52 protein-coding genes and 1 pseudogene (2 of these 53 only partly in view) are annotated in these 57,671 nt (G+C 65.8%); 23 read left to right on the forward strand and 30 right to left on the reverse strand.

All coding sequences use genetic code 11. The annotated features are described in order from the left end of the window. From JDV75_RS01070 to JDV75_RS01090, 5 genes and pseudogenes are all read right to left on the reverse strand, one after another. Positions 1-583, reverse strand: the 5' portion of a protein-coding gene (locus JDV75_RS01070) for a DEAD/DEAH box helicase (RefSeq protein WP_198737406.1). It extends 1,763 nt beyond the left edge of the window; only the first 583 of its 2,346 coding nucleotides appear in the window; it begins with the start codon at positions 581-583; its stop codon lies off the left edge, out of view. A gap of 661 nt (positions 584-1,244) precedes the next feature. Then, positions 1,245-1,589, reverse strand: coding sequence for a hypothetical protein (locus JDV75_RS01075; protein WP_198737407.1), 345 nt, complete (start codon positions 1,587-1,589; stop codon positions 1,245-1,247). 192 nt (positions 1,590-1,781) lie between these two features. Next, positions 1,782-2,749: pseudogene (locus JDV75_RS01080) on the reverse strand (acetyl-CoA C-acyltransferase). Beyond that, positions 2,746-3,219, reverse strand: coding sequence for a hydantoinase/oxoprolinase N-terminal domain-containing protein (locus JDV75_RS11850; RefSeq protein WP_198737408.1), 474 nt, complete (start codon positions 3,217-3,219; stop codon positions 2,746-2,748). Before JDV75_RS11850 ends, JDV75_RS01080 begins: the two are co-directional and overlap by 4 nt. Positions 3,220-3,868: 649 nt before the next feature. Continuing rightward, entirely contained in the window at positions 3,869-5,101 is a 1,233-nt protein-coding gene (locus tag JDV75_RS01090) for an MFS transporter (protein ID WP_232958081.1), read from the reverse strand. A 135-nt stretch (positions 5,102-5,236) separates the two neighbouring features. Between JDV75_RS01090 and JDV75_RS01095 the strand changes: the two genes are divergently transcribed. Continuing rightward, a complete protein-coding gene (locus JDV75_RS01095; RefSeq protein ID WP_198737410.1) occupies positions 5,237-5,806 on the forward strand; it encodes a hypothetical protein in 570 nt (189 codons plus the stop codon). Positions 5,807-5,833: 27 nt separating this feature from the next. Here JDV75_RS01095 and JDV75_RS01100 read toward each other — a convergent pair whose 3' ends face one another. From JDV75_RS01100 to JDV75_RS01110, 3 genes are all read right to left on the reverse strand, one after another. Beyond that, positions 5,834-6,655: a hypothetical protein gene (locus JDV75_RS01100; protein ID WP_198737411.1), complete on the reverse strand. Its 822-nt coding sequence runs from the start codon at positions 6,653-6,655 to the stop codon at positions 5,834-5,836. 174 nt (positions 6,656-6,829) lie between these two features. Continuing rightward, positions 6,830-7,654 carry a (2Fe-2S)-binding protein gene (locus JDV75_RS01105; protein ID WP_198737412.1) on the reverse strand — a complete coding sequence of 275 codons (825 nt, stop codon included), beginning with the start codon at positions 7,652-7,654 and terminating at the stop codon, positions 6,830-6,832. A 37-nt stretch (positions 7,655-7,691) separates the two neighbouring features. Beyond that, positions 7,692-9,275: a carboxylesterase/lipase family protein gene (locus JDV75_RS01110; protein WP_198737413.1), complete on the reverse strand. Its 1,584-nt coding sequence runs from the start codon at positions 9,273-9,275 to the stop codon at positions 7,692-7,694. A 242-nt stretch (positions 9,276-9,517) separates the two neighbouring features. Here JDV75_RS01110 and JDV75_RS01115 point away from each other — a divergent pair, with 242 nt between their 5' ends. The 3 genes from JDV75_RS01115 (at position 9,518) to JDV75_RS01125 (ending at position 18,368) form a co-directional block, all read left to right on the forward strand. Beyond that, positions 9,518-10,381, forward strand: coding sequence for a hypothetical protein (locus JDV75_RS01115; protein WP_198737414.1), 864 nt, complete (start codon positions 9,518-9,520; stop codon positions 10,379-10,381). Between the two features lie 151 nt (positions 10,382-10,532). Next, positions 10,533-14,393 carry an ABC transporter ATP-binding protein gene (locus JDV75_RS01120; protein WP_198737415.1) on the forward strand — a complete coding sequence of 1,287 codons (3,861 nt, stop codon included), beginning with the start codon at positions 10,533-10,535 and terminating at the stop codon, positions 14,391-14,393. A 177-nt stretch (positions 14,394-14,570) separates the two neighbouring features. Next, positions 14,571-18,368: a multifunctional oxoglutarate decarboxylase/oxoglutarate dehydrogenase thiamine pyrophosphate-binding subunit/dihydrolipoyllysine-residue succinyltransferase subunit gene (locus JDV75_RS01125; RefSeq protein ID WP_198737416.1), complete on the forward strand. Its 3,798-nt coding sequence runs from the start codon at positions 14,571-14,573 to the stop codon at positions 18,366-18,368. 117 nt (positions 18,369-18,485) lie between these two features. Here JDV75_RS01125 and JDV75_RS01130 read toward each other — a convergent pair whose 3' ends face one another. Then, complete coding sequence (locus JDV75_RS01130) at positions 18,486-19,187, reverse strand: type 2 periplasmic-binding domain-containing protein (protein ID WP_198737417.1); 702 nt, start codon at positions 19,185-19,187, stop codon at positions 18,486-18,488. A 250-nt stretch (positions 19,188-19,437) separates the two neighbouring features. Here JDV75_RS01130 and JDV75_RS01135 point away from each other — a divergent pair, with 250 nt between their 5' ends. After that, positions 19,438-20,523 carry a magnesium and cobalt transport protein CorA gene (locus JDV75_RS01135; RefSeq protein ID WP_198737418.1) on the forward strand — a complete coding sequence of 362 codons (1,086 nt, stop codon included), beginning with the start codon at positions 19,438-19,440 and terminating at the stop codon, positions 20,521-20,523. A gap of 21 nt (positions 20,524-20,544) precedes the next feature. Here the strand turns inward: JDV75_RS01135 and JDV75_RS01140 are convergent, their stop codons facing one another. Further along, positions 20,545-21,060, reverse strand: coding sequence for a YflT domain-containing protein (locus JDV75_RS01140; RefSeq protein WP_198737419.1), 516 nt, complete (start codon positions 21,058-21,060; stop codon positions 20,545-20,547). Positions 21,061-21,192: 132 nt separating this feature from the next. Between JDV75_RS01140 and JDV75_RS01145 the strand changes: the two genes are divergently transcribed. The 3 genes from JDV75_RS01145 (at position 21,193) to JDV75_RS01155 (ending at position 24,396) form a co-directional block, all read left to right on the forward strand. Beyond that, a complete protein-coding gene (locus JDV75_RS01145; protein ID WP_198737420.1) occupies positions 21,193-22,518 on the forward strand; it encodes a magnesium transporter MgtE N-terminal domain-containing protein in 1,326 nt (441 codons plus the stop codon). 55 nt (positions 22,519-22,573) lie between these two features. Then, complete coding sequence (locus JDV75_RS01150) at positions 22,574-23,176, forward strand: DUF1003 domain-containing protein (protein WP_198737421.1); 603 nt, start codon at positions 22,574-22,576, stop codon at positions 23,174-23,176. Between the two features lie 83 nt (positions 23,177-23,259). Further along, positions 23,260-24,396: an Mrp/NBP35 family ATP-binding protein gene (locus JDV75_RS01155; protein ID WP_198737422.1), complete on the forward strand. Its 1,137-nt coding sequence runs from the start codon at positions 23,260-23,262 to the stop codon at positions 24,394-24,396. 92 nt (positions 24,397-24,488) lie between these two features. Here JDV75_RS01155 and tatB read toward each other — a convergent pair whose 3' ends face one another. The 3 genes from tatB to sigE all read right to left on the reverse strand — a co-directional run bounded on the left by tatB (position 24,489) and on the right by sigE (position 26,254). Beyond that, positions 24,489-24,980, reverse strand: coding sequence for a Sec-independent protein translocase subunit TatB (gene tatB, locus JDV75_RS01160; RefSeq protein WP_198737423.1), 492 nt, complete (start codon positions 24,978-24,980; stop codon positions 24,489-24,491). 49 nt (positions 24,981-25,029) lie between these two features. Next, positions 25,030-25,443, reverse strand: a complete 414-nt coding sequence (locus JDV75_RS01165) for an anti-sigma factor family protein (RefSeq protein WP_198737424.1) — start codon at positions 25,441-25,443, stop codon at positions 25,030-25,032. Positions 25,444-25,576: 133 nt separating this feature from the next. Further along, positions 25,577-26,254, reverse strand: coding sequence for an RNA polymerase sigma factor SigE (gene sigE / locus JDV75_RS01170; RefSeq protein WP_232958047.1), 678 nt, complete (start codon positions 26,252-26,254; stop codon positions 25,577-25,579). A 188-nt stretch (positions 26,255-26,442) separates the two neighbouring features. Between sigE and JDV75_RS01175 the strand changes: the two genes are divergently transcribed. Then, positions 26,443-27,102 carry an O-methyltransferase gene (locus JDV75_RS01175; RefSeq protein ID WP_198737425.1) on the forward strand — a complete coding sequence of 220 codons (660 nt, stop codon included), beginning with the start codon at positions 26,443-26,445 and terminating at the stop codon, positions 27,100-27,102. Between the two features lie 127 nt (positions 27,103-27,229). Here the strand turns inward: JDV75_RS01175 and glgC are convergent, their stop codons facing one another. Next, positions 27,230-28,447 carry a glucose-1-phosphate adenylyltransferase gene (gene glgC, locus JDV75_RS01180; protein WP_418884366.1) on the reverse strand — a complete coding sequence of 406 codons (1,218 nt, stop codon included), beginning with the start codon at positions 28,445-28,447 and terminating at the stop codon, positions 27,230-27,232. Positions 28,448-28,810: 363 nt separating this feature from the next. Between glgC and glgA the strand changes: the two genes are divergently transcribed. Next, positions 28,811-29,998: a glycogen synthase gene (gene glgA, locus JDV75_RS01185; RefSeq protein ID WP_198737427.1), complete on the forward strand. Its 1,188-nt coding sequence runs from the start codon at positions 28,811-28,813 to the stop codon at positions 29,996-29,998. Positions 29,999-30,057: 59 nt separating this feature from the next. Next, positions 30,058-31,512: a GH32 C-terminal domain-containing protein gene (locus JDV75_RS01190; protein WP_198737428.1), complete on the forward strand. Its 1,455-nt coding sequence runs from the start codon at positions 30,058-30,060 to the stop codon at positions 31,510-31,512. A gap of 72 nt (positions 31,513-31,584) precedes the next feature. Here the strand turns inward: JDV75_RS01190 and JDV75_RS01195 are convergent, their stop codons facing one another. The 7 genes from JDV75_RS01195 to dapE all read right to left on the reverse strand — a co-directional run bounded on the left by JDV75_RS01195 (position 31,585) and on the right by dapE (position 37,034). Then, positions 31,585-32,451 (reverse strand): methyltransferase domain-containing protein, encoded by an 867-nt coding sequence (locus JDV75_RS01195; RefSeq protein WP_198737429.1) that lies wholly within the window; start codon positions 32,449-32,451, stop codon positions 31,585-31,587. 238 nt (positions 32,452-32,689) lie between these two features. Further along, positions 32,690-32,857 (reverse strand): DUF3117 domain-containing protein, encoded by a 168-nt coding sequence (locus JDV75_RS01200; protein WP_198735586.1) that lies wholly within the window; start codon positions 32,855-32,857, stop codon positions 32,690-32,692. Between the two features lie 103 nt (positions 32,858-32,960). Then, positions 32,961-33,257: a DivIVA domain-containing protein gene (locus JDV75_RS01205; protein WP_198737430.1), complete on the reverse strand. Its 297-nt coding sequence runs from the start codon at positions 33,255-33,257 to the stop codon at positions 32,961-32,963. A gap of 67 nt (positions 33,258-33,324) precedes the next feature. Continuing rightward, entirely contained in the window at positions 33,325-34,110 is a 786-nt protein-coding gene (locus tag JDV75_RS01210) for a glucosyl-3-phosphoglycerate synthase (protein ID WP_248096909.1), read from the reverse strand. Then, positions 34,107-34,919: a dihydropteroate synthase gene (gene folP, locus JDV75_RS01215; protein ID WP_232958049.1), complete on the reverse strand. Its 813-nt coding sequence runs from the start codon at positions 34,917-34,919 to the stop codon at positions 34,107-34,109. The genes JDV75_RS01210 and folP overlap by 4 nt, the downstream gene beginning before the upstream one ends. 55 nt (positions 34,920-34,974) lie before the next feature. Next, the gene (locus tag JDV75_RS01220) at positions 34,975-35,775 is read right to left on the reverse strand and encodes an LOG family protein (protein WP_198737432.1); all 801 of its coding nucleotides are present in this window, start codon (positions 35,773-35,775) and stop codon (positions 34,975-34,977) included. Positions 35,776-35,918: 143 nt separating this feature from the next. Then, positions 35,919-37,034 carry a succinyl-diaminopimelate desuccinylase gene (gene dapE / locus JDV75_RS01225; protein ID WP_198737433.1) on the reverse strand — a complete coding sequence of 372 codons (1,116 nt, stop codon included), beginning with the start codon at positions 37,032-37,034 and terminating at the stop codon, positions 35,919-35,921. A 123-nt stretch (positions 37,035-37,157) separates the two neighbouring features. On the opposite strand from dapE, the gene JDV75_RS01230 reads away from it, so the two are divergent. The 7 genes from JDV75_RS01230 to JDV75_RS01260 all read left to right on the forward strand — a co-directional run bounded on the left by JDV75_RS01230 (position 37,158) and on the right by JDV75_RS01260 (position 43,953). Then, positions 37,158-38,081, forward strand: a complete 924-nt coding sequence (locus JDV75_RS01230) for a DapH/DapD/GlmU-related protein (RefSeq protein ID WP_198737434.1) — start codon at positions 37,158-37,160, stop codon at positions 38,079-38,081. A gap of 258 nt (positions 38,082-38,339) precedes the next feature. Next, a complete protein-coding gene (locus JDV75_RS01235; RefSeq protein WP_198737435.1) occupies positions 38,340-39,746 on the forward strand; it encodes an amino acid permease in 1,407 nt (468 codons plus the stop codon). Positions 39,747-39,840: 94 nt separating this feature from the next. Continuing rightward, the gene (gene dapD / locus JDV75_RS01240) at positions 39,841-40,818 is read left to right on the forward strand and encodes a 2,3,4,5-tetrahydropyridine-2,6-dicarboxylate N-succinyltransferase (RefSeq protein WP_198737436.1); all 978 of its coding nucleotides are present in this window, start codon (positions 39,841-39,843) and stop codon (positions 40,816-40,818) included. Between the two features lie 126 nt (positions 40,819-40,944). Next, positions 40,945-41,550 carry a GNAT family N-acetyltransferase gene (locus JDV75_RS01245; protein WP_198737437.1) on the forward strand — a complete coding sequence of 202 codons (606 nt, stop codon included), beginning with the start codon at positions 40,945-40,947 and terminating at the stop codon, positions 41,548-41,550. Positions 41,551-41,638: 88 nt separating this feature from the next. Beyond that, entirely contained in the window at positions 41,639-43,054 is a 1,416-nt protein-coding gene (locus tag JDV75_RS01250; RefSeq protein WP_198737438.1) for an amino acid permease, read from the forward strand. Between the two features lie 162 nt (positions 43,055-43,216). Beyond that, positions 43,217-43,468, forward strand: coding sequence for a helix-turn-helix transcriptional regulator (locus tag JDV75_RS01255; RefSeq protein WP_198737439.1), 252 nt, complete (start codon positions 43,217-43,219; stop codon positions 43,466-43,468). After that, positions 43,465-43,953 (forward strand): hypothetical protein, encoded by a 489-nt coding sequence (locus tag JDV75_RS01260; protein WP_198737440.1) that lies wholly within the window; start codon positions 43,465-43,467, stop codon positions 43,951-43,953. The genes JDV75_RS01255 and JDV75_RS01260 overlap by 4 nt, the downstream gene beginning before the upstream one ends. On the opposite strand, the gene JDV75_RS01265 is transcribed toward JDV75_RS01260, so the two are convergent. The 8 genes from JDV75_RS01265 to typA form a co-directional block, all read right to left on the reverse strand. Continuing rightward, positions 43,954-44,514 carry a GtrA family protein gene (locus JDV75_RS01265; protein WP_198737441.1) on the reverse strand — a complete coding sequence of 187 codons (561 nt, stop codon included), beginning with the start codon at positions 44,512-44,514 and terminating at the stop codon, positions 43,954-43,956. It lies immediately after the preceding gene. Between the two features lie 190 nt (positions 44,515-44,704). Continuing rightward, positions 44,705-45,451 (reverse strand): pseudouridine synthase, encoded by a 747-nt coding sequence (locus JDV75_RS01270; protein ID WP_248097146.1) that lies wholly within the window; start codon positions 45,449-45,451, stop codon positions 44,705-44,707. A gap of 83 nt (positions 45,452-45,534) precedes the next feature. Beyond that, entirely contained in the window at positions 45,535-46,650 is a 1,116-nt protein-coding gene (gene dapC / locus JDV75_RS01275; RefSeq protein WP_198737442.1) for a succinyldiaminopimelate transaminase, read from the reverse strand. 81 nt (positions 46,651-46,731) lie between these two features. Continuing rightward, positions 46,732-47,049, reverse strand: a complete 318-nt coding sequence (gene fdxA, locus JDV75_RS01280) for a ferredoxin (RefSeq protein WP_198735573.1) — start codon at positions 47,047-47,049, stop codon at positions 46,732-46,734. Positions 47,050-47,127: 78 nt separating this feature from the next. Next, positions 47,128-47,535, reverse strand: a complete 408-nt coding sequence (locus tag JDV75_RS01285; protein ID WP_198737443.1) for a hypothetical protein — start codon at positions 47,533-47,535, stop codon at positions 47,128-47,130. Next, positions 47,532-48,458, reverse strand: a complete 927-nt coding sequence (mshB, locus tag JDV75_RS01290; RefSeq protein ID WP_198737444.1) for an N-acetyl-1-D-myo-inositol-2-amino-2-deoxy-alpha-D-glucopyranoside deacetylase — start codon at positions 48,456-48,458, stop codon at positions 47,532-47,534. The genes JDV75_RS01285 and mshB overlap by 4 nt, the downstream gene beginning before the upstream one ends. Beyond that, a complete protein-coding gene (locus JDV75_RS01295; RefSeq protein WP_198737445.1) occupies positions 48,459-50,348 on the reverse strand; it encodes an ABC transporter substrate-binding protein in 1,890 nt (629 codons plus the stop codon). A 146-nt stretch (positions 50,349-50,494) separates the two neighbouring features. Beyond that, a complete protein-coding gene (typA, locus tag JDV75_RS01300) occupies positions 50,495-52,408 on the reverse strand; it encodes a translational GTPase TypA (RefSeq protein WP_198737446.1) in 1,914 nt (637 codons plus the stop codon). Positions 52,409-52,853: 445 nt separating this feature from the next. On the opposite strand from typA, the gene JDV75_RS01305 reads away from it, so the two are divergent. The 4 genes from JDV75_RS01305 (at position 52,854) to JDV75_RS01320 (ending at position 56,152) form a co-directional block, all read left to right on the forward strand. Beyond that, positions 52,854-53,591, forward strand: coding sequence for an Rv1157c family protein (locus tag JDV75_RS01305; protein ID WP_232958050.1), 738 nt, complete (start codon positions 52,854-52,856; stop codon positions 53,589-53,591). Between the two features lie 6 nt (positions 53,592-53,597). Further along, positions 53,598-54,164: a ribonuclease FAU-1 family protein gene (locus tag JDV75_RS01310; protein WP_198737448.1), complete on the forward strand. Its 567-nt coding sequence runs from the start codon at positions 53,598-53,600 to the stop codon at positions 54,162-54,164. A 154-nt stretch (positions 54,165-54,318) separates the two neighbouring features. Next, entirely contained in the window at positions 54,319-55,188 is an 870-nt protein-coding gene (locus JDV75_RS01315) for a formate/nitrite transporter family protein (RefSeq protein WP_198737449.1), read from the forward strand. An 82-nt stretch (positions 55,189-55,270) separates the two neighbouring features. Then, positions 55,271-56,152 carry a S1 family peptidase gene (locus JDV75_RS01320; RefSeq protein WP_198737450.1) on the forward strand — a complete coding sequence of 294 codons (882 nt, stop codon included), beginning with the start codon at positions 55,271-55,273 and terminating at the stop codon, positions 56,150-56,152. 97 nt (positions 56,153-56,249) lie between these two features. On the opposite strand, the gene JDV75_RS12080 is transcribed toward JDV75_RS01320, so the two are convergent. Further along, complete coding sequence (locus tag JDV75_RS12080; RefSeq protein ID WP_255520483.1) at positions 56,250-56,378, reverse strand: hypothetical protein; 129 nt, start codon at positions 56,376-56,378, stop codon at positions 56,250-56,252. A 938-nt stretch (positions 56,379-57,316) separates the two neighbouring features. On the opposite strand from JDV75_RS12080, the gene JDV75_RS01325 reads away from it, so the two are divergent. Beyond that, positions 57,317-57,671: the 5' portion of a hypothetical protein gene (locus JDV75_RS01325; protein ID WP_198737451.1), read on the forward strand. 101 nt of this gene lie beyond the right edge of the window; the window shows 355 of its 456 coding nt (coding positions 1-355); its start codon is at positions 57,317-57,319; the stop codon falls past the right edge of the window.

The raw sequence follows: 57,671 nt of genomic DNA on the forward strand, positions 1-57,671 counted from the left end.
GGACGAGTGCCTGGGGGGCCTTCACCGACGGATCGATGCGAGAGAGGATGGGCAGTGCGAACGCGGCGGTCTTGCCGGTACCGGTCTGTGCCAGTCCGACGACGTCCCTTCCCTCCATGAGGAGCGGGATCGTCTGGGTCTGGATCGGCGAGGGGGATTCGTAACCGATCTTGCGAACGGCCTCGAGGGTGCGTTCGGGGAGTCCGAGTCCGTCGAAACCGTTCTCTTCCTTCTCCTCGACCTTCGGCTCCGGGGCCTTCTCCGGGGAGGATTCCGGCTTCTCAGCGGCGGGCTCGGTGGCCTCGGGTGCTTCTTCGGAGGCCTGTGCGGGGGCGGTCGCCTCGGCGGGGGCCCTGGTAACGGAGGTGATGTCCTCATCGCTGGCGACCGTCACTGTGGCGGTCCCACTGTCGGGGGTCTCGGTGTTCTGCTCGGGGATGCCGTTCTCGGCACCTGCGTTGACCACGTCATCCAGGGTGATGATCTCATCCGCATCACCGGTGGTATTCACATTGTTGTCGTTCTGGGCGTTCACTGCGCCATCCTCATTCTTCTGCGCGACTTCATGTTTCGCGCTGCTCATGTCATTCCGCACGCTGTTCGCGCGGCACACATTTTTCTTGTTTTGGTATCGGCACATGCCTTGGGGCCGCACCGACCGGCGGTACCCGGGACTGACGTCCCGGGCTGCCGTGTCCTGCTCGCCACACCTGAGCCTTGCCGGTCCGCATCTAACAGACAGCCCCTGTCGGGGCGTCTGACTCGTCGATGGGAGATGGTGTCTACGCGGGAGAATCCGCCACAGTCAGCTCCTGGCGACTGACGACGGATCCCGCGGACACGACACAGCCAGCATCCCGTCGATCCGGCGAGGCCCTACTGGCCTTCGACCGGATCAGGTGTACCAGCACCGGGGATGCCGGCTGGTGAAAAGCAGTACCCCACCACGGTACGCGCGAAGGCCTCGGTTGGCCAATCCGCAGTTAAACTTGACGCGACTCGGCATCGATGGAATGAAGCAACCTCGTGCTAGAAACCACACCCCACCTCTTTCACCAGCGTCAGCTAATTCAAATCACCGAGTTCTACACCGGGTGATTGTACTCTAAATAGAGTTCACACCTAAAGTTATTCCACATTGACAAAACCCCAACAATAAGACATCACTTAAAAATATCTAGAAGTGAGGAGAAAAAGCAGTTTCCGATTATTTAGATAGCCCCATGATTAAAACTCTACCAGTTCTAATTTATAAGACTATTCAATATCTCATCCGCTTTCTCCAAAAAGGACTCTGGATCCTCAAGAAGCTCCTCAACGACAATACGATCGGTCTTTCCTCCATGGCTCGGAGCCCCAGTATATTCAGGGTAACAGGCATAAAGATTTACCATTTTCCTCGCAACTCCGCTAGGATTTCGAAACTTGTCGCCCCGCACCTCCAAAGGGTGAATACTAGCATTGTTTAACACTCTAGACAGGTAGCAAACTTCATCCGACTTCGGATCAAGATACTTCCAATTTGAACGATACAAAAGGGCTGCCACGACAGCGATTTCTTCATAGGTCCAGTTAGGTGCACGGTTCATAACCCCAGAATACTAGATAGAACCGAACACACCGAACAACCCTCCCCATGGAAACAAGGAGACCTACACGCGAGCAATATAATGAAAGAAAACATAGGAAATGATCTATTGCAACACTGAAACAACCCGCTTCACTAGGGAGAATTTAAAGCACTTCTGAAGTTCACAATGCGGCGCCCTACTGCGGATGTTTCAGTACCGACTGATCACCATCGCCTGGCCCTGACCACCCGCACCACAGAGGCTCACCGCTGCGGTGCCGCTTCCGCGCCTGATGAGTTCGTGCACCGCGGTCACCAGGACGCGGGCGCCGGAGGCACCGAGGGGTGTCCCAGAGCGATCGCGCCTCCGTTGGGATTGCACCTCCCCATGTCCAGGTCCAGGTCTCGCAGGGATTGCACGACCACGGCGGCGAAGGCCTCGTTGATCTCGACGAAGTCGACGTCCTTTAGCCGTATCCTGCTGTCCGCCAGAGCTTTCTTCAGGGCGTCGGCGGGTTTGGAATGGAGGTAGTGGTCCGGTCCCCCGATGCTTCCCGAGCCCTCGATCGTGGCCAGCACGTGCAGTCCGTGCTGTTCCGCGTACGCGCGGCTGACCACGACGAGTGTCGCTGCACCGTCCGAGATCTGGGACGAGTTGCCCGCGGTGATCGTTCCGTACCGGTCGAATGCCGGACGGAGTTTTCCCGAGACTCTCCAGGGTGGTGTCCGGCCGGATCCCCTCATCGGTGTCCACGACCACGGGTTCACCCTTCCGTTGCGGAACAGTCACCGGGGCGATCTCGTCGCGGAACCTCCCCTCCTTCTGTGCCTCGTGGACACGGCGGTTGCTGAGCTCCGCGATGGCGTCCTGCTGCTCACGGGTGATGCCGCGGTCCCCGTTGCCTTTCTCCGTTAGAGCACCCATGGTCTCCCCGGTGTACGGGTCCCGGAGCCCGTCGAACAGCATCGCGGCCTGACGTGCCGGGACCTGGCCGGAACCGGCCTGGATCGTCTGTCCCACGATGACCTGGTCGATGTGTCCCGGATTCACCCCTGATCGTTCAACGGCGGCTCTGATGGCGATTCCCCCAGTTCAACCGCGGGGACGTCCTTCAGGCTTCCGAGTAGTTTTCCCTGCGGTGTGCGGGCGGCGCCCACGATGACGGCCTCGGGTTTCATGGTGTCGCTCCTTCGATTCGGGGCGCTCCATCGTCATTGCGGACGGTGAATGCTGCTTCGGTGGATTCCTCGATCTCCGCGAGGCTGACGCCCGGCGCGAGTTCCCGGAGGACCATTCCTTCACGTTCGGTGATGTCGAACACCGCGAGGTCCGTGATGACTCTGTCGACGACCTGTGTTCCGGTTAGCGGCAGGGAGAATTCCCGCTTCAGTTTGGGACGCCCCTTCCGTTCGACGAGGGCGTTGGTCCCCTGTGTGGTGGAGTAGCGGATGTGTTCCGCCTCGTGGAGCAGCCGGACGAGATCCCGCTCGTCATACAGATTCGCGGACGCCTTGGCGATCCCCTCGAACAGGCACTCTGACAGGTCGAATGGAGTGGTCAGTGTCTTCGTGAATGAAAACTGATCCCCGTCCCATACACAGACATCTGTCAGGGTTCCACCGTTATCGATGTTAATGAGGTGTTTCATATGTCCTCCTCACGCGCCTTTTAACAAAGGCCGCGACATTCCAGGAACTCAGGAGTTACCGGTACCAAAACTGTAACACCCATTAAACCGTTTGGTGAGACAGGTCACATAAATTGATAATTCACCCATTGGGACGCAGGTCACACGAATTCACGGGGGTGGGAAGGGGGCTATGCAAGCGGTCATCACCCTGTCGCCGAAATGCTCCCCGCCGAGCCTCACGAGGAAAACCCTACCCACCCGCCCGCCGGAAAATGTGCCGAACTGGCACTTCTACGGAGGGGGCACCGCCGGGGAGATGCAGGACCGTCCGACGGGCAGCGACCGGAGGGACGAACCGGACCTTCGAGACATTCCGGGTATCCGGTTGGGCAGAACTAGATTTGATCCAAAAATATCGAAAAGTACGGGTCGGAATGAATAAAATACCCGATAGTGGGGCCGGCTTAAATTAATTCCAAAAGGGGGACGTATCAACGTAATTGAATTCACGAGGGGTAAACGACCACTTTTCCCGGAATTACGGAATCTCTTGAACAGATGAAATTCGACCGGCACATTCGATCGCCCCCCCCCCCCCCCGGAGAAACCGGACGGAATCAGGTACCGGATTCAGACGGGGCACGCGCCGGCACCCCGCGGTTGACGGTCAGGTCCGGACGGGACTGACGGACCGCCGAGCATCCAGGGTCTCCCTGCCCCAGAACCACGCAGTCGCCGCCAGCAGGCTCACCGCACCACACGCGGCGAACGCCGCGCGATACCCGAACGCATCCGCCAGTGCCCCGACGATGACGGGCCCCGTGATCGCCCCGAGATCCTGCGCCATCTGGAAGTTCGCGAGGACCTTCCCACCCGACCGGTGGTTTCCGATGATGTCCGCCAGCGTCGCCTGCTGCGACGGGAGGAACAACCCCGCACCGGCGCCTGCGCCGACGGAAACCGCCAGCAGCGTCCACGGCACGGATGTCAGACCGATCGCCGCCGTGAACAGTGCGTTGACGACGAGTCCCGTGATGATCAGCGGCTTCCTGCCGATCCGGTCGGCGAGACGGCCCGAGACCTGGAGCGCGGAGGCGTTGCCGACGGCGAAGGCCGCCAGGGCGACCCCCGCCACCGCTCCCCCGGTGTGGAATGCGGCTGCGGCGAAAAGCGGGAGCAGCGCAACCCGGACACCGAGGTTCGCCCATCCGTTGGCGAAGCCTCCGACCAGCGCACTCCGATAGGCGGAGTCGCCGATCGCGTCCGCGAACCTCATCGGCGGCGCCGAGGTGTCATGGTCGTACCCGTAGATCTTCGCGGCGCTGAGCTTCCACCACACGATGAAGGACGCGAGAAACAGCGCGGCGCCGTAGATGAGGAACGGGATCCGCATTCCCAGCACGGACAGGGCCGCCCCGATCACGGGTCCGATGATCGAGCCGGTGAGGAAGGCGGTGGCGTACACCGAGGAAGAGCGCCCGCGGATCTCCGGTGGGGAGATCCTGACGATCAGCCCCATGGCGGAGACGGTGAACATCGTCGAACCGATACCACCGACGGCCCTGAGCACGACGATGTGCCAGTACTCCTGTGCGAAGGCGATCAGGCTGGTGGTCACCGCGACGGTGATGAGGCCGGTGAGATAGACCCGGCGAGATCCGATGAGGTCGACGAGCCTTCCCGACACCGGGGCGAAGAAGAGCCTGGACCCGGCGAACACGGAGACAACCAGGCCCGCGGCGGCCATGGACACCCCGAAGCTCCGGGCGAACTGCGGGAGGATCGGGGCGATGAGTCCGAATCCCACCGCGATCACGAATGCCGCCGAGACCAGTACCCAGATCTCCTGTGGAATGGGTGTCCTCACCGACTGCCGGTCCGTCTTGTCTCGAGCCACCAGTTCAGGCTAACCCCGCACGCATGTCAGGGCACAGTCGGGCCCGCCCCAACGTGAACGGACGGCCACTTTCCACGTATTAGAACATATGTTCTGCAACTCGCGGAGGGTGTCCACCGCCGGTCTTAGATTCGGGTCATGTTCACACCGAAGAAACCGGCCGTCATCTCCCGTCGTCGCTCCACCATTCCCGAGGCGCGCCCCAGAGGAACCCGGGATGAGCTGGGAAGCGGACCGGGAACTGTGCCGATGATTGAGTCATCCGACGCCACGGTACGCAACCGGTTCGCACCGCAGCTGGCCGTGGTGCACTCGATGATGCGGCATCCCCGTTCCCTCGCACGGCCGTCGGCGACCTGGCGCCCACCTTCTGCCGCGATACCCGAACTCGGGCGATACCCGCGTATGAAGGTCACGCTGCAGCGGTATCTCGTGGGGGAACCGGTCCGCACCCGGTTACTCGCCGAGGGGATAGCCCGTTCCCCCGCGTATCTCGTCACACTGCGTCTGACATCTCCGACCGGTGAGCGGATCGAACCGGCACTTGCGGAGGCGTGGGCGACCGCCATCGCCGGACCGGATAGCGGGGACTGTGTGCTCGAGTTGACGGGCGAACCGGCCCCCACCTTCTGTTGGCTGGTCGAACGGTCATTCCTCCCGATTCCCGCTCCGGACCGGATCTTCGACGGACATCCCTACGCTGCATGACGTCCGGCCCGTGTCCCGAGACCGTTCCTACCGGATCGACTTCCCCTCCGAGTCGTCGCCGTCCAGGTCGAAGTCCTCGAGGTCATCCCCGTCATCTTCGAGGGACCAGTTCTCACCGATGTCACCGAAGAGGGCGTCATAGTCGTCGGCGGTGTTGGTGAGGTCCTCCTCCCACTCGGCGACGTGCTCGGCGATGAACGGCATCACCGTGAGCAGTCGGCTGAAGTCGGTGTAGGTGCCGAGTCCCATCGTCTGCTCGGGGAGGATCAGGCCTTCAGCGAGGAAGCACGCGATGAGTTCCTCGATGACCTCGTCATCCACCGGAGAATCCACGCCGTTCAGCTGGTCGTCCAGGAGTGATTCGAGATCGGGGTCGAACGTGGTGAGGGTGACGGTCGCCGTCGGTTCCCCGTCCACGATGTCTATGACGATGTCGAGCTCAGAGTTGTCTGCCGCCGGGGACCGGACCATGATCGGCTCCCCCTCGACGGCCGTGAACTGGAGATCACCGAAACGGCCGTCCGGGTCCGTGACCAGCTCGTCGACCAGATCCACGATAGCGTCGGTGGCCATGTGATCGAGGACTGCGTCGACCGCCGCATCAACGGAGAACACCGCTGAAACCAGGACCGCCTCGAACTCCTCCTCATCGGCATCCGGGATCGTCTCACCGTCACCAGGTTCGGGAGCCGCGGCAATGTAGATGTTCGCTGCGGGGAGCAGCTCATTGGTCACGTCGAACTGAATCTCGACACCCGAGGAGATCGGAACGAACAGGGTGTCGTCGTTGACGCGGGATTCGATACCCTCGGCATCCAGGGCGGCAGCAAGATCCTCATAGAAACTCATGTCGTGGTGCACCCTTCCGGTGGCTGGAGGTCGTGTCGGTGAGTCGGCGGGAACCCGGCATATCCGGCACCCTTCTCCCGGTGCCTGCACCGGGACACCTGACAGCCTAGTGCCGCGACGCCCGGCACGGTGATGGCCCCCGTCCGGCCCTCACCGGTGAATCCTCACGCACCGCTAGGAGCCCAGGGCGGCGATCAGCTTTCGCTCACGGTCGGCCGGGTCCTGTTTAGGGCAGGACAGGCACTTTCCCGAGGTCGGCGAACGATAGATCATGCAGCACGACGCTCTCCTGACAACGGTGTGCACATCCTCTGGATCTTCTTCGGCTGACACGGCGTCCATGTCCGTCGGTATGACCGCACCGTCCGATATGTCGAGGAAACGCGGCGCGGGAACCACGACGTCCTCCGGCGCCGCGGACGCCAATCCGGAGACGAGACGCAGCGCGACCCGGACACCGAGATAGGGATCGAATGCCCCGTTGCCCGCCTCGACCGCGGCCTGGGCCATACCGTCCGCGGTAACCGCCCACAGCGGGGCAGGCCTGATGCCCGCCACCCGGGAGAGTTCCGAGAGCACCGGTCGAACTGATCTCGCGAAATCCTCACCAGCCGCACGGTGTGCCTTCTCCGATCCCGCGGAAAACTCCCCCGGTGTGAACCCCACCCAGTAGCCCGCACCGGGGTCTTCACACCGGTCCGCCGGATCCCGGAGAAAGATCCGTCCCGTCGCGAGATCGAGCCGCGGCACGCGGTCGAACTCGACCATCATCGTCACCGCGGGTGCCACGAGGGAATTCACGGCGGAGAACCACCACAACTGACCGGCGTGCCTCGGATCGGTGACCCCGAAGATCTCCCCCGCAGCGACCACGGCACGGTCGAGGAGCGCTGGATCCGCGAGCTCGTCGACGGTTAGGTCGCGGCTGTGCTCCGCGGGTTCCAACGCCATCAGGAAACGGGGATACTCCGCGAGCAGTTGTCCGAACACGGGATCCATTCGTCATCTCCTCGGTCAGGGTCCTGTGCACACGAGTCTATCCGCCGGGTTCTCCGGAATCCTCCGACGAGGGGGCCTCCTCCGGCGCGCTTCCGCGGATCTCGAGGATGTCCGGTCGCCCGGCGCCCCATTCCCTCATGTCGTAGCTGCGCCAGGCACGCCGGAGGTGGGGGCGGGGATCGTAGACGACGGTGGACTCGGAGTCGAAGATCCGGGTGGCGCGCCCCGGAAGGGTGTCTCCCGCGAGCCGGTACCGGGGCCAACCCGATCCCGGGATCGAGTGATGGATGAAATTCCCCCAGTAGGCCTGCATCTCGGAGGTGACCACGCTGAGGTCGTCGATCCCGCCGAACCGGGTGAGAGTGTGGGTGCGGGACTCCCGGTGGGCGGCGAACACCGCCGTCAACTCGAACGAGTGCATGGCCCCCAACCCGATCCACCGGAGCGCGGCAGGCGCGTAGTCGAAGCGGTACATCCAGGTGTCCGCGTACCGGGAGTGGTCCTCGGCGATCCGGAGTGACGGCGCCCAGAAAACCGCGTCGGTGAGCATCCGTGCGAAATCAGCGCGTTCGATGGCGCCGTTGTAGGCGTCGAGCAGCGCCGCGGAGTTGGCGTGGTCGTAGGCGTCGAGCATCCGGGCGGCCGCCCGACTGCGTGCCGTCTGCCGGAGGTAGAGGAGTTTGGTGACCGATGCTTCGTCGTTGTTCGTACCGATGAGCAGCGGTACCTTGATCTGTCGTCCTGCCGCGAAGGCATCTAGCGGATGCTCCGGAAGCAGTTCGCCGTCCACCGTCGGGCCGTAGCAGGAGTTGAGCTGCAGCAGCTCCCGGGAACGCCACAGCATCGACTGCCCGGCACGGACGAGATCCGCCGCGGACTCGAGCCGGAGGTCGGCGCAGGTGGTCTCCAGCGTCAACGCCATCGCGCCGATGAGCTGCTGCGCCCAGTACTCGGACTGCACTGGTGCGTGCAACGTCGCCGCCGGGGCGGACTGTGCGATCGCCTTGTGGAAGAGCCCCTCGGCGGCAGGCACGCACATCAGGGTGGTGACAGCGGCCCCGCCCGCGGATTCGCCCATGAGTGTGACGTTGTCCGGGTCACCTCCGAAGGCGCGGATGTTCCCGCGGACCCAGTGGAGGGCGAGCAGCTGGTCCCGTACCGCGGGATTCGCGACGCAGTCGTCATCGCCGAGGCTCCGCAGATCAAGGTATCCCAGCACCCCCAGCCGGAAGTTCACGGATACGTACACGACATTGAGATTCCGGACGAAGTTGTATCCCCGGAGCATCGTCTCGTGTGATGAACCGACGATGAAGGATCCCCCGTGGAGATAGACGACCACGGGGAGATCGTCATCGTCACTGTCGGGCCGGACGATGTCGAGGTTGAGGCAGTCCTCGCCGCCGCGGACCGAATCCTTGTAGGAGTAGACCGGCTGGGGGGCGACGGTGCCGAACTCGGTGCAGTCCCGCACTCCTTTCCACGGTTCGGGAGGTACCGGTGCGCGCCACCGGTTCGGTCCGGAGGTGTCCGCCCCATAGGGCACTCCGCGCCAGGTCCTGATCCCGGAGACGAGTGTGCCGCGGATGAGGCCCGCTGTGGTGGCTGTGATATCGTCCATTGCCCTACACCGTAGTAACCTGGGCGGACACCGGATAATCCGAGGCTCCCCGGGGAGGGAAGCCGCAGGAGAGAACGTTGCGGACGGCTGTTACCCGATCCGATGAAGCCCTTCACCGGTCGACATCGAAACAACCGCCGGTGCCCACGGTGTGATGCAGTACCGTCGCCGGGAATCTGGCGAACCCCGGCGAGACCTCGACCGGGGCCACCCACGAGAACGAGAAATGAGTGAGTGCACCCATGGGTCTCTTTGACGGACTCTTCGGAGACGACAAGAACGACAAGCGGAACGACCGCCCGATCACCGATGCCGTCGGTTCCGATCCCAAGGCGCTCGAGGGCCGCACGGGAGCGACCGGAAGGATGCTGATCTCCGGTCTCGACAAGGCCGTGCACATCCAGGCGGGGACCATCGCGAAATACGTGGACTGGATGCGGGCGAAGAACCCGGAGCTGAGTCCCCGAGAACTGCAGAAGGCCATCGACCAGCACTTCTCGGTGTTGGCGACCGGCTCCGGTGGCGCGGCGGGTATCGCCGCGGCTGTCCCGGGGATCGGCCTGATCACCGGTGCCGCGGCCATCGGTGTCGAATCCCTGGTGTTCCTGGATCTCGCGGCGTTCTACACCATGGCCTCCGCGAAGCTGCGCGGCGTGGACATCCACGATCCCGAACGGCGCCGTGCGCTGATCCTGGTCGCCCTCACCGGGTCCTCGGGGACGGCCATCGTCGATGCGGCGGTGGGCGATCTCTCCGCCGGTGCCGGAAGCCGCTCGGTCGCCACGACACTGTCCAGTTTCTCCGGAGCGAAACTCAGCACGGTGAATAACCGCATGATCAACGTCGCGGTGAAGACGATGGGCAAGAAGTTCCGCCGTGCCTGGTTCGGCAAGATCCTGCCACTCGGTATCGGCGCGATCGCCGGCTCGTACGCCAACCACCGTCTCGCGGACAAGGTCGTGTCGAATGTGGGCGAGTCCCTGGGTGGGCTGCCCGCGGAGTTCTCCACTCCACTACCGGAGGATGTTCCGGAGGACATCGACGTCCCGGCGGAGATCGCCCGCGATGTCGCGGCGGCAAACACCGATTCGGACGGGGACGAGTAGATCCACTCCCCCGTTGACCGGGTGCCCGGGTGCGCCGTCCCCGGGGCGGGACGGCGCACCCCCCACTGTCCACGCCCCCCGATCGGCTAACTCCGTCAGTCCTTCTGAGATGATCTGGAACGGACGTCTCTGATCGGGAAAAGAGGTAGGGATGACGGTCGCCGACCGAAAGGGAGACACCGGACCAGGTATCCGGAGCTCCCTCATTCGACTGCTCAGGGCCGCAGCCCGGAGAAGGGTTCCGGCGGTCTCGGCTCTGTCGGCGACGGCGCTGGTCACCCTGTTCGAGACCGCAGCCCCGCTGCTCACCCGTGATGCCGTCGACATCGCCCTCGGACTGCACGCCGGGAACACGGTGACCCGTTTGTTTCCGGGGTTCTCCCCGCTGGGTGCGGTCGTCGCCGCCCTCTGCGCGGTCGCGCTCCTCCGGTTCCTCTTCCAGTTCATCCGCCGATTCACCGCGGGTGTCGTCTCGCTGGACACCCAGGAACGGCTCCGGATCCGGCTGCTCGATTCCCTGCAGCGCCTGGACGGGCCCGGACAGGACGCGCTCCGGACCGGCCAGGTGGTCAGCCGGTCCATCTCGGACGTCAACACGGTGCAGGGAATCCTGGCGATCTTCCCGCTGACCATCGGTAACATGCTGAAGTTTCTCCTGACGGTTGGCGTGATGCTCTGGTTGTCGCCGTTGCTCGCGGTCGTCGCGCTGGCTACGTTGCCGGTCGTCGTGTTGCTCGGTGCCCGAGGCCGGAAGAGTCTGTTCGCCTCGACATGGTCGGCCCAGCAGAAGGCCGCGGACCTGGCGACCCGGGTCGAGGAGACCGTCACCGGGGTGCGGGTGGTCAAGGCGTTCGCCCAGGAGGAGGACGAGATCACCCGGATGGAGGACGCGGGCCGCGAGCTCTACGCCCACCGCATGCGTGCCGCCCGCATCAACGCCAGGTTTCAGCCGGCGCTGGACCAGCTGCCGATGCTCGCCCTCGTGGTCAACATCGCCGTCGGGGGTTGGCTGGCCCTCCACGGCAGCATCACCGTGGGCACGTTCGTAGCCTTCTCCACCTATCTGACCACGCTCACGACGGTCGCCCGGGTACTCGCGGCGACCATCGTCCGACTGCAGATGGGGGCGAGTTCGATCCAGCGCGTCTTCGAGGTGATCGATCTCCGTCCCTCGATGGACCTCCCCCCGGAAGGGACCGGCACCGGTGTTCCACCGGGACCGGTGGGGATTCAGCTCGACGAGGTGAGCTTCGCCGAGAACACCCGTCCGATCCTGTCCGGGTTGTCCCTGGATGTCCCCGCGGGATCCACGGTGGCGCTCGTTGGTCCCCCCGGTTCCGGCAAGACGATGCTGGTCCAGTTGCTCGGACGTTTCTACGCCCCCGACTCGGGAAGGATCCTGCTCACCGGCGTCGACGGCACCGGGACGGATTTCGCCGAGGTGTCGACGGCCGCTCTCCGCGAGGCCGTCATCTGTGTCTTCGACGAGACGTTCCTCTACTCCGCGACGGTCCGGGAGAACATCGCGGTGGGGGCACGAGACCGGGAGGTCGACGACGAGGCGGTGTTCGCCGCGGCACGGGCGGCACAGGCGCACGACTTCATCATGGATCTCTCTGACGGGTACGACACCCCCGTGGGAGAGAAGGGCCTGACGCTCTCCGGTGGTCAGCGTCAACGTATCGCACTCGCCCGGGCGCTCCTGGCGAATCCACGCGTGCTGGTGCTCGACGACGCAGCATCTGCGGTCGACGCGGTCACCGAAGCCGCGATCTACCGCGCCCTGAAACGGCACCATCCGGACATCACCGTGCTGACCATCGCCCACCGGCAGTCCACCCTGGAGCTCGCCGACCGCGCCGCCCTCATCGTCGACGGTCGGGTGGTGGATGAGGGGACGCTGGCTGAGATGCGCCGCAGCCCCCGATTCGCCCGGCTCATGGATCTCTCCCTCCGGGACCGCGGCACCCCGGCCGGTGGCCGGGTCGTTTCAGCGGAGGACAGCGACGGAGACGGTGAACCGACGGACGCGGAACTCTGGCCGGAGATCACCCCGGAACCCGGATTACGGTGGAACCCGAGCCCCGGGATCACCCGGTCGGTGCCGGTCGCCGGTGGACGCGGCCGCGGTATCGGTGCCGTCCCACCGAGCCCGGGACTGCTGGCCCAGGTCGACGCCCTTCCACCGGCCACCGAGGAACCCGGGATCGACGCCGGAGCCGCGCGTGCCGATTCGGGTGATTTCTCCCTCCGGGTGCTGTTCCGGCAGGTGCGCGGACTCACCGCCGCGGTGATAGCGCTCCTGCTCGTCGGGGTCGCCACCGATCTCGCGTTTCCGAGCCTGGTCCGCATGGCGATCGACCACGGCGTCACCGGGGAAGACAGCGGAGCCCTGTGGTGGGCGGCGGCAGCCGGAACGGTGGTCGTCCTGGTCGCCTGGTCCGCCGCGGTTCTCCGCACGGTCATCACCGCACGGACCGGCGAGCGGTTGCTGTTCGGCCTCCGGCTGCGTTCCTACGCCCACCTGCAACGGCTCAGCCTCTCCTACTTCGAATCGACCATGTCCGGGCGCATCATGACGCGGATGACGACAGACATCGACGCCCTGGGTTCCTTCCTGCAGACCGGACTGGCACAGTCCGTCGTCGCGGTCGGGACGTTGTTCGGTATAGCCGGGGTCCTGCTGGCGACCGACGCCGTCCTCGCTCTGTGGGCGTTCTGGGCGGTGCCGGTGATCCTCGTCGCCACGATCTTCTTCCGGAGAATCTCCAGGCGCCTCTACACCCGGGCGCGGGAACAGGTCAGCGCGGTCAACGCGGACTTCCAGGAGTCCGTCTCGGGCCTGCGCACGGTACAGATGCACCGGACCGAGGCATTGCGGCTGGAGAGATTCAGCGACAGGGCCGCAGCCTACCGGCGCACCAGGATCCGCGCCCAGACCGCTGTGGCCCTGTATTTCCCCGGGATCGCATTCATCTCCGAGCTATCGCAGGCCCTGGTGCTGGGGGTCGGGGCGGGAATGGTCCTGGAGGGCCGGATCACCGCAGGTGTCCTCGTGGCCTTCACCATGTACCTCGGCCAGTTGTTCAGTCCGATCCAGCAGCTGAGTCAGATCTTCGACGGCTACCAGCAGGCGTCGGTGGGGCTGTCCCGGATCACGGATCTCCTGGCGACGGAGACACAGGTACCGGACCGGGGAACGCGGGCGGGCGCGGACCGCGCGGCTCGGGGACCGGTGTCCGTCGACGCGGTCGATTTCTCCTACTCCGGGGCGAACGGAAGGACCGTCACCGAGGGACTCGACATCCGACTGGCGCCGGGAACCACGGTCGCCGTCGTCGGTGCCACGGGGGCCGGCAAATCAACGCTCATCAAGCTGCTCGCCCGATTCTATGATCCGGTCAACGGTTCCGTCCGCGCCTCCGGCACGGACATCCGCGAGTTCCCGCTCGCGGACTGGCGCCATCAGATCGGGCTCGTGCCGCAGGAACCTCACCTGTTCACGGGCACCGTCGCGGACAACATCGCCTACGGCAGGCCCGGAGCGGACCGCCCCGCAGTCACGGCGGCCGCGCGACGGGTGGGCGCACTGGCCGCGATCTCCCGGATCCCCGGGGGATTCAACCACCCCGTCGGCGAACGCGGACGGGGTCTCAGCTCGGGACAACGACAGCTGATCGCGCTGGCGCGGGCCGAACTCGTCGAACCCGCTCTCCTACTCCTGGACGAGGCGACCGCGACACTCGATCCCGCGACGGAAACGGCGGTGCTCACCGCCGCGGACCGGGTCACCGGGGGGCGTACCTCAGTCGTCGTCGCGCACCGGCTGGCCACCGCGGCACGGGCCGACCGGATCCTCGTGCTCGACGAGGGGCGGATCATCGAGGACGGCACCCACGCGGAGTTGCTCGCAGCCGACACCCGTTACCGTGCGATGTGGAACGCCCACACACGGGTCACCGCGGCCGGTTCCGGGCGCGTTGCCCCGCCACCGGCCGCCGGAAACCGGTAACGTGATCGCGGTGTGGTGTCCGTATTGATGTGTCCCCGATCCCACCGTGGCACGGGACAGCACGATCCCACGCCGCCACGATGCGACAGAACGGGGTCGCGGCAACTAGCCTGTAGTTGACGACTACAGTGAACAAACTGACGTAGGTTAACCAAGGAAATGAGGCGAGCACCTGCCGTGAGCAGCGCTAGTACTTTCGGCCAGAACCAGTGGCTGGTAGACGAGATGTTCCAGCAGTTCCAGGAGGACCCCAGGTCCGTCGACAAGGAATGGCGGGACTATTTCGAAACACAAGGTGCACCTTCAGGCACCCCCGAAAAGACCCCCGCTGCCGCCGTGCGGAAGCCCGCCGAACCCGTTTCCGGGAAGAGCACCGAGGCTCCCGTCAAGAGTGCGGCCTCCTCCCGGCCCACCGCCCCTGAAAAGGGGATCGGTATAGAGGCCAGCAAGGAGAAGCCCGAAACTCCCGCGGCCAAGGCCCGCGACCACGCGCCGAAGCGCGAGGGCGAGTCCGCGCGCCGGCAGGACGCCGCGGCCGAGCGATTCGCGAAGTCTCCCCTGAGCCGCATCGGGGAGTTCCCCGAGTCGGGCAAGAGCCAGTTGACGGGTATCGCGAAGGCGATCGCGAAGAACATGGACCTCTCCCTCGAGGTCCCGACCGCCACCTCCGTGCGCGACATGCCCGCCCGCCTGATGTTCGAGAACCGCGCGATGGTCAACGACCAGCTGCGCCGTACCCGGGGCGGGAAGATCTCCTTCACCCACATCATCGGCTACGCCATGGTCAAGGCGACCATGGCACACCCCGCGATGAACAACTCCTACGACGTGATCGACGGCAGGCCGACCATGGTGGTCCACGACCACATCAACCTCGGACTGGCCATCGATCTCCCGCAGAAGGACGGCTCCCGCGCGCTCGTCGTCGCGGCCATCCGCGAGTGCGAGAATCTCTCCTTCTCCGAGTTCGTCGACGCGTACGAGGACATCGTCTCGCGCGGCCGCAAGGGGAAGCTGACCGGCAAGGACTACTCCGGGGTCACCATCACCCTGACGAACCCGGGCGGCATCGGCACCCGGCATTCGGTGCCCCGCCTGACCAAGGGCCAGGGCGCGATCATCGGCGTCGGCTCGATGGACTACCCGGCGGAGTTCGCCGGTGCCTCCGAGGACCGCCTCGCCGAGCTCGGCGTCGGCAAACTGGTCACGATCACCTCCACCTACGACCACCGCATCATCCAGGGTGCGGAGTCCGGTGAGTTCCTGCGCACGATGAGCCAGTTGCTCACCGACGACGCCTTCTGGGACCACATCTTCGACTGCATGCAGGTCCCCTACACCCCGATGCGCTGGCGCCAGGACATCCCGAACACCGGGGTGGACAAGAACACCCGTGTCATGCAGCTCATCGAGGCCTACCGCTCCCGCGGCCACCTCATCGCGGACACCAATCCGCTGCACTGGACCCAGCCCGGTGTGCCGATCCCGGACCACCGCGATCTCGACATCGCCACCCACGGGCTGACGCTGTGGGACCTAGACCGCAAGTTCTCCGTCGGTGGTTTCGCCGGCCGCGAGCAGATGACCCTCCGCGAGGTCCTGACGACCCTGCGCCAGGCGTACACGCTGAAGGTCGGTTCCGAGTACACCCACATCCTCGACCGCGACGAGCGGACCTGGCTGCAGGACCGCCTCGAGGCGGGCATCGACAAGCCCACCGGAGCTGAGCAGAAGTACATCCTGCAGAAGCTCAACGCCGCCGAGGCCTTCGAGAACTTCCTGCAGACCAAGTACGTCGGCCAGAAGCGTTTCTCCCTCGAGGGCGCCGAGAGCCTCATCCCCCTCATGGACGCGTGCATCGACACCGCCGCGGGCCAGGGCCTCGACGAGGTCGTCATCGGTATGCCGCACCGCGGCAGGCTCAACGTCCTGGCGAACATCGTCGGCAAGCCCCTGCACAACCTGTTCAACGAGTTCGAGGGCAACTTCGACCCGGCCCAGGCCGGCGGCTCCGGTGACGTGAAGTACCACCTCGGCGCCGAGGGCCAGCACCTGCAGATGTTCGGTGACGGCGAGATCAAGGTCTCCCTGACCGCGAACCCCTCCCACCTCGAGGCCGTCAACCCGGTCATGGAGGGCATCGCACGCGCCAAGCAGGACATCCTGGACAAGGGCGAGGACGGCTACTCCGTCGTCCCGCTGCTGCTGCACGGCGACGCCGCGTTCGCGGGCCTCGGTATCGTCCCCGAGACGATCAACCTCGCCCAGCTGCGCGGCTACACCGTCGGCGGCACCATCCACATAGTGGTGAACAACCAGATCGGCTTCACCACCACCCCGGATTCCGCCCGCTCGATGCACTACGCCACCGACATCGCCAAGGGCTTCGGCTGCCCCGTGTTCCACGTCAACGGCGACGATCCCGAGGCTGTCGTGTGGGTCGGACGGCTCGCCACCGAGTACCGCCGCCGCTTCGGCAAGGACGTCTTCATCGACCTCGTCTGCTACCGCCGCCGCGGGCACAACGAGGCCGATGACCCGTCGATGACCCAGCCGCAGATGTACGAGATCATCGACAACCGGGACACCGTCCGTACCCGCTACACCAACGACCTCCTCGGTCGTGGCGACCTCTCCTCCGAGGACGCCGAGGCCGTCATCCGCGACTTCCACGACCAGATGGAGTCCGTGTTCAACGAGGTCAAGCAGGCGGGGAAGAAGCAGGCCTCCGCGCAGGAGGGGATCACGAGCTCCCAGAAGCTCCCCCACGGTCTGGACACGTCCATCTCCAAGGCCGATCTCGTCGAGATCGGCGAGGCCTACGCGCACACACCGGAGGGCTTCACCATCCACCCGCGCGTCCAGCCGGTGGCGAAGAAGCGCGCCGAGAGCGTCCACGAGGGCGGCATCGACTGGGGCTGGGGCGAGCTCATCGCATTCTCGTCCCTGGCGAACTCCGGCAAGCTCGTGCGGCTCGCGGGCGAGGACTCCCGCCGCGGCACCTTCACCCAGCGGCACGCCGTCCTGGTCGACCCGAAGACCTCCGACGACTTCAACCCGCTCAATGAGCTGGCCCAGTCGAAGGGCGACGGCAAGTTCCTCGTCTACAACTCCGCGCTGACCGAGTACGCCGGCATGGGCTTCGAGTACGGCTACTCCGTGGGCAACCCGGACGCCGTCGTCGCCTGGGAGGCGCAGTTCGGTGACTTCGCCAACGGCGCCCAGACCATCATCGACGAGTACGTCTCCTCCGGTGAGGCCAAGTGGGGCCAGACCTCCGGCGTGATCCTGCTCCTGCCGCACGGCTACGAGGGCATGGGCCCGGACCACTCCTCCGCCCGGATCGAGCGCTACCTGCAGCTGTGCGCCGAGGGGTCCATGACCGTCGCCCAGCCGTCGACGCCGGCGAACTACTTCCACCTGCTGCGTCGCCACGCGCTCAGTGAACTGCACCGTCCGCTGGTCGTGTTCACCCCGAAATCGATGCTCCGCATGAAGGACGCCGCCAGCCCCGTCGAGGACTTCACCGAGGTGCGCAAGTTCCGCTCGGTCATCAACGACCCGCGTCTGGTGGACCGCGACAACAACGTCGTCGGCGACGTGGACAAGGTCACCACGATCCTGCTGGTCTCCGGAAAGCTGTACTACGAGCTGGAGAAGCGCAGGAAGAAGGACGGTCGCGAGGACGTCGCGATCGTCCGCCTGGAGATGTACCACCCGATCCCGCACAACCGGCTCAAGGAGGCCTTCGCGTTCTACCCGAACGCCACCGAGGTCCGGTTCTGCCAGGACGAGCCCGCCAACCAGGGCGCATGGCCTTTTCTGGCGCTCAACCTGCCGGAACGCATCCCGGAGATGCCGCCGCTGAAGAGGATCTCGCGTCGTGCCCAGTCCTCCACCTCGACGGGCGTCTCGAAGGTCCACCAGTTCGAGCAGCAGCAGCTGATCGATGCGGCCTTCGCCCCGGACGCCTGACGCTGATGCGTAGTTCCCCGTGCCCCGGGGAACGTGGAAAGGCCCCGCTTCACCGGAAACCGGTGGGGCGGGGCCTTTCCACGTAGGGGGGACGGAGCAGCGCTCTTCAGCGGAGGACTACAGGCCCTCCGCCTGCAGGTACGGAACAACCGCCGCCGAGACGGAATTGGATTCCAGGGCATTGCGGGTCAACTCCCGGATGTCGGCGGTGGAAATGGTCCCGCCGACGGAGTTCAGGATCAGCCGGTCGCGTCGGTTGAGCATCGGTTTCCGGTAGACTGGAACGATGTTCTGCGGGAGTTCCGGACCGTCGTAGTCCGTGCAGCCCAGGGCGTTGGAGGGATCGGTGGCCATCATGTTCCCCGGAAGTGACCCGACCAGAGCGGCGTACACCTTCTCGCGCCACTCCCCCGAGTTCTTGTCCACCTCCCCGTTCTCCAGCGCTGCGGTGTACTCGCGGGACAGCTCCTCCGCAGCCACGGGATCGAGCTGGTGAAGCAACTCACCGGTGCAACCGACGACGAGATCGGCCCGCCGTTCATTGAGACGCTCGATGCGCTGATTGTCGTTCGAGGCCGTTTCCAGGGTGAGGTAGGCGTCCCGGTCATGCGCGCGCAGGGTGCGCTGGTACATCTCACCGAGGATCCGCTGCTCGATGGACGAGGAGTTGACCGAAATCTGCACCGGCCGGAACTCCGACTCCCCGGGTGGGGCCGAGGGCTCGGGCGCGCACGCGGCCACCAGGGGTACGCCGACCACGGTGCCGAGGAGCACCCTGAACAGCCTCCGTAGCGGCGGTGGTGTCTCCTTGAGCGTCATGAACTCTCCTGGCTCGTCCGGTGTGTAGGCGATGGCCCCCGTCCCCACATATCCGGAGGCCACCATTTCATTACTCCAGTGACACTCTACGTCGACGGACCTGGCCCCGCTGGTACTCCCCAGATGCGGGCGTTGGTGTACCCACGGCGAGACTCGGTACACTCACTCATGATCCACGACCGAAAGTTCCCGGGGTCCCGGCTCCTCCGGTCGGAATCCACCCGTACCGCAGAAGGAGCGTCACCGCCCGATGCCCAGTATCCGACGTGTACTCAAGCCGCGGACCTCCCCCGCCGACAAGATCACGCCCTCTCCGATGGGGCCGGATGCACCTGTTGAAGAGGCCATCGAGCGCTGCACCGTCTACGTCGACGGCGCCGATGACGGGCAGCCGCACACCTACCGCAGCGCCCTGGAACATGTCCGCAGGGAGGGCCGCGGATGGGTCTGGCTCGGTCTCCTCGAACCCAACGAGCGTCAGATGATGGAGATCGCCGACGCCTTCAACATCCACGAACTCATCGTCGAGGACGCGGTCAATGCGCACCAGCGCCCGAAGGTCGAGCGCTACGACCAGCAGCTGTTCATGGTCGTGCGGTCGGTCATGTTCAAGGAGCACGAGTCCGTCAACGACGCCTCGGAGATCATCGAGACCGGGGAGATCCAGATGATCCTCGGGCCCGACTTCATCATCACCGTCCGACACGGCAAACCCTCGAACATCAAGGGACTGCGCAAGCGCGTCGAGGAGGACCCGGAACAGACCGCCCTCGGACCTGCCTCCGTCGCGTGGATGATCATGGACACGGCGGTCGACGAGTACGTGCGGATCGGCGGTGAGCTCGCCGCCGACGTCGACGAGCTCGAGGCGGAGGTATTCACCCCGAACGAACGCTTCGACATCCAGACGATCTACATGCTCAAGCGGGAGATCCTGGAGATGCGGCACTCGATCGATCCGCTCGCCGCCGCCCTCCGGCTGCTGCTGGAGCGCAACGGGGACATGCTCCCCGGTGAACTCGTCAGGTACTTCCGTGACGTCCTCGACCACGAACTGCTCGCGGTCGACAGCGTACGGGGTCTCGATGAGCGACTGTCCGCGCTGATCGACGCGGGCGTCGCGAAGATCACGCTTCAGGAGAACGACGACATGCGGAAGATCTCCTCCGTCGCCATCATGGCCGCCGTGCCCACGGTCATCGCCGGCATCTACGGCATGAACTTCGAGGTCATGCCGGAACTCGGGTTGAAGTACGGCTACTACATGGCGCTCCTGCTGATGGTCGGCTCGGTACTGTTCCTGTGGTGGCTGCTGCGCCGCAAGAACTGGTTCTGAGCCGTCCCGGCCACGGGCCGGTCACTGGTCGGGCCGGTGCCTTCCCCCGAGGTTGGCGCGCGCGATCTCGTCCCGCGCCCGGCGCGCGTGTTCCGGTGTGCAGAGAACGTCGTAGCGTCCGGCCACGATCTGCGTGGTAGTAGCGAAGTCCCGCCGGCCCTTCGACGCCGCATACGGAACCGCCGCGGCGATCAGTCCGAAGATCACCCCCATGACGATGCCGTAGATCATCGGGGCCATGAAGTTCTCGCTGAACAGACTCATCAGAATGCCGACGAACAGGCCCATCCAGGCTCCCGACGCGGCACCCGCCGCGAGGACCCGACCCCAGGTCAACCGGCCGACGACCCGTTCGACCTCCATGAGATTCACCCCGACGATCGTTAGTTCGTTGACGGGGAAGTCGCCACGATCGCTGAGCATGTCGACGGCGGCCTGCGCGGAGGTGTAGTCCCCGAAACTGCCGACGGGCCAGCCTTCCGGACGTCGCCGCTCGCCCGGCTGGTTCCGCGCCTGGGGGTTTCCGAACGGTGTCATGCTCACGATCTCCTCCTGCGGTTCGGTGGGACAGGTACGCCACCGGGGATTCCGGAGGTCTCTCCTCCATTCCGTAGAACGGTTCGACCGGGTGGAATGTTCCCGGGCGGAGGCACAGTAAAGTGGATCCACATGAGCCCTATCACCCGTGTGTACGCAGGCCGTCTCTCCGGCATGGTCGTCCGTGGCCCCGACACCGATGTCATCGGCCGCGTCCGCGACATCGTCATCGCGGTGCGCCCCAACGGACAGACCTCCCGGGCGCTCGGCCTCGTGGTGGAGATGCTGAACAAGCGGCGGATCTTCCTCCCGATGCTCCGGATCGCGGAGATCGAGCCCCAGGAGATCATGCTCGCCACGGGTTCGGTGTCCCTGCGGGCGTTCCAGTCCAGAACCGGTGAGCTCACCATCATGACGGACATCGTCGGCTCGAAGATCCAGGTGGACGACCCGGAGCTCGACCACCTGCACGGCAGGGCCCTCGAGATCGCCGATGTCGAGCTGGAGCGCACCCGTACCCGCGACTGGGTGATCTCGCGCGTCGCGGTGTACCACGAGAAACCGAAGTTCGGTCGACGTCCGAAACTGGATGTGGTGCCCTGGACGCATGTGCACGGTATCTCCGCGGGCGGTACCGGCGACCCGGACGCCACCGCGGAGATGATCGCCCAGTTCGACGACATGCGTCCGGCGGACATCGCGACCCAGCTGTACACGCTTCCCGCCCAGCAGCGGGAGCAGATCGCCGTTGAGCTCGACGACGAGCGGCTCGCCGACGTCATGCAGGAGCTGCCCGAGGACCGGCAGGCGGAGCTCCTCGACGCCCTCGACTTCGAACGCGCCGCCGACGTGCTCGAGGAGATGGATCCCGATGACGCGGCGGACCTGCTGGGAGAACTGCCGGACGCCAAGGCCGCGGCTCTCCTGGAGGAGATGAACCCGGAGGAGTCCGCACCGGTCCGCCGGTTGATGAGCTTCTCCCCCGACACCGTGGGCGCCCTGATGACTCCGGAACCCCTGGTGCTGACACCGCAGACGACGGTCGCCGAGGCACTCGCGTTCGCCCGCGACCCGGAGCTGCCCACGTCCCTGTCATCGATGGTGTTCGTGGTCCGCCCGCCGACGGCCACACCGACCGGAAAATACCTCGGTTGCGTCCATCTGCAGCGTCTCCTGAGGGAACCCCCTGGATCACTGATCGGCGGCTGCCTCGATCCCGATCTGCCCCCGCTGTACGCCGACGACGACCAGGAGACCGCCGCGCGCTACTTCGCGACCTACAACCTCGTGTGTGGTCCGGTGCTCGACCCCGACAAGCACCTCCTCGGAGCCGTCGCCGTCGATGACCTCCTGGACCACATGCTCCCCGACGACTGGCGCGAGCGGGGTCTGCGGCCCGATCCGGAACAGGGCGGCGGACGCCCCCTGCTGCGCCCCGGCCCGCAGGCGTCCAGGTGACGTCCCGCCACACCATCCCGACAGTTTTCCCAGCACATCGTGAAGGAGCCCACCCGTGGCTGATTACCAGCGCAGTGATCTCGACACCCCGGTAGCCGGTCAGCGCCGGAAGCTCATCAACATCGACGGCGACTCGGTCGGCGCCTTCGCGGAGAAGGTCGCCCGGTTCTTCGGCACCGGTGAGTACCTGTTCTGGCAGACGGTGTTCGTGATCATCTGGATCGCGCTCAACGTCGGCGCCTGGAAGTTCAGCTGGGATCCCTACCCGTTCATCCTCCTCAACCTCGCGTTCTCCACGCAGGCGGCCTACGCGGCCCCCCTCATCCTCCTCGCCCAGAACCGGCAGGAGGACCGGGACCGCGTGGTCATCGCGGAGGACCGGCGGCGCAGTGAACAGACGAAGGCCGACACGGAGTTCCTCGCCCGCGAGCTCGCCGGCGTGCGGATCGCCGTCGGTGAGACGGTCACCCGCGATTATCTCCGGCGTGAGCTCGAGGAGCTGACGGACGTCCTGGAACGCCTCGAGGCGAAGATCGACGACGAGTCCGCCGCGCGGCAGGCGCGGGAGCATCTGGAGCACGGTGAGCGGGACAGGAAGGACCTCCTCTCGGAACCGACCATGGGCGAGATCAACGAGCGCGGCGACGACCACCGGTGACCTCATCGGGGCCGCGGAACCGCCGGGGCACGGGAAACCCCGCACGGCGTGGCGGGGTGGTGGCGCGCTAGGATCGTCTGGTGATGACTACCGTGACTGAATCCGAAGTCCGCGCCGCGCTCGCCCGGGTGATCGACCCGGAGATCGGGCGCCCGATCACCGAACTCGGCATGGTGAAATCCATCGCCGTCGACGGCTCATCCGTGCAGGTCGAGATCTACCTGACCATCGCCGGTTGCCCGATGAAGTCGACGCTGACGGAGAACTCCCGCGCAGCGGTAGCAGAGCTCGACGGCGTCACCGAGGTCACCGTCACCACCGACGTGATGAGCGATGAACAGCGCCGCGAACTGCGTACGAGCCTCCGGGGCAACGCCACCGAGGTGGTCAACCCCTTCGCGCAGCCGGGGTGCACGACCCGCATCTACGCCGTCGCCAGCGGCAAGGGGGGCGTGGGCAAATCGTCCATGACCGTGAACCTCGCAGCGGCACTCGCCGCCCGGGGGCTCTCCGTGGGTGTGCTGGACGCCGACATCTACGGCCACTCGATCCCGCACATGCTCGGTTCGGACGAGCGACCGCACCAGGTCGACGACATGATCATGCCGCCCATGGCCCACGGGGTGAAGATGATCTCCATCGGCCATTTCGTCGAGGGCAACTCCCCCGTCGTCTGGCGCGGCCCCATGCTGCACCGGGCGATCACCCAGTTCCTCACCGATGTGTTCTGGGGCGATCTGGATGTGCTTCTGCTCGATCTCCCGCCCGGGACCGGCGATGTCGCCATCTCCGTCGCCCAGCTGGTGCCCAACGCCGAACTGCTCATCGTCACCACCCCGCAGGCGGCCGCGGCCGAGGTCGCCGAGCGTGCCGGATCCATCAGCCAGCAGACCCGGCAGCGCATCGCCGGCGTCATCGAGAACATGGGGGCGATGGTGATGCCCGACGGCTCCACCGTCGACGTGTTCGGCGCCGGGGGCGGCCAGACCGTGGCGGACCGGCTGTCCATCCTCACCGGAACCGAGATCGATCTGCTCGGAGAAGTGCCCCTCGATCCGGCACTCCGTGCGGGCGGCGACGTCGGTGTCCCCGTGGTCATCGCCCACCCGGAGTCCCCCACATCCGTGGCGATCGGGGAGATCGCGGACAAGATCGTGGTTCGGCGCGAGTCGCTGGCCGGGAGATCCCTGAATCTGGGGGTCGCGAACAAACAACGGTGAACGGGCGTGACTGAGGCGCGGAACGGACCCCGGGGGCAGCAGGTCGCACCCCGGGGTTCTTCCTCGTCTTAGGAGGGGGGCCGGGTTCTCCCCTAGGTGACATCCGACCAGTCGGCACCACCGGATGATTCAGGCGCCGACTGGTCGACGGATCCGGAAGATACGGGGCCTCCGTCGGTGGGCCGATCGACGCGAACCGTCTCTTCGGCGGCCTGCCTCACGGTGGTGCCCTGTTCCGCGGCCCGCTGCCTGTGCGCCCGTCCCGCGGTGTCACCGGACATGATCTTCTTCGGGTCGAAGGCGTCGAGGAGGCTGTCGTCCCCGTCGAAGAGAGTCTTGGTGAGCATGGCACGCGGACCCATCCGCTGCATCGCGGCGAGCTCCCCGAGGGGCCGGGAGATGTCCTCGAACTCGGGGCCGAACTCCTCATTCATCGAACGCTTGGCGTTGTCGATGGCCGTCCGCGCGGCGAGGATCGCGGCACGGACGTCCTCGATGACCCGCGGCAGACGTTCAGGGCCGATGACTATGAGCCCCACGACAAAGAGAACGAATATCTCGGACCAACCGACACTGGTGAACACCCCTTCATACTAACGGAAGGGCCTTACCGGGCAAGGTTGACGCCGGTACTCACCGACCTCGGGAGCGTCGCACGGCCCGATAGAGGATGTCGACCTTGTCGAGCAGTGTCTCCGGGGGTGAGCACACGGTGTCCTCTATGCCCGGCCCGGCCGGGCAGGACTGCGCGATCGACGTCAGTCGTTCCATGAGCGACGAGGGGACACGGATGTCGTCGTTCTCACTGCAGGTGCGCAGCCGTTCCGCGGCCCGCCGCTGATGATCGACTTCGTCCCGACATTCGACGCAGTGCACCATGTGCACCCTCGCGCGGTGCGCCGCGCCCGCTGTCAGCTCTCCGTCGACGAAAGCGGCCACCGCTTCCGGGCTCAAATGCTCGACGGAGGCGAACTCGCGGTGTTTCCGGGCCCGCCGGGGTGCATCCGCACACGGCGTCCGCCCGTCATCGGGCTGCTGTTCGGTCATAAGGAACCGCCTCCCTGTACTTCGCCGTGCTGAGCCGGATGACCGTTCCGGGTCTCCGTTGTCTCTGACGCCAAGAATACGCGGCTCGGCCGTTCGGTGTCTGCGTCAACGCGGTGGTGTACCGGGGAAACGATCAGCTAACCGTTCCCAGCGGAATGAGGAGCTGTGCGTCGGAATCGGTGAGTGCGGCGTCCTCCAGGCTCTTCCGCAACTGACTCCGCCCGCGATGGATGCGTGACCGGACCGTGCCCATCTTCACACCGAGGGTGTCCGCGATCTCGTCGTAGGTCATGCCGAGGACGTCACAGAGGACGACGGCTACGCGGAAGTCGGGGCTCAGGGCATCGAGTGCGTTCTGGAGCACCGGATCCAGGTTGGCGAAGTTGTACGCCTGTTCCGGGGTCATCTCGTTGCCGGGGACCCGGTCGTAGTCCTCCGGGAGCGCCTCCATCCGGATGCGGCTGCGGTGACGGACCATGTCCAGGAAGAGATTGGTGGTGATGCGGTGGAGCCAACCCTCGAAGGTCCCGGGCTGGTAGGTCCTGAGCGAACGGAACACCCGCATGAACGTCTCCTGGGTGAGGTCCTCGGCATCATGCTGATTGCCGGACAGCCGGTACGCCAGCCGGTAGACACTGTCCGCATGTTCCGCAACCAACTCAGCCCATGTCGGCATCTCGGCCGCCCCGGCGTCGAACGCGGCGGTTCCCCGGAGCTCCGTGGCGTACGCGTCGTCACCGCCGGTGGCGGCCTGAACGTCAGCGGGACCGGTCGTTCCGTAGGGATCGGGCGTCATGCTTCGATTGTCCATCAGGGACGTATCCTATAACGAAGCGGGTCCTTAAACCATCCTGATTTTCCTGCGTCAGTTCAGTAACACCACTTGAACGCTCCGGAAAGCACCCCCGCACCCATCCCCCCGATGTTCACTCACGCCACAGTCACAACAACCGGCGGGTTGCCCCTGCTTTGATCGGATCCCGCCATACACTTGAACCCGTGAGTGACACTGCCTTCAGAACCCTCAGTTCCTACATCACCGGAACCACCGACACCCCTCCCGAACTCGCTGACGCCAGGAGCGATGCGGGCGAGTTCGGACTCAGCGTGCCGGACGAGATCACCGGATCCCTCCTCGCCACCCTCGCCGCCGGCGCGGTGACCGGCGACTCGGCCGGTGCTATCGCCGTCACCCCGGCGGCGGGCGTGGTCGGTCTCTATCTCCTGGCGGGACTCGGGGAACGCGGACACCTCACCTGCATCGATCCGGAAGCCGAACATCAGAAACAGGCCCGGACGACGTTCACCAGCGCGGGATACCGCCCCGGCCGGTTCCGGTTCCTGCCGTCCCGCCCTCTCGAGGTGATGGGGCGTCTCGCACAGGGGTCCTATCAGCTCGTCTACGGGGACATGCGCCCGAGTGACCTCAAGGCCTTCATCAACGCCGCCTGGCCGCTGCTCAGCGACAACGGGATACTCATTCTCGCCGACTGCCTCCTCGACGGGACCCTCGCGGACGACACCCGCCGTGACCGCGACACCGTAGCCGCCCGGGAAGCCGACGAGTATGTCCGGCAGATGGAGGATGCGCTGGTGACCCGGCTTCCACTGGGTGCCGGAATGACGATCCTCACGAAGCGGTCGACCCCCGCATCCTGACCCCCGTCACGGGAGAAGCACGAAAGCGCGCCCACGGTCGACCCGTGAACGCGCTTCCTGCCGTTGTTGCCTCGCTTGCCGGTGTCACCGCGACAAGCGCGGCAGCCAGTGCAACCTGTCCAGCAGGCTAGACCACGACGTTTTTACCGATGCAGACTACCCCGCCGGCACTCACGGTGAAACGCCCGGCGTCCCGCCCATGATCGACGCCGATGAACTCACCTTCGGAGATCACCACGTTCTTGTCGAGGATGGCGTGTCGGACGACGGCGTTCTTGCCGACCCGAACACCCGGCATCAGTACGGAGCCCTCGACGGTGGCGCCTTCCTCGATGACGACGTTGGCGGAGAGCACCGAGTTCCGCACAGTTCCACCGGAGATGATGGAACCCGAGGCGACCATGGATGACTGGGCGATACCGCCCTGGACGAACTTCGCGGGCGGGTAGTTCCCGGTGTCCGTGTTGTGGATCGGCCAGCGTCGGTTGTAGAGATTGAACACCGGGTGCACGGAGATCAGGTCCATGTGCGCCTCGTAGAAGGCGTCGATGGTACCGACATCACGCCAGTAGCCGCGGTCCCGGTCGGTGGCACCCGGAACCTGGTTCGAGGAGAAGTCGTAGACGTGGGCCTCGTTTTTTTCCACGAAGTAGGGGATGATGTCCCCGCCCATGTCATGATCCGAGTCCTCGTTCTCCGCGTCCGCCTTGAGTGCCTCGAGGAGGGCTTCGGTGGTGAAGACGTAGTTGCCCATCGACGCGAACGTCATGTCCGGGTCATCCGGGGTCGCCGGCGGATCGGATGGCTTCTCCAGGAACTCGGTGATCCGGCCGTCGTCGTTCGATTGGATGCAGCCGAAGGCGGTCGCCTCGGACCGTGGCACCCGGATACCGGCGACGGAGACGGACGCGCCGGACGCGATGTGTTCCTCCACCATCTGGCGGGGATCCATGCGGTAGACGTGGTCGGCACCGAAAACGATGACGTACTCGGGGTCCTCGTCGTAGATGAGGTTGAGCGACTGCAGGATCGCGTCCGCGGATCCGGTGAACCACCGCTTCCCCAGACGTTGCTGGGCGGGCACAGGGGTGATGTACTGCCCTGCGAGTCCGGCCAGCTGCCACGACTGGGAGATGTGCCGGTCGAGGGAGTGGGACTTGTACTGTGTCAGCACACAGACCTTCATGTACCCGGCGTTGACCAGGTTGGACAGGACGAAGTCGATCAGCCGGTAGGTGCCCCCGAAGGGCACAGCGGGTTTGGCTCGGTCCTCCGTCAGGGGGGACAGACGCTTACCCTCACCGCCGGCGAGGACGATGGCTAGGACATGTGGTTGGCTCCTCACAGAATCCACTGTATAAGACATTGGTCACGTGTGGTGGGCGTTCACCGGAATTGACTGCAGCGAAAGTGCGAAACCCGTGGCCACGGCCGCAGACGTGCCGGAATGCTGTATGTCACACCGGACTGCGCACCGTGTTCCGGGGACCCGGAGCCGGGAGAACCACGACCGGACCGGACTCCGGCACGCGACACAGGTCCGGGACCACGCCGGCCCGGTACACCCCCTGACAGGAGGGAATTCCGGGACAAAGCTCCACCGCAAACTGTGTTTGCGGTGCCCGGGAACCGGTAGCCGCACGGCATCCTCCCCTCCCCCCGCCCGCTGTTCCTGCAGGCACGGTCCGGCGCGGCTATCGTCGGTGGCATGCGAGTTGGAATGATGACCAAGGAATATCCCCCGGAGATCTACGGCGGTGCCGGCGTCCACGTGACCGAGTTGACCCGCTACATGCGCGAACTCGTCGAGGTCGATGTGCACTGTATGGGCGCGGAGCGGGATGAACCGAACACGTGGGCCCACGGCGTCGATCCCGCGCTGGCCGACGCGAACCCCGCCATCCGGACCCTGTCGACGGGTCTGCGCATGGCGAATGCGGTGTCGGGCGTTGACGTGGTCCATTCACACACCTGGTACGCCGGTCTCGGTGGACACCTGGCGGCCCGCCTGTACGGTATCCCCCACGTCGCGACGGCCCACTCCCTCGAACCGCACCGCCCGTGGAAGCGGGAACAGCTCGGCGGCGGCTACGACGTCTCGAGCTGGTCCGAGAAGAACACCATGGAGTACGCGGACGCGGTCATCGCCGTGAGCGAGAAGATGAAGGGCGCGATCCTCGACGCCTATCCGCGGATCGACCCCGACCGGATCCACGTCGTGCTGAATGGCATCGACTGCGAGCTGTGGCAACCGCGACCGACCTTCGACGACGCAGTCGAGTCCCGGGGTTCCTCCGTACTGGCCGAGCTCGGTGTCCACCCGGACAAGCCTATCGTCGCGTTCGTCGGCCGGATCACCCGGCAGAAGGGCGTCGGGCACCTGGTCAAGGCCGCGAAGATGTTCGATCCGGACGTGCAGCTGGTCCTCTGCGCCGGGGCTCCCGACACCGAGGAGATCGCCGCGGAGACCACCGCCCTGGTCGATGAACTCCGTTCCTCGCGGGGAAGCGGGGTGTTCTGGGTGACGGAGATGCTGCCGAAGGAGAAGATCCAGGAGATCCTCACGGCCGCCGACACCTTCGCCTGCCCGTCGATCTACGAGCCTCTCGGTATCGTGAACCTCGAGGCGATGGCCTGCGGCACGGCGGTCGTCGCCTCCGACGTCGGCGGTATTCCGGAGGTCGTCGTTGACGGTGAGACCGGTACCCTCGTGCACTACGACGAGAACGACCCCGAGACCTTCGAGCGTGATCTGGCGTCCGCCGTGAACGCGATGGTCGCGGATCGCGGACGGGCCCGTCGCATCGGGGAGATCGGGCGACGCCGAGCGGTCGAGGAGTTCTCCTGGGCGACGATCGCGGAACAGACCATCGACGTCTACCGCTCCCTGATGTGAATGCCACCCACCACTCACACCCGACACACACTGACACCGATTCCGGAGTCCGATCACCGATGACCTACACCACCCACCGCCCTGAACTGCACGTCACCGCCGAGCAGGGGATCCTCAACGCCCCTGCGGGCGCGATCCGGGACGCCGATCTCTGGCACGTGTTCCTGCAGTACCAGCCGACCCAGGGGGCCCCGGCCCGGTGGGCCCACCAGGCCCTCGATGTCACGAACCCCTACGACTGGGACGTCTGCGACGATGTCCTCGCCCCGGAGGGGACAGAGATTCAGGTCCGCGCGGGGTCGGTCGTCGCGGTCGGCGACAGCGGTGCCGCGGAACTCTTCTTCACCTCCGTGACAAGGGACGGGACCGAGGTACACGTCGCATCCGTCCCCGCACTGTCCGAGACGGTCGCCGAGCTCGACGATGACGCCCTCACCCTCGATTCGTCGGTGTCCAGGATCGGCCGGGTGCTGGGGGACCACGACGGGTGGCACAATTTCCGCTCGCCGTGTGTCCTGGCGGACGGCCCCGGCAGGTGGCTCATGCTGGCTGTGACCGGGGACGTCGAAGAACCCCGTCTGGTCATTCTCGACTCCACGGATCTCCGGAACTGGGAGGTGCGCGGACCGATGAGCTTCGAGGGTGATCCGGGCGTCAGCGGTGGGCACTGCATGGTCAGTCCACGCCTGCTCCGACTCCGCGACGAGATCGACGGGGAACTGTGGGACGTCCTGCTGACCACGATCGAGCAGGAGGGTGGCCCGGACATCTCCGGATATCTCGTCGGATCGTTGACCGGCGCCCGTTTCACCGTGCAGACCCCATTCACGCGGATGGACTTCGGCCACGATTTCACCAGGCCCCGGAACACCAACTTCATCGGGACCGGTACGGGCGAGCAGCACAGCGACAGTGCGCTGGTCTTCGGGTTGATGAACGGCGTCGGACGCAAGGATGACCCGACCGGGCACCGGAGTCTCGCCGAGGAGAACTGGGCCAACTGTCTGTCCATGCCCAGGCTGGTCACCCTGCAGGGCGGACGACTGTTCCAGACGCCCACTCCCGGTCTGCCCGATGTCATCCCCGGGACCACCGCGGCACGGATGTTCACCGCCATACTCGATGCCGGCGAGGGTTCAGTCAGTATCGATGTCCTCGACGGCTCGGGCGAGCCGGCGGTCACGGTGACCCATCACGGTGACCGCGTGACCCTAGACCGCTCGATGAACGCGGCGCATGGTGGAGATCCGGTAGCGTCCGGGCCCCTCGCGGAGGCGGACACAGATTCCCTCACCGTCATCGTCGACGGATCCACGGTGGAGGTCTTCGTGGACGGCGGTGTAGCGGCACTCGCCAGCCGGGTCTACTTCACCGACGGTTGCAGCGGTTTCACCGTCCACACCGAGGGCGGCGCGAGGGTTCTACGAACGATGAATCTGGGCCCACTCCCCCACGACTCCACCGACCTCGGTGATGTCAGGGACGCATTCGATCCCGACTCTGTGGATCGCTGAGGATCCGCCGTTCACGGTGCAAAGGAGGCGGGGCCCGGTCAGGGCCCCGCCTCCTTTGCACCTACCACCGGGTCAGCGGACCTGGAGGCGGGTCACCGTGGCACGCGCCGTGAGCGTCATGTGTTCCGGGAGACGGGCCGCACGCTCCGCGAGCAGATCGGACGGAATGTGCCGCGCGGACGGACTCATTCCCGTCTGGGTCGCGATCGACTCCTGGTCGAGGCGCATCGTGAACTCGACGAGCTCCGGTTCACCCACCGGATCGAACCAGTCGGAGGATTGCTCGACGACCTGGTGTGCCTGCCCCTCGGGGACGTCGAGGATTCCCAGCGGCTCGCGGAGCTCCGTCAGGTGCCCCGCTTCCGCGGTAAGTACGACGACCTGGCCGCCGGGCTTGAGAACCCGGGCGAACTCCTCCGGGTTCGAGGGGGCGAAAACCACCGTCACGACATCGACCGAAGAGTCGCGCAGCGGCAGACGGTGCCGGGCGTCCGCTACGACTGCACCGACCCTGGGATGGCAGGCGGTGAGTCGTTCGGCGGCCGGGACGGACAGGTCAATGCCGACGCCGCGGGCGCCTTCGACGTCGTCGAGCGTGTGCGAGAGGTAGTATCCGGTGCCCGCGCCGATCTCACAGATCACCGGGTGAGCGTCATCGTCGACACCGGCGTCATCGAGAGCGAGCTGGACGGCCCCGGTGACCGCCTCGACGAAGGGGGCGTAGTGCCCACGGGAGAGGAAGGTCTCACGCGCCGTGACCATGCTGTCATCGTCCGCACGGTCCGCGTGGACCTCGTCGATGGTGAGAGTCGCGTACCCGGAGCCCGCGATGTCGTACTGCCTGCCAGAGGCACTGCCCAGCCGGGAGCCGCAGCTGTCGAGGCTCAGAGGACTCCCATCCACCGGATCCGCCAGGACATCGGAGATATCTGTGAGCACGTCGGGGAAACTCCTTAACGTTGGTGAGTGGAACAACTGACCGGCAACGCCGGTAATCCGACTCCGCTGCGGTACGGCCGGTCAGCGCGGTTCATGATACCCGCATGTTCGTTGCGCGCAGCGAAGGAGCCGACGGTGGTGCCTCACGGTCGATCTCGTCGACCCCGAGGAACAGTGAACAGAAGATCGGACCGCCCGAGGTGCGCACCGGACGGTCCGAGCAGAGCTTAGGTACGGGTCAGCCGGCAGCCTCGACCAGGAGGGCACCCAATTCAGCCGCCTCCTCCTTGTTGAGTTCGACCACGAGGCGTCCACCACCGTCGGTGGGGATGCGCATGACGATCTTGCGTCCTTCTTCAGCCGCTTCCATCGGGCCGTTTCCCGTCCGGGGCTTCATAGCTGCCATTACGTCCAGCTCCTTCACAAGCTTGTGTTTTAAGAAGTATCGGTTACCAGCCTAGTCTTTTTTCGGCCCACCGGGGCCTGCCTGTACCGGGTGCCGTGCGGAATCAGTCCGCCGTCGCGTGAACCCGGTCGAGTTGGGCGCGGAGGTCGGCGACCTTCGCCTCGTAGGCTTCGACAACCCGGTCGACCTCGTCCATCCGGTATCCGCGGAGCACGGTCCGGAACCGGATGTCATCGACACGTCCCTCGCGGACCGCGGCGTCGTTGTGCAGCCGCACATCGGAGACCTGTTCCTCGAACGGGGGCAGCGTCTCTCCGCGTCCGAACAACACCCCGAATACGACGGTGAACACGACGATGAGGACCAGCAGAATGCAGATGTAGATGATCCAGGTCAACACAGGGGTTAGCTCCTCGGGGGCGGACCGCTCTTCGCGGTGACAGACACTTCCTTCAACCCGGTCAAGGCTACCCGCCGGTGGCGACGGGGTACAGCGTGGACAGGGCGGGGCGTTCGGGGACGACGCATCCGCCGGTGAGGGGGACACCGTTCCGCGACAGAATGGCAGCCACCACCGCATCGGCGACCGGTTCGAGTTCCCGGGTCGGTTTGTTGCGGTGCCTGCGGACACCGAGATCGACGAAGGTGACGGCATCTGCTCCGAACCTGGCCACGACATCGAGCAGGAGGGCAGCCTCGACGCCCCAGCCCGTGACGAAGGGAAGATCGAACGCGGCGGCGCGGCGGATCCCGTACTCGCCGGTCAACGGCTGGCGGATATGGGCGAGTTCCGGGTGCAGCGCCCGTAGCAGTGGCAACGCAGTGAGCCGCGTGACCCTACCACCCCCGTCGGAGTCTTCCCCGAGGGGCCTGCGGTGGTCTCCCTTGACGAGCTGCACCCCCGGATCCGCGAAGGGGGCGGCCAACGCGCGCACCATACCCGGTGCGGGATCGACGAGATCCGCGTCGACGAACACGATCACCGACCCACGGGCGGCGGCGACACCACGCCAGAGAACCTCGCCTTTCCCGGGACGGACCGGGGTCCCCGGGATCGCCTCCTCCCGGGTCAGTACCCGGGCTCCCGCAGCACGGGCGCGCGCCGCGGTCCGGTCACCGGATCCGGAATCGATGACGAGAACCTCACCCGGTCCATCGGCCAGGACAGCCTCCACCACCCCGGCGACCGTCGTCTCCTCGTCGAGGGCCGGAATCACCACGCTGACATTCAGCAGCCCGGAGCCCCCGCTCACACGAGCCCCCGGATCGCTGACAGCGGGCGAACCTCTCCGCGGATCGCCGCGGTCATGCGTAGCACGTCGACGGTGTCGCCCACCTCGTGTACCCGGAAAGCCGCGACCCCGCGGGCTGCGGCCCAGGCCGTCGCCGCGAGGGTTCCTGCGACCCGGCGTTCCAGGGGGCGCCCGACGGTCTCCCCGATGAAGTCCTTGTTGGACAACGCCATGAGGACGGGCCACCCGGTCTCCACCAGTTCATCGACGCGCCGCAGGAGCTCGAGCCCGTGGAAGGTGTTCTTCCCGAAGTCGTGTGTGGGATCGATGAGAATCAGGTCCTCGGGAACGCCGCACGCCACCGCGCGTTCCGCGAGAGCGGTCGTTTCGGCGATCACCGACGCGACCACATCGTCGTAGTGGACGCGGTGCGGCCTGGTCCGGGGCGTTGCTCCCCCGGTGTGCGAACAGACGTAGCCCACCCGGTGGGCACCGGCCACCTCGACGAGTTCCGGGTCGTGTCCCGCCCAGGTGTCGTTGACCAGCCTGGCCCCGGCGGTGATCGCGGCATCCGCGACCCCGGCGCGCCAGGTGTCGACCGAGACGGCAACTCCGGGGTGCCGCTGCGCAGTTGCGGCGATGAGCGGAACGACGCGTTCGATCTCCTCGTCCTCACCGACGTAGTCCCCTGGTCCGGCCTTTACGCCACCGACGTCGATGATGCCCGCACCGGCGGCGACCGCGGCGTCGGTTCGCGCGAGGGCATCCTCGAGCGCGAAGGTGGCGCCCCGGTCGTAGAAGGAGTCCGGTGTCCGGTTGATGATGGCCATGACGGTCGGCAGACCATCGTCTTCCCCGTACCCGGAGCGCCTTCGCAGCACGGGGCTAGGCCCGGGCGTCGGCGGCTGCATCGCGGGCGGCTCTTTCGTCGGCTTCCCGGGCCATACCCCGGTGGACGGCACAGATGTGTTCCACGGCCTCCTCCGGGGAGTCGGTCACCATGATCAGCTTCGTGTCCTCGGGTGAGATCATGCCGTTGGCCAGGAGCTGCTCCCGGATCCAGTCGACCAGCCCGGACCAGAAGGACGTGCCGAGGAGGACGATCGGGTAGTTGGTGATCTTCCCCGTCTGCACGAGGCAGAGTGCCTCGAATAGCTCGTCGAGGGTGCCGAAGCCCCCGGGAAGACAGACGAACGCCTGGCTGTACTTCAGGAACATCGTCTTGCGGACGAAGAAGTACCGGAAGTGGAGACCGAGGTCGATGTAGGGGTTGAGGCGTTCCTCGTGGGGAAGCTCGATTCCGAGACCGACGCTCATGCCGCCCCCCTCGGTCGCACCCCGGTTCCCGGCCTCCATCAGACCTGGTCCGCCGCCGGTGATCACGGCGTAGTCGGCGGCCACGAGGCGTTCGCCGAGTTCCCTGCCGAGCGCGTAGTATTCCGTCCCCTCCCGCTGACGTGCCGACCCGAATACGGTGACGGCCGGAGGCATCTCCGCCAGGGCACCGAAGCCGTTGACGAATTCGCTCTGGATGCGCAGTACCCGCCAGGGATCCTCATGCAGCCAGTCGGTCGATTTCTGGGTGTCCAGGAGACGCTGGTCGGTGGTGGATTCCTGGGTGCCGCCGTGCCGCACCAGTACGGGGCCGCGCATGTAGCGGTTCTGGTCCGTGGTGTTCTCGCTCATCGGTGTCCTTCACGGTTGTGGTCGGGGTGTCACGTGCCGGGGTACTGCACCACGAGGGTAGCGGCTCCCGCCGGATACGGGTGCCGTGCCCCACGGACGCGACGGCGTACCCGGACGAGTCAGCGCTGCACCGACCGGTGTCATCAGCTGCGGAGGTAGGCCAGGAGGGTCTCGGAGACGTCGGTGATCATGTGCACCGGACACTGTTCATCGCGCTTGTGGCAGAAAGAGGGGTCCCCGGGGCCGAAATTGACGGCCGGGATGCCGAGCTCCGCGAAGCGGGCGACGTCGGTCCACCCGAACTTCGCCCGGAACTCTCCCCCGGTCGCCTCGACGAGTTCCGCAGCCGCAGGCTGGGCGAGCCCCGGGAGGGCGCCGGGTGAGATGTCGTCGGCAGCGACGGTGAAACGGTCGTCGCCCCGGATTCCGAGGACCTCGTGCAGGTGCTCCATCGCCTCGTCGGCCGTCTTGTCCGGTGCGAACCGGTAGTTGACGTAGAGCTCGGCCTCATCCGGGATCGTGTTGGTGGCCACGAAGGACTCGCAGCGCACGATGTTGATGCCCTCACGGTACGTGCAGCCGTCGATGTGGACCTCGTCGGGCGTGTACTCCGCGACGCGGCCGATCACAGGCGCGAGAAGGTGCATGGCATTGAGGCCGAGCCAGGCGCGGGCGGAGTGTGCACGGACACCGTGTGCGGTGATCTTCAACCGGATGGAACCCTGGCAACCTGCCTCGATGACCGAACCGGACGGCTCCCCGAGAATCGCCACGTCCCCGGTGAGCCACTCCGGATGATCCTTCGCCAGGTGCGTCAATCCGTTGAACTCGGCGGCAATCTCCTCGCACTCGTAGCAGATGAGGGTGAGATCACGGGCGAGATCGGGGCTTTCGGCGAGCCGGGCGAAGGCGTTGAGGAACACCGCGTCGCCGCTCTTCATGTCGACGGTTCCGCAACCGAAGAGGCTGTCGCGCCCCTCGGCATCGGTGCCGCGCGTCGAGGGGACGTTGTCGGCCACCGGAACGGTGTCGATGTGGCCCGCGAGAATGACCCGTTCCGGCAGTCCGCGGTGGGTGCGGGCCAGCACGTTGTTGCGGTGGCGGAGCACCTCGATTCCGGTGCCCTCCGCGAGTTCCCGGAGAGCGGACTCAATGGCGTCGGCGATCGTGTCCTCGTGGTGGGAGGGGCTGGCTATGTCGACGAGCTGTGCTGTCAGGTCTACGGGGTCGGCGGTGAGGTCCAGTCTGATGTCGGTCACGCCACCACCCTAGCGCCCGTGGCCCACGCACCCACCGGGAAGAAGGGGCCCGACGCCACGTTCGGGGTGATCCTGTCAGACAGCATGTCTGATGTCCGGGGTTTAGCCGCTAAACTGGGGGTGATGATTACTTCGGGAGCAAGCGCAGTCGGTATCGCCAACATCGCCATGGACGGCACGGTCCTGGACACCTGGTACCCGCAACCGGAACTCGCGACCGGGCCCGTGGTCGGTGCCGGGACGATCCGGTTGGGGGCAGCGAAGCTGAGCCGGAAGCTGCTGTCGCTGGTGAGGCTCGACGAGGACCGGATGGTGGAACAGGTGGCGGTCCGCACGACCATCCCCGATCTGTCCGCTCCCCCGATCGATGCACACGACGTCTACCTGCGACTACACCTTCTGAGTCACCGGATGATCCGTCCACACGACACCAACCTCGCGGGGCTCGAGTCACTGCTCGCCACCGTGGTGTGGACGAACAAGGGGCCATGTCTGCCGAAGAACTTCGAGTTCGTGCGCACCTCACTCCGGTCCCGAGGGCTGATCCACGTCTACGCCATCGACATTCTTCCACGCATGGTGGACTACGTCGTCCCCACCGGCGTCCGGATCGCGGAGGCCGAGCGGGTACGTCTGGGGGCTCATCTCGCGGAGGGGACCCGGGTGCTGCGGGAGGGGTTCGTGTCCTACAACTCCGGTTCCGTGGGGCCGGCCCACATCGAGGGGCTCATGTCCGCGGGAACCGTCATCGGGGCGGGTACCCACATCGGGTTGTCCGCCACCGTCCTCACCGACGACGCTAGCGGTGCCGACATCCCGCACCCGGTTCGGGTCGGTGACAACTGTCGTATCGGGGTGGGCGCCGGGGTCATCGGGATCGATCTCGGTGATGACTGCGTCGTCGGCAACAACGTCGTCATCGACCGGACCACGACCCTCCGGTTCCCGGACAGCGGAGAGACGGCTCCCGCGGTTCAGCTCAGCGGCCAGTCAGGGTGGCGCATCGATCACGAGCCGGGGTCACCGGAACCCGTCGCGCGGCGCTGAGCCGGAACGCGGCCGGGCTACGCCACCACACGACAGTGAGGGGGTGCCATAAGCCACCCCTGTAAACCACATTCCCCCGCCTATTCGCCCCACTTGGCAAAACACCCACCCCCACCACGAATGTCCACCATACGGCCATACGGGGGCCAGATCCGGGCGGATGAGAATCGGCAGGTGCCGACGGTCAGGGAAATTCCCCGGAAGCTACCAGAGGTTTTAAGCGTTTACACAGGGGAACCAACAGTTATTGTTAATACCATGACAATTACTGAGACAGCCGAATCCGGGCTCGGCTCCGGGCTGAAGACACGACACCTGACCATGATGGGGTTGGGATCCGCCATCGGAGCCGGGCTCTTCCTCGGCACCGGCGTTGGTATCCAGATCGCGGGCCCCGCCGTCCTCCTCGCCTACATCTTCGCCGGCATCCTGGTGGTGTTCGTGATGCAGATGCTCGGCGAGATGGCCGCGGCCCGCCCCACCTCAGGTTCCTTCTCCAACTACGCCGAGATGGCCTTCGGCCACTGGGCCGGCTTCTCCATGGGTTGGCTGTACTGGTACCTGCTGGTGATGGTGATGGGCGCGGAGATGACCGGTGCCGCGGCGATCATGGGCCAGTGGTTCGGCGTGCCCCCGTGGATCCCGGCCCTCGTCTGCGTGGTCATCTTCGCGGTGATCAACCTCTGGAAGGTCTCCGGGTTCGGCGAGTTCGAGTTCTGGTTCGCCTTCATCAAGGTCGCGGTCATCATCATCTTCCTCGTCATCGGCGTCCTGCTCATCTTCGGACTCATGCCCGGCACCGATCCGGTCGGTTTCAGCAACTTCATCGGCGAGCACGGCTTCATGCCGAACGGCATCTCCGGTGTCGCGGCTGGTCTGCTCGCGGTCGCCTTCGCCTTCGGTGGCATCGAGATCGTCACCATCGCCGCCGCGGAGTCCGACAACCCCGCCAAGAACATCGCCACCGCAGTTCGCTCGGTCATCTGGCGCATCGTCGTGTTCTACCTCGGTGCCGTCCTCGTGATCAGCTTCCTCCTCCCCTACGACGAGATCACCGGTGCAGACTCCGCGGCGGAGTCACCGTTCACCCGCGTGCTCGCCATGGCGCATGTTCCCGGCATCGTCGGAATCATGGAGGCCGTCATCGTCCTGGCGTTGTTGAGCGCCCTCAACGCGCAGATCTACGGAACCTCCCGCATCGCGTACTCGCTGGCGAACCGCGGCAACGCCCCGAAGGCCCTCGGCACGACGAACAAGGACGGTGTGCCGATGAACGCGGTTCTGCTCAGCATGTTCTTCGCCTTCGTGTCCGTCGGCCTGCAGTACTGGAATCCGGCGGGACTCCTCGAGTTCCTGTTCAACGCCGTGGGAGGCTCTCTCCTGCTCATCTGGGGGTTCATCATGGCCAGCTACCTCAAGCTGCATCCGGAGATGGACCGGCGTGGTGAGCTCAGCCTCCGGATGTGGGGATACCCGTGGCTCGGATGGTTCACCCTCGCCATGCTGCTCATCCTCACCGCACTGATGCTGTCTGATTCCGGGGCCCGTTACCAGGTTCTCTCGGTGATCATCGTGTTCGGTGCGCTCATCGGACTCTCCTTCCTCGCCCCGGGGGCGAAGACCGCGAAGGCGGCCAAAGCTGTCCGAGACAGGGAACTGAAGTAGCCGGAGGGGATACTCGCCCCACTCAGCAGCGACCGTCGAGGCCCACCGTCGGGTGGACCCGGCGGTCGCTTCCGCTTCCGGTAGGTTGGAGTCCATGACTGCAGCAACAGCAACCGGACTCGCGACCATCCAACCCGACGGAACCGTTCTCGACTGCTGGTTCCCCGGCCCCGAGCTCACCGACACGGAGCAGACCTCCGGAACCACCCGCCTCGACGCCGACGATCTGCCCGAGCATCTCGCCCCGCTCGCCGGCACCGACGAGGACCGTGGAGTGGAGCGGGTGGGTGTCCGGACCGTCATCGCGGATCTGGATGACGCACCCACCGACGCCTACGACGTTTACCTGCGACTCCACCTGCTCTCCACCCGACGGGTGCGTCCCCACGGCCTGAACATGGAGGGCGTGTTCGGCCTTCTGACCAACGTCGTCTGGACAAACTTCGGCCCCTGCCCGGTCGCCGATTTCGAGACCACCCGGGCGAAGCTCTCCCGCCGCGGCAAGGTCACCGTCCATCTGGTGGACAAGTTCCCCCGGATGATCGACTACGTCGTACCGACCGGGGTCCGCATCGGTGACGCCGACCGGGTCCGCATGGGTGCCCACCTCGCGGAGGGTACGACGGTCATGCACGAGGGCTTCGTCAACTTCAATGCGGGCACCCTGGGTTCCTCCATGGTGGAAGGCCGCATCTCCGCGGGAGTCGTCGTCGGCGACGGCACCGACATCGGCGGTGGCGCGTCCATCATGGGGACGCTCTCCGGCGGCGGCAGGCAGGTCATCTCCCTCGGGGAACGCTGCCTGCTGGGTGCGAACGCCGGTTGCGGAATCTCCCTGGGCGATGACTGCGTCATTGAGGCGGGTCTCTACGTCACCGCAGGCACGAAGGTGAAGGTGCTGGGCGATGTCGCGACCGCCGCCGGAGTCTCCGACGGCGATTCGGTCAAGGCCGTCGAACTGTCCGGGGCATCGAACATCCTGTTCCGGCGCAACTCTCTGACCGGCGCCGTCGAGGCCACCGCATGGGGCTCCGCCAAGGTGGAGCTCAACGCCGATCTGCACGCGAACTAGCTCAATCCCGGTCCTGAAACCCGCCCAGTGGTATTCCACCGGGCGGGGCGTGTCCCGGTGACCGGGCTACGCTGATCCGGGACACTCCCCCCTTCCCCGGGGCACCACGACGACAAGGACCGGAACATGCCCTGGATCATCTCCCCGCCCACGCTCACCGGCCGGATCGTCGAGCTGTCCCCGCTGCGTCCTGACGATGCGGCGGAGCTGTCGGAGGCCGTCCGCGACGGCGATCTGCACCGGGAGTGGTGGACCTCCACCCCGCCGCCCGAGAACATGTCCGCGGACATCGCGGCCAAGCTGGCGCGGGCAGGCGACGGAACCATGGTGCCGTTCATCATCCGCGCAGCGACGGACGGCAGGGCACTCGGGGTGACCTGCTACTACGATCTGGAGCCCACGGTCCCCCGGCTCGAGATCGGGTACACCTGGCTCCGTGCCTCGGCCCAGGGCACCGGGGCGAACCCGGAGGCGAAACTCGTGCTGCTGGGGTACGCGTTCGACGAGTTGAACTGCGCCCGGGTGGGCATCCGGACGAAGTTCTCCAACATCACCTCCCGGACCGCCATCGAACGTCTCGGACTGAAACGCGACGGGATCCTCCGCTCACACGCGAGACTCCGCAACGGGACGCTCGACGATGCCGTGCTGTACTCGGCACTGGCGCACGAGTGGCCCGTGATCCGGTCGGCCCTCGCGGACCGCGTCGAACGCCACGTCTCCCAGGACTGAGAATGCCGGGCCGGTGTCCCGCCGCCACCGTCAGGCGCGTAACTTGTTCTGCGGAACCTATATTCTCAGCCGACACGCAGCAGGAGACATGAGCGCCGTGACCACGACCACAACCAACCTGGGATCCGGGCTCAAGGTCCGGCACCTGACCATGATGGGCCTCGGCTCGACCATCGGCGCCGGCCTCTTCCTCGGCACAGGCGTCGGGATCAGGGCCGCCGGGCCGGCCGTGCTGCTGGCCTACATCGCCGCCGGGGCGATCGCCGTGATGGTGATGCGGATGCTCGGCGAGATGGGGTCGGTGGTGCCTGCCTCCGGTTCGTTCTCCGAGTATGCGGAGCTCGGTATCGGCCGGTGGGCGGGATTCACCCAGGGCTGGATCTACTGGCTCGCCACCGTCGCGGTCCTCGGCGCCGAGATGACCGGGGCCGCTGCGATCATCGGTTCCTGGTTGTCGATCCCGCAGTGGGTCCCGGCGCTCGTGTTCGTCGTCTTCTTCGGGGTGGTCAATCTCCTGCGTGTCCGGGCCTTCGGTGAGTTCGAGTTCTGGTTCGCGCTGATCAAGGTGCTCGCACTCGCCGGATTCCTGGTCATCGGGTTCCTCCTCATCTTCGGCCTGCTCCCGGGGCACCCGTACATCGGGTCGTCGGTGTTCACGGCGGACGGGTTCATGCCGAACGGTCTGGGCGGAGTCGCCGCGGGCATGCTCGCCGTGGCCTTCGCCTTCGGTGGCATCGAGGTGGTCGCCATCGCTGCCGCCGAATCCGAAGATCCCGGCAGATCACTGGTCAACGCGGTGCGCACGACGATCACGAGGATCAGCGTGTTCTATCTGGGCAGTGTCCTGGTGATCACCTTCCTCCTGCCCTACTCCACCCTCGGGGCGGCCGACACCGCAGCGGACAGCCCGTTCGCCCTCGTTCTGGGGCTCGCCGGAATACCCGGGGTCGTGGGACTGATGGAGACGCTGATCGTGCTCGCACTGCTCTCCGCGTTCAACGCCCAGCTGTTCGCCTCCTCCCGGATGATGTTCTCGTTGGCCCAGCGCGGTGACGCTCCGGCGATATTCTCCCGGGTGAATGCCAGAAAGGTCCCTGTCCCGGCCATCATCCTGTCGATCATCCTCGCCACCGTGATGGTTGGGTTGAATTTCGCGGACACGGGTTGGTTGCTCGGGTTCATGCTCAACGCGGCAGGCGGTTCCCTGCTCATCGTCTGGGGGTTCATCACAGTTTCCGAGCTGAAACTCCGGCGCCGACTGGAGCTGGTGTCGGAGCTGCCGATCCGGATGTGGGCCTGGCCCGTGTGCACGTGGGCGACCCTCGCCGTGCTCGTCGCCCTCGGGCTGCTGATGCTCGCGGACGCGGGTGCACGTATCCAGCTGATGTCCGGCGCCGGCATGTTCCTCCTGCTGTTCATCGCGGCCCTGGTCAACTCGCGGGTTCGTGGTGTCAGTCCGTGGCAGAAGGCGCTGTTGCCCGGTGAGAACCGCGGGCTGCGGTAGGTCCAGAATCCCTCTCGTCCCGACCCGGTGGTCGGAGCAGCCGTCCGTCCTTCCGCTCCCGTACGGGGGACGGACTCTCTGATTCACCCTTGCGCGCCGTGTATTCCCCGCCCTGAGAACAGTTATCTTGACTAAAAAGTAAGTATTCTTTACATTGTGGCCATGGAACCGGACACGACGGAAAATCTGGTACGCAAACTCCGCCGATGGGCGGAGCTGTCCCAGGCGGAGCTCGCGGAGCGGGTCGGCGTCACCAGGCAGACGATCGCGAACATCGAGAAGGGAAACTACTCCCCGTCCGTCCATCTGGCGCTGGCGATCTGCCGCGAACTGGGGGCCACCGTCGAGCAGGTCTTCGGTACCGGGCAAGCCACGTCCGCCCCCACCATCACCCACGAAAGGAACCGACGATGACCGCCACCCGACACCTGGACGAGGTGATCCGCTGGTCGGAGAACCAGTTCGAGGACGAGTTCCAGATCCGGACGTTCCACAGGTCGCAGACACTGGGACGGATACTCGGCGGTCAGCTGTCCGTGCTCACGACAGGTGTTCTCGCCTGGGCCCTCCCACCCGGATATGCGCTGCTGTCCTTTCTCGCCGTACTCCCGTTCGCCGGCTCCGAGCTGATCGCCAACGCATGGTTGACCGGTCGGGTACCCCGCCCCGCACCGCCACGTCCACCGGCATGGGTGATCGCACTGACGGGTGCCCTCACCGCCTTCTGGTTGGCCGGAATCTGGCGGAACGGTCCGGAGTGGGGCGCGGACTGGCACCACGGATTGATCGTCGGCGCTTGCGGCGGACTCGTCGCGATGTTCGTTGCGGGCCCCAGGTTGATCCGCCGCGCACGTCTGCGGGACATCCGGCGAATCGATGCGCGACTGGGATCCGACTGATCAGGGTTCCGGGACCACGGGGTCACGGGCGATGACGACCCGACTCGAGCGGAACGTCCAGAACTTGTTGATGACGAAGTTCACCGGCATCGCCACCATGATCGAGACCAGTGTCGCCCAGTAGAAGCGGGTCCGGATCCCGGATGAGTCGTCGAAGATGTGCGCCGGCAGGGCGAAGGGGGACTCCGGATTCATCAGCGCAGTCACCACCACCAGGCTCACCACGAGCGCGGCCAGGCCCGTGAGCAGGAACGGCACGAACTCCCGGAACCAGCTCAGATGCGTGGACGAACGGAACGTCCAGGACCTGTTGAGTTGGAAGTTCCACACGTTGGCGACGAGGAAGGCGATCGTCAGGAACACGTGGTACCAGCGGATGTTGTAGTCGGAGCCGAGCAGATTCAGGAAGGGGTCATGTTCCGTGATCCCGTGCCACCACCACGCGATCTTCTTGCTCGCGGCAACGGCGATGAGGTTGACGATGACACCCGAACCACCGACGAGTCCGAACTTGATGAACTGCCGGAGACTGTTGGCGTAGCGGCCGGTGGTTGAGGTCATGGTGCGCTCGGGTGTCCTTATCGATCCAGTGCAACGGGAGGGGCACGCTGTCCGTCCATCGGCACGGCCCGGGGCGCCTCAAACTACGGGCGCCCACCAGATAGGACATTCTACTTCGGCGGACCCGCCTCTTCCGCATTCAGAGTGCGGGTACCCACGCCGGAGTGGCGATCATCACCACCGGTGCGGTTCACGGACGCCGTGCACTCCGCCACCCACGGGGGCGCCCGTCGACCGGATCAGTCAGCTGCAGGCAGGTGGCGACCAGCCCCAGCGGTTGGGAGAAGTCACGGAGATCCAGGCCTCTGTCCACGGGGTAGGTGTCATCGCCGACGATCGGGCACCCGAGGTGGGCGAGCAGCACCCGGAGCTGATGCGTGTGTCCGGTGACGGGCTGCAGCTCGACACTCCGGTCACCGATCCGGCGGACCCGGGTGCGGGTCGGGGTACCACCGCCTGTGACCCGTACAGCCCGCTGCCCGGGGAGCTTCCGCATCGGAAGATCGATGGTGGTCCAGTCCCCACCCACCGGAGGCTCCCCCACCACCCGGGCCAGATAGGTCTTGGTCACCCGACAGCGCTGGAACAGCGTCTGGTAGGCGGCCCGGCTCGCCGGATCCGTCGAACAGAGCAGCACGCCCGCCGTCAGCCGGTCCAGACGGTGCAGGGGAACGATGTCCGGGTTGTCCAGTTCCACCCGCAGCCGTGTCTGGACGGTCTCCCGGACGATTCGCCCGTTCGTCGTGGCGGGCAGGAAGTGCGGCTTGTCCACCACCACGTACCGACCGGTGCACTCGAGCACCTCATGGGTGAAGGGAATCGCCGGTTCGGGCGGGATCTCGGGGGCGAACCAGGCGGGCATCGGGCGTTCGAGGACCCTGCCCGCGGGAATCGTCTCGCCGAACCGGAAGGGGGAATCACCCGCGTCACCGGCCACATAGGTACGGTCGGCCGGCACCATCCCGCGGAGAACGACCCGGCGCGGCGAGATGCCGGCGACGACCGGAAGCGGACGACGGCTCACGCCAGTCGCGCCACCGCGGCGTCGATACGCTCGTCCGTGCCCGTCAACGCCATGCGGACGTGGCGGGCCCCCTTGGGGCCGTAGAAGTCACCGGGGGCGACGAGGATCCCGCGTTCGGCGAACCAGTCGAGGGTGGTCCGACAGTCCTCGTCGCGGGTGGCCCAGAGGTAGAGCCCGGCCTCCGAGTAGTCCACGGTGAAGCCTGCACCCGTCAGGGCGGCGAGCAGTTTGTCCCGGCGCGCCCGGTAGCGTTCCTTCTGTTCCGCTTCCTGCGCGTCGTCATCGAGTGCCGCGACCATGGCCGCCTGGATCGGCCCCGGCATCATGAGACCGCAGTGCTTGCGCACCTCGAGCAGCTGACCGATCAGCTCCCCGTCGCCGGCAAGTACCCCGGCGCGGTAGCTGGCCATGTTCGAGGACTTGGACAGGGAGTGGATCGCGATGAGACCCGCGTGGTCTCCGCCGCAGACGCGCTCGTCCAGGATGGACAGCGGCGGGTTCTCCTCATCCCAGCCGAGGCCGATGTAGCACTCGTCGCTGCACAGGATCACGCCGCGATCCTGCGCCCATCCGACGACCTTCCGCAGGTGCTCGATACCGAGTACCTTGCCGGTGGGATTCGACGGCGAGTTGATGAACATCATCGTCGGCGTGGCGGGACCGATCTGCGTCAGGGAGTCCGCCCGCTGTGGACGGGCACCGGACATGAGCGCCGAGACCTCGTAGGTGGGGTAGGCGACCTCGGGGATGATGACCGTGTGCCCCGCTCCGACCCCCAGCAGCATCGGCAGCAGCGCGATGGCCTCCTTGGTGCCGATGACCGGCAGGACGCACTCCGACGTCAGTCCCGTCATGTTGTAGCGACGGGACAGGGACTCGACCAGCGCCCGGTTCAGCTCCGGAGTACCGGTCGTCTGCGGATAGCCCGGTTCGGCGGCGGCGGCGGTGAGCGCGTCACGGATCGGTTCCGCGACGTCATCCACCGGGGTGCCCACGGAGAGATTGACGATACCGTCGGGATGCTGCGCCGCCCTGTTCTTCACGTCGGCGATGGTGTCCCACGGAAAATCAGGAAGGGCGTTTCCGGGAGGGGTGCGGGTGAGAGATGCCATGCCACCTTTTATACCCGTCGGCGGGCGCACGACAGCCCGGCGGGTCACCGTGGATCCCGCCGGGCTGTCTTTGGTCCGGTGTCAGGCCTGCGGGGGCAGCTTGTCGACCAGCGGCGGATCGAAGTCCTGCTGGCCGAGGCGTGCGGCTCCGCCGGGCGAACCGAGATCGTCGAAGAACGCGGCGTTGGCGTCGGTGTAGTCGATCCACTCGTCCGGGACGTCATCCTCGTAGAAGATCGCCTCGGTCGGGCACACGGGCTCGCAGGCACCACAGTCGACGCACTCGTCCGGGTGGATGTACAGCGAGCGTTTTCCCTCGTAGATGCAGTCGACAGGGCATTCTTCGACACATGCCTTGTCCATGACGTCGACGCAGGGCTGCGCAATTACGTAGGTCATCGTGGTTCGGTTGCTCCAGGTGGAAACGGTTCGGGTGGTCGGACGACAGGGGCTGGTCCGTCGCCGGACCCCATTGTGTCACTTCCCCCGTATCAACGGCCAACCGCCACCGGCCGTACCCGCAACGAGAAGCAACGCCCCACGCAGCGTCTGGGCGACGATGACGTCCCCGGTGACCTCCGGCCAGATGAGCAGAGCGAGGTATCCGGCCAGCCAGACGCCCAGTGGGATCCCCGCGACGAAGCGGTTCTCCGTCCACAACAGGGCCGTCCGGGAGAGCACGAGGGTGAATCCGAAGGCGATGAGGATGGTGAATGGAAAAGCGACGGTCTGCCCCGTCGGCAGCGTGATCCGGGCACCGACGTACACCACCTCGAGGAGAACGGACAGTAGCGCACCGAACGAGAGCCAGGCCAGTCCGACGGCCCTCTCCCCCGTCGTGTGCTCGCGGTAGGTGTAGCGTCCGGGCGGGGCGTCAACGGTCACGGAAACTCCAGCCCCTCCGCCGGATCAACCGGGGTCGCCCCCACGGGGGTTTCGCTCCACCCGACACGGTAGTGCTCGGAGCGCAGCAGCGGCTGCGCTATGAGGTTGCTCAGCGCGAACACGTGGGGCGCCGCAGCGGGATCGTCGACGGTGGAGAACGCGGCCGACGGATTGACACGGCTGACGGAACCATCGGCGAACCAGATCTGCGTCGCGTGCGCCGCCATCGCCGCCTTCTTCGCCGCCAGGCATCCGGCATCGAGATCGATCCTCAGGTCGTGGGTGTCGACGGAGGCGAGCTCCCCCGGCTCCGCCCGACGCCACCCCGCGGGGACCCGGGCGATGGCGTCCAGCCCCGCCCGCTGGTCAGCGCGATCGGTCACCGCCCAGAGTATGCGCTGCGGGATCCGGCCCACCGACTCCCGTGCCACGAGTTGTTCGACCGCCGCGTGGGTGATCTCGTGCGCCCGGATGTGGTCCGGGTGTCCGTATCCCCCGTCCGGTCCGTAGGTGACGATCAACTGCGGACGGAGCTCCCAGAGAACGGCGACGAGCTGTTCGACCGACCGCTCACCGGAGTTGATGAACGCCCGCGGATGCTGGTTCGCCGGGTCCCCGGCCATACCGGAATCGCGCCAGCAACCGGCGCCCCCGAGATGGACACCCGACGCTCCCAGGTGAGCGAGCGACTCGGTGAGTTCCGCGATCCGGAACCCACCGAGCTGGTCTGCGGCATCCGCGACCAGTTGCTGGTACGGATCCCCGATGACCTCACCCTGTTCACCGAGGGTGCAGGTGACGACGGTGACGTCAGCACCACGGCGGGAGAGGTGGGCGAGCAATCCACCCGTCCAGATCGCCTCGTCGTCCGGGTGTGCGTGCACCGCACACACCGTGAGACCGGTGAGGTCGTGTTCAGTCATCTACTGCTCCTCTACAGCGGTCCATCCGGCGGCGGTAGACAGCAGGCTGGTCGTTTTCCCCGGATGCTCAGACCATTCTCCTATGTCCGTGTCGGGCACCACGATACCGGGTCCCAGAACAATGATGCGGGTCTCCGCGAGCAACGGAACGGTGAGCATCTCCCGCTCCTCGACACGGCGCAGTTCCGGGAGCACCGCGTCAAGGTTCTCGTCCCCGGCCAGTACCGACATCAACGTTCCATCCAGTGTCCTGGAACAGATTCCCGAGAGGTTCCCGGACCGGATCACCGGCCGTTTGCGGGCACGCGAGGACATCGAGGAGACATCACTGGCACGGCTCGCGGAGGAGGCGGTCACGTCCGACGGATCGACCGCGACGGGGCACAGGAACCTGTCCGCCACCGCGACAGGATCGAGCGTGCTCCTACGTCGACCGACGACGGCGTCGACTTCACCGGAAGGCAGTAATTCTCCTGCGATCTCGGTGAATGGGGCGAGCACCACCTCGACGTCGACGTCCTTCCGGGTGAGGAGATCTGCGACTGTGTTCGCCGCGGCCGTCGCGGTCCGGTCGGATGGATCCGCGGCGATGCGCAGGGGACGGTTCCGGATCGCTGACTCGAGGGTGGGACCGGTCGGTCCCGTGGAGCCTGCCGAGGGCGTCTCGCCCGATTCTCCGGAAACGACCGCGTCTCCGTCCCGCTCCGACGTCTCACGTGTCAGGGCGGACGCGAAGGCTGTCCGGTCCTCCTCCCCGAGGACACCGCCCGGAATGTCGAGGTCCGTGGAACGTCCGGTTGCGAGGCGGGCGACCACCTCCCTGTCAATGAGCGCGGCCAGCTCCCGGCGGAGGGCCGCGGTCGAGAGTATCGGGGAGGTGACCGACATGGTCAGCTCGAGGGCGGCCTCCCGCTCCCGCACCGATACCCGGGTGTCCGGCAGGAGACTGAAGGCGTCGAATGTCGTCTCCGCCGGGGTGAGGTCGAAGTAGCCGACCTGCCCGGAGCGGAGCATCTGCACCCCCTGCTGGACGGAACGGATCTCGCGGAACACCAGCGTCTCGGTTCTGGCCGGATCCGCCCCCCAGAAACGGTCGTTGCGGACTATGGTCACGATCCCCCGCTGCCGGTCCACCTGATCCACCGTGTACCGCCCACCCGCAGCCGGGATGGTTTCGTTCAATCCCCTGGTGAATCCGTCGGTGGTGTCGCGCAGGAGATGACTGGGCAGGAGATGATTGAACAGTCCGCTGACATCGGCGACCCGGCGCCGGAAGTCCACCTCTACCGTCCGGCCACCGCCCGATGTCCTGATGGCGCTGACCTGCTCGTACCCGGCGGCCCCGATGACGCCCGGCGTCGAGACCATGGAGTCCCGGAGATAGCTGAAGTCTGCGCCCGTTATCGGGGTGCCGTCGGACCACTGCGCCGCCGGGTGCAGCTCGTAGCGCACGGTCTGGGCGACGCCCGGCGTCGGTGGCTCGATGAAGTCGACCGACTTCACCAGGTCGGTGTTGAGTTCGCCGTTGACGTACACCCCCGGGAGAACCAGATCGGCGAGGGCCTGGACGAAGGCCGAATCCTGGGCGATGAGATGCGGGTTGAAACCGCCGTCGAGCGGATCGATCCCGATGGTGATCTCCTGCGCGACCGCGAGCCGGTCCGGGTCTGTACCGGTGTGATCCGGTAAGGGATCAGGTATCACCGACGGACTCCCTGCTGCCGGAGTGACCGGAAGGGGCGTGGGTTCGCCGGCTGAGCAGCCTGCCACCGCCATGACGAACGTCGACGTGAAGGCGACGGTCACCCGTCGGAACGACCGGGGACGTCGCGGCACGGAATCACCGGAGTCACCGGAGCCACCGGTACGGGCGCGGGAAAACCCCGTCACCGGGATCCAACTCGAGAGAACAGACACACATCCATCCTAGTCCGTGCGGGTTCCCGGAGGGGCCGCTCTCACGGACACACACCGCTGCCCCGGTACCTGTGGTGGGGCCGGGGCAGCGGGGGTCGATCGTTTGGGGGATGCGGGAATCAGCCCTTGTTACGCTGCTTGTCGCGGGAGCGGGCGCGACCGCGCTCGGTGGCGTTGAGGATCGCCTTACGTACCCGGATGACCTCCGGGGTGACCTCGACGCACTCGTCCTGGCCACAGAACTCCATCGCCTCATCGAGAGTCAGGTTGCGGGCCTTGGCGAGCGTGACCGTGGCGTCGGCGTTGGCCGAACGCATGTTGGTCAGCTTCTTCTCGCGGGTGATGTTGATGTCCATGTCCTCGTCGCGGTTGTTCGCGCCGACGACCATGCCCTCGTACGCCTGGGTACCGGGCTCCACGAAGAAGGAACCCCGGTCCGCCAGCTGCTGGAGGGCGTAGGCGGTGATCTGACCGGTACGGTCGGCGACCAGGGAGCCGGAGGCACGGCCCTTGATCTCGCCGGCCCAGGGCTTGTAGCCCTCGGAGTAGTGGTTCGCGATACCGGTGCCGCGGGTCTCGGTCATGAACGTGGTCCGGAAGCCGATCAGGCCGCGGGCCGGGACGGAGAACTCCATGCGGACCCAGTCGGTGCCGGTGTTGTCCATGGACAGCATCTGTCCCTTGCGGGCGGCGAGCAGCTGGGTGATCGCGCCCTGGAACTCGGCGGGAACATCGATGACGATGTGCTCGTAGGGTTCGTGCAGCTTGCCGTCGATGGTGCGGGTGACCACCTGAGGCTTGCCGACGGTGAGCTCGAAGCCCTCGCGGCGCATCGTCTCGACGAGGATGGACAGCGCCATCTCGCCACGACCCTGGACCTCCCAGGCGTCGGGACGCTCGGTCGGGAGAACCTTGATGGAGACGTTGCCGATGAGCTCCTGGTCGAGGCGCGCCTTGACCACGCGGGCGGTGAGCTTGTCTCCGCCGCCACGACCGGCCATCGGGGAGGTGTTGACGCCGATGGTCATCGCGATGGCGGGCTCGTCCACGGTGATCCGCGGCAGGGCGACCGGGTTCTCGGGATCGGCGAGGGTGTCGCCGATCATGATCTCCTCGATACCCGAGATGGCCGCGATGTCGCCGGCGATGACCTCGTCGGTGGGGACACGGTTGACGCCGACGGTGCGGAGCAGTTCGGCGATTTTCGCGGTCTTGGTGTGCTGGTTGCCCTCGGAGTCGTAGTGGATCCAGGCGACCTGCTGGCCCTTCTTCAGACTGCCGGCGTGGACGCGTACGAGACCGATTCGACCGAGGAACGAGCTGGAGTCGAGGTTGGTGACGTGGGCCTGGAGGGGACCGTCGAGGTCGGCGCTCGGCTCCGGGAGAACGTTGTAGAGGACGTCGAAGAGGTCCTGCAGATTCTCGGTGTCGGGGGCGTTGCCGTTGCCGGGGTTCTCGGTCGAGGCCTTGCCCTCGCGGCCGGAGGCGTAGAGCACCGGGAGGTCGAGCAGGCTCTCGGCGGCTTCGGCGGCCTCCGGGTCCTCGATCGTGGAGGCGAGCTCGAGGAGCAGGTCCTGACTCTCGTCGACGACCTCGTCGATACGGGCGTCGGGGCGGTCGGTCTTGTTCACGACGATGATGACCGGCATCTTCGCGGCGAGGGCCTTACCCAGCACGAAGCGGGTCTGGGGCAGCGGCCCCTCGGAGGCGTCGACGAGCAGGACGACACCGTCGACCATGGACAGCGCGCGCTCGACCTCGCCGCCGAAGTCGGCGTGGCCGGGGGTGTCGATGACGTTGATGACGAGATCAGCACCGTCCTTGCCCGCACCCTTCCGGCGGATGGCCGTGTTCTTGGCCAGGATGGTGATGCCCTTTTCCTTTTCCAGGTCCCCGGAGTCCATCACGCGGTCGACGGGTTCGGCGCGTTCCTCGAAGGCGCCGGACTGACGCAGCATGGCGTCGACGAGGGTGGTCTTTCCGTGATCGACGTGCGCGACGATCGCGACGTTACGGAACTCTGTGGTGCTCACTGGTGTTTTCTCTCCTGGCGGAATGCGAACGGAGGGACTGAAGCGCCCTCCGCTGTGTTAATCGGTGGTTCAGCGTACCCGCATCGGTGCCGGAACCACACTTTTCGGCTTTTCGGCTTTTCGGCGTGTGTTCGGCACACCGTGCCGAACGACGCCCACCACGATTGTGTAACGAATCGTTATCTTTCCGCGACACAGGGGGTGACAGCGACGGTGGTTGCCGCATCTTCCCCGCGCCCCCAGCGGCACGGGACACCGCACATCCATCTCAACCCCACCGGTATCACCGGTGCAAAACTAAATAAAAGGGGCTAAAGTTGCGGATGTTGCTCTTGTGAATGATGTGTTCGTGGGTTGATCCCTGTCTCCGGCACCGTAATATTCACCCGTCAGATTCATCCCGTCCCCTTTCTCACGACCCCACAGACAGATGGAGCCCGTCCCCGTGCCCGACACTTCCCGTCGCATCACCCGCCGAATCGCCGCCGCCACCACGGCGCTTCTCGTCTCCACGGCGACTCTCGGTACCGCACCAGCGACCGCAGCCCCTGTAGGTTCAACCCCCTTCGGCTCCAGCATCCCCGGCCTCCCCCAGCTCCCCCCGCCCCCGCTCGACCATCTCGGCCGCCCCGCCCCACACATTCTCCAGCAACTCCGCGACCTCGCGGCACAGGACTTCCTACCCGAGAAGATCCGCGGCATGCTCCTCGCGGCCGTCAGTTTCTTCGAGGGCGGCGGCGAACCGGGGGCACCTATCCCCGAGGATGCCCCCGTATTCGCCCAGTTCGGGTGGCCCACGGTCGCCGAGAACTGCATCGGAGGCGAGAGCAGGGCCACCGGAACGGCGATCGCGGTGCCCGGCCCCGCCGACCTGCCGCTCCCGGGTGTCCCCGCAGGGCACGCGACCTTCGTGTTCACCGCGCTCGGCACCGAGCGCGTCGCGGAGAATCAGCGGGATTCAATGCAGGTCCGCTGGATCAACATCAGCAACCTGCGCACCGGGGTGACCCCCCTCACCTACACCGGCATCAACCCGGACGGTCCCGCCACGGTCGCCGGAACCGCCGACACCGGCTCCGGGACGATCGTCGCGCTCCTCGACGGTGGAGTGACCACCACCGGAGATGACGGCGACTCCACCTGCCGGTTCCTCCCGACCACCGGAATCTTCGACGTGAGGTAACCAGACATGACCGACCTGCACCCCGTGAAGCACGAGAGCTTCGACATCGACGGTGGAACGAACACCGATCCCAAGGGATTCATCCGCGAGGTCGACACCTACCGCGCGACGGACTTCGGCCTCTACATGGCCCGGGGTGCCGATCATCCGAGGTTCGGTTACCTGGAGACCTGGCTCCTCCCGGAACTGGGCCTGCGGGTCAACATCTTCCACTTCCGCGAAGGCGTCGACGTCCACCAGGACTTCTACGTCGATGTCGCCGAGATCACCGCCGGGGCGGACGGGGTGTGGCGCACGCGCGACCTCTACGTCGACCTGGTCTCCGTCACCGGAGAACCCGTCGACGTCATGGACATCGACGAGCTCGCCGCCGCCACCTCGGCCGGCCTGATCTCCGCGGAGGACGCCGAAAGCGCCATCGACACCACACTTCTCGCGGTCGAGGGGATCACCCGCAACGACGACGACCTCATGGCCTGGCTCCGGAAGAAGGGGATCGAGCTCGACTGGGCCGATCCCGCGACGATCACACTCACCCCGCGGAATAGACCTCCGCAGGTGGAACCCGCCTGATCCCCCGCGGATTTCCCGTCCCGGTACCGGCTGACTAAACTGACCTCCCGCCCTGTCGGCCGGACCCCCGGACCGGCACCCCCGCGCACGCGCCCCAGAACCCGATCGGGACAGTGGGACGTCGGCATGCGCTGACACGGCCAAGGAGTCCGCAATGTCCGACGAACACGATCCGACACAGAACGCCCCCATCGACTGCCGGGAAGACGACGTCACCGACACCGACGGACTGTCGGAGGCGATGATCAAGCAGATCAACGAGGGTACGGAGCGCCTGGCCCGTCCGCCGGCGGCGCTGCTCGTCACCGGCATCATGGGCTCGCTGGAGGTCGGTGTCGGGCTGCTCTCCGAGTACATCGTCACCGCCTCCACCGGCAGCGAGATGCTCGGGTCCCTCGCGTTCGCGATCGGTCTCGTCATCATCCTCCTCGCACACTCCGAGCTGTTCACCGAGGGGTTCCTCGTCCCCGTCTCCTCCGTCGTAGCCGGAAAGATGCCTCTCCACCGTCTGATCAGGTTCTGGGCGATCACCTTCGCCGGGAACATCATCGGTGCGGCGGTCATCATGGCGCTCCTCGTCGTCGCCTACCCCGACATGCATCCGCACCTCATCGAGGAGGCCCGGCACTACGCCCTCATGCCCATCGACCCGCAGCACGTCATCCTCGCCGCACTCGGCGGAATGTTCCTGACCCTGGTCACCCGGATGCACCAATTCACCGACGAGGTCGTACCGATGATCATCGCCAGCACCATCGGCGGATTCCTGCTGTCGGCCACGGGCATCGTCCACTCGATCCTCGACACCCTGTTCATCTTCGGTGGACTGTTCACCGGGGACTCGGGACTGGTGTTCACCGACTGGCTCTCCTTCGTCTGGTGGGTCGCCCTGGCCAACCTGATCGGCGGACTGGGCCTCGTCTCGGCCCTGCGCTTCGTCCAGGCGGGCAGTGTCGTCCGGGAGCAGAAGAACGGGTCCTCCGCCGCCGCCCGGGGACACACCCCGGAGCCCGCACAACGGTAGAGTGTCACGGAAAGGGCCCGGAAAACACCGGCCACTCCAGCAACACCCGTTCACGCCCCTACCGCATAGGAATCCACAGACCATGGCCCACCGCATCCGCCGCGCACTCGCATCGACCGCTGCAGGCGTCACGCTGCTGTCTCCACTGGCAGTGGCCGCACCCGCCGGCGCGATCATCGGAGCACACAACGCACACCCCGCACGCGCAGCATCGGCCGTCCGGCTCGCACTCGGGGACATGAGCTGCACCGGCACACTGATCGCCCCGGAGTGGGTCCTCACCGCGAAACACTGCGTCGGGCAGGGCGACACCTCGGAGATCTCCGTCGGCCCGACCTACCGCGCCGAACACCACTTCGCCCGCGAGGTCATTATCCACCCGACGGTCGACCTCACCCTCGTCAAACTGGATCGGCCGTCGGCGGCTCCGGTCGCGCCGCTCTCCGGGCACCACATGCAGCCCGGTGACATCGGACAGGCCGTCGGTTGGGGCGGCATCCACAGCAGCATCGCACCCCCGGTCCAGGAATCCTCAGTCACGGTCCAGCGGCGGGTTACCAACGTTCCCAGCCCCGACCGCTCCGCGACGATGGTCGAGACCTGGGTTGACGGCGGGCGCATCCAGAGGGGCGACTCGGGTGGCCCCGTGTTCATGGACGGCGCGGTCACCGGTGTGATCGCCATGTCGAACGCCGGGGCCGAGCACACGGTCGACGGCACGGTCGCCTGGTATGTCCCGGTCGCGGAGAATCTCGACTGGATCAGCCGGCATTCCGGCGTACCCCGACCCGCGGTCTCCGGGGCCCCTGCCCCGCTCGTCGACGCCACCGCGTACCCGACCATCGCGCCGGTCCGTCCCGCTCCCCTGCCGCTCGGGAGCAGCATGCTGCAGCTTCCGCCCGAACTGTCCTTCCTGACCGGGCAGCACCTCCTGCAGGGGCTGCCCCCGGTCGGTTCCTCCTAGAACGACACCTCGACCGTCCGGTAGCACCCCGGCCAGACAAAGGCCCGGCCCCCTATTCTCATCGTGGGGACGGGCCTTTAGTGCGGAACGAACTCGTCTAGATGGTCTCCCCGAGTTCGATCCCGAGACCGGGCACTGAATCGATGAGATCCCGCGTGTACGCTTCCTTCGCGCCGGCGAAGATTTCGTCGGCGGTATCCGCCTCGACGACCCGCCCCTGCTTCATCACGACGATGTCGCCTGCCGTCTGCCGCGGGGCAGCGGGTTCACGGATGATGAGAGCTTCACCCCATCACCCCGACCCCGACAGACAACACGAGCAGAGCATGTGGAAAAACGCCGGACCTGAAGGCTAATTCGAGCCGCCACCGTATCTCGTAGGATAACAGGCCGAATACTGCCGAATACTGTAGTGACACCTCAGAATCATCAACCCATGACAATCCGGGCCAGAGCAGTTTACATCAGGCGTCACGCTTCCCAATCACTCGACGTGCAAGCGCAACAGCCAAGGGTAATGGGAAAAGAGTGTAGACAAGAATTTTGAGGTAGGGCTCTGTTTCTTCGAGGCCCAGGACATGAGCCGGCCCGCTATCGCCTAATACCATTTCGGCGAAGCTCCAAACAATGATTTGGGTTGCCAGCCAAATCATCAACACGACCAGGAGGAATTTAAGTGATTTCATTTCCGGAGTACACTTTCTTCGTCTCGGAACGGTCTTGATTTGATAAGAACCGCCTTTTCCATTGGCAGCAAGTTACATCGTTGATCGGCCGTAGATTGTCTAGTGCGATTCTGAGAGACCACAGAGCAACCGTAGGTCCTGCTGTCGAACAAAGAAGCTCAGTAATTTTTATAACCATAGTATGACATGGTCAACCGGCCCATGCACATTGGTGCATGCGCACGACATGACATGTGCGTGGACAGAGCCAACCGAAACCACTAAGGTTACCGGGACTGCGATAATCACCTCTTCCAAGACATAAGTATGCAGCAACGTCCACACAGCAGCAGACCCAAGGCACTACAATTGCCGATACTTCCGCGACGCCTACTGGCTGGCCGTGACTGGCGCCCATCTCGATAATCTCTAGGAGTTGAGTTTGTTTCAACCTATCCAGTTTCTTTTAGGCACAACATGGTTTGTGATACTTCCAACAGTGATCGGAATAGCAATCATTTCCAGGGAGATGAAAAAACGGGAGAAAAGAAGTGAATTACGGAGCATTATAGGCCCAGCATTCACGTCCTACCTCCTTGGAATTATCACTGCCACACTATGGCTTTCATGGAATGATTATCACTCCATCAGCGACACATTCCAAACACGACCCCCGGCCGAAGTGTCTATTTGGCAAGTTATAGCTTGTGGGATAACGCTTGCAATCTGTTCAGCATCACTTTCAAAATATAGGGCATCAAGAAAAGGCGAAGCAATCCTTTTCTCTCTCCTACTGACATCGGGCCTATCCACGGTAATGTCATTCGGGGTTTCTTTTGGAGTTGGTGCCCAAG

Origin of the sequence: Corynebacterium meridianum (assembly GCF_016342265.1) — a bacterium.
Lineage (GTDB): Bacteria > Actinomycetota > Actinomycetes > Mycobacteriales > Mycobacteriaceae > Corynebacterium > Corynebacterium meridianum.

Coding starts and splice junctions, on each gene's coding strand:
- JDV75_RS01130 (WP_198737417.1), bottom strand. CDS start 19,187: ATGACGCTCAAGGAGACACCACCGCCGCTACGGAGGCTGTTCAGGGTG.
- JDV75_RS01245 (WP_198737437.1), top strand. CDS start 40,945: ATGCCCTGGATCATCTCCCCGCCCACGCTCACCGGCCGGATCGTCGAG.
- JDV75_RS01120 (WP_198737415.1), top strand. CDS start 10,533: ATGACGGTCGCCGACCGAAAGGGAGACACCGGACCAGGTATCCGGAGC.
- JDV75_RS01320 (WP_198737450.1), top strand. CDS start 55,271: ATGGCCCACCGCATCCGCCGCGCACTCGCATCGACCGCTGCAGGCGTC.
- JDV75_RS01255 (WP_198737439.1), top strand. CDS start 43,217: ATGGAACCGGACACGACGGAAAATCTGGTACGCAAACTCCGCCGATGG.
- JDV75_RS01110 (WP_198737413.1), bottom strand. CDS start 9,275: ATGGACGATATCACAGCCACCACAGCGGGCCTCATCCGCGGCACACTC.
- glgA (WP_198737427.1), top strand. CDS start 28,811: ATGCGAGTTGGAATGATGACCAAGGAATATCCCCCGGAGATCTACGGC.
- folP (WP_232958049.1), bottom strand. CDS start 34,919: ATGGCCATCATCAACCGGACACCGGACTCCTTCTACGACCGGGGCGCC.
- JDV75_RS01100 (WP_198737411.1), bottom strand. CDS start 6,655: ATGAGTTTCTATGAGGATCTTGCTGCCGCCCTGGATGCCGAGGGTATC.
- JDV75_RS01115 (WP_198737414.1), top strand. CDS start 9,518: ATGGGTCTCTTTGACGGACTCTTCGGAGACGACAAGAACGACAAGCGG.
- JDV75_RS01220 (WP_198737432.1), bottom strand. CDS start 35,775: ATGAGCGAGAACACCACGGACCAGAACCGCTACATGCGCGGCCCCGTA.
- JDV75_RS01260 (WP_198737440.1), top strand. CDS start 43,465: ATGACCGCCACCCGACACCTGGACGAGGTGATCCGCTGGTCGGAGAAC.
- JDV75_RS11850 (WP_198737408.1), bottom strand. CDS start 3,219: ATGAAACACCTCATTAACATCGATAACGGTGGAACCCTGACAGATGTC.
- JDV75_RS01235 (WP_198737435.1), top strand. CDS start 38,340: ATGACAATTACTGAGACAGCCGAATCCGGGCTCGGCTCCGGGCTGAAG.
- JDV75_RS01200 (WP_198735586.1), bottom strand. CDS start 32,857: ATGGCAGCTATGAAGCCCCGGACGGGAAACGGCCCGATGGAAGCGGCT.
- dapC (WP_198737442.1), bottom strand. CDS start 46,650: ATGGCATCTCTCACCCGCACCCCTCCCGGAAACGCCCTTCCTGATTTT.
- JDV75_RS01230 (WP_198737434.1), top strand. CDS start 37,158: ATGATTACTTCGGGAGCAAGCGCAGTCGGTATCGCCAACATCGCCATG.
- JDV75_RS01135 (WP_198737418.1), top strand. CDS start 19,438: ATGCCCAGTATCCGACGTGTACTCAAGCCGCGGACCTCCCCCGCCGAC.
- JDV75_RS12080 (WP_255520483.1), bottom strand. CDS start 56,378: ATGAAGCAGGGGCGGGTCGTCGAGGCGGATACCGCCGACGAAATCTTC.
- dapD (WP_198737436.1), top strand. CDS start 39,841: ATGACTGCAGCAACAGCAACCGGACTCGCGACCATCCAACCCGACGGA.
- JDV75_RS01155 (WP_198737422.1), top strand. CDS start 23,260: ATGACTACCGTGACTGAATCCGAAGTCCGCGCCGCGCTCGCCCGGGTG.
- sigE (WP_232958047.1), bottom strand. CDS start 26,254: ATGGACAATCGAAGCATGACGCCCGATCCCTACGGAACGACCGGTCCC.
- JDV75_RS01310 (WP_198737448.1), top strand. CDS start 53,598: ATGACCGACCTGCACCCCGTGAAGCACGAGAGCTTCGACATCGACGGT.
- JDV75_RS01250 (WP_198737438.1), top strand. CDS start 41,639: ATGAGCGCCGTGACCACGACCACAACCAACCTGGGATCCGGGCTCAAG.
- JDV75_RS01105 (WP_198737412.1), bottom strand. CDS start 7,654: ATGGATCCCGTGTTCGGACAACTGCTCGCGGAGTATCCCCGTTTCCTG.
- JDV75_RS01315 (WP_198737449.1), top strand. CDS start 54,319: ATGTCCGACGAACACGATCCGACACAGAACGCCCCCATCGACTGCCGG.
- JDV75_RS01265 (WP_198737441.1), bottom strand. CDS start 44,514: ATGACCTCAACCACCGGCCGCTACGCCAACAGTCTCCGGCAGTTCATC.
- JDV75_RS01190 (WP_198737428.1), top strand. CDS start 30,058: ATGACCTACACCACCCACCGCCCTGAACTGCACGTCACCGCCGAGCAG.
- JDV75_RS01140 (WP_198737419.1), bottom strand. CDS start 21,060: ATGACACCGTTCGGAAACCCCCAGGCGCGGAACCAGCCGGGCGAGCGG.
- JDV75_RS01145 (WP_198737420.1), top strand. CDS start 21,193: ATGAGCCCTATCACCCGTGTGTACGCAGGCCGTCTCTCCGGCATGGTC.
- mshB (WP_198737444.1), bottom strand. CDS start 48,458: ATGACTGAACACGACCTCACCGGTCTCACGGTGTGTGCGGTGCACGCA.
- JDV75_RS01095 (WP_198737410.1), top strand. CDS start 5,237: ATGTTCACACCGAAGAAACCGGCCGTCATCTCCCGTCGTCGCTCCACC.
- JDV75_RS01165 (WP_198737424.1), bottom strand. CDS start 25,443: ATGACCGAACAGCAGCCCGATGACGGGCGGACGCCGTGTGCGGATGCA.
- JDV75_RS01075 (WP_198737407.1), bottom strand. CDS start 1,589: ATGAACCGTGCACCTAACTGGACCTATGAAGAAATCGCTGTCGTGGCA.
- fdxA (WP_198735573.1), bottom strand. CDS start 47,049: ATGACCTACGTAATTGCGCAGCCCTGCGTCGACGTCATGGACAAGGCA.